Below are 47225 nucleotides of genomic sequence, written 5' to 3' on the forward strand. Positions count from 1 at the left end.
TCGCCATGCCCAAGCGCTACATGGTCGACTTGCACCATGTGGTGGCGCGAGACAAATACATTGCCAACACCCACGTCGCCACGGCCGGCGGTGCGGTGGCGTCCATCGTGCTGGCGATTCTGGTGCATGGTTTCGGCCTGCATAACCGTTTCCTCGGCTATGCGCTGCTGCTGATGACAGCGGTGATGTTCGTCGGCGCGATCTTTGTTTACCTGCGTCGGCGCAACCCTCCGTCGCGCTTGTCGAAAGGCCCGTGGATGCGCCTGCCGAAAAGCTTGCTGGCGTTCTCGGTCTCGTTCTTCCTGTTGACCCTGCCGGTGGCCGGGATCCTCCCGGAAAACTTCGGTGGCTGGCTGGTGGCGGCGGTTCTCGGGGTAGGCGTGTTGTGGGGCGTGTCGGAACTGTTCTTCGGCATGACCTGGGGCGGGCCGATGAAGCACGCCTTCGCCGGTGCGCTGCACCTGGCCTGGCACCGTCGCGCCGAACGCTTCGGTGGCGGTCGTTCCACGGGCCTCAAGCCTCTGGACTTGAACGACCCGACCGCGCCACTGGGCGTGGAAAAACCCAAGGATTTTACCTGGAACCAATTGCTCGGCTTCGACGCCTGCGTGCAGTGCGGTAAATGCGAAGCAGCGTGCCCGGCCTTCGCCGCCGGTCAGCCGCTGAACCCGAAAAAACTGATTCAGGACATGGTCGTCGGCCTGGCCGGTGGCACCGATGCAAAATTCGCCGGCAGCCCGTATCCGGGCAAGCCGATAGGCGAACACGGGGGCAATCCGCATCAACCGATCGTCAACGGTCTGGTGGACGCCGAAACCCTGTGGTCGTGCACCACCTGCCGTGCCTGCGTCGAGGAATGCCCGATGATGATCGAGCACGTCGATGCCATCGTCGATATGCGCCGCCATCTAACCCTGGAAAAAGGCGCGACTCCGAACAAGGGTGCCGAAGTCCTGGAAAACCTGATCGCCACCGACAACCCGGGCGGTTTCGCGCCGGGCGGGCGGATGAACTGGGCAGCAGACTTGAACCTCAATCTGCTGAGCGAAAAAAAATCCACCGACGTGCTGTTCTGGGTTGGCGATGGCGCCTTCGACATGCGCAACCAGCGCACCCTGCGCGCCTTCGTCAAAGTGCTCAAAGCGGCGAAAATCGACTTCGCCGTGCTCGGCCTCGAAGAGCGCGATAGCGGGGATGTGGCCCGACGTCTGGGCGACGAAGCGACCTTCCAGCTGTTGGCCAAACGCAACATCCAGACCCTGGCCAAGTACAGCTTCAACCGCATCGTCACCTGCGATCCGCACAGCTTCCACGTGCTGAAAAACGAGTACGGCGCCTTCGATGGCAACTACCTGGTGCAGCACCACAGCACCTACATGGCGGAAATCATTGATGCTGGCGCGCTGAACCTCGGTCAGCACAAAGGCGACAGCGTGACCTACCACGACCCGTGCTACCTCGGCCGCTACAACGGCGAATACGAGGCGCCGCGTCAGGTCCTGCGCGCCCTCGGGATCGAAGTGAAAGAGATGCAACGTTCCGGTTTCCGCTCCCGCTGCTGCGGCGGTGGTGGCGGCGCGCCGATCACCGACATTCCGGGCAAGCAGCGCATTCCCGACATGCGCATGGAAGACATCCGCGAAACCGGCGCCGAACTGGTGGCCGTGGGTTGTCCACAATGCACCGCGATGCTTGAAGGCGTGGTCGAACCCCGGCCGATGATCAAGGACATCGCCGAACTGGTGGCTGATGCGCTGCTCGAAGACGCCGCGCCGGGAAAGCCTTCGGCACCGGCCAAACGTGAACCTGCGGAGGTGCACTGATGAGCGACATTATCCGCCGCGACCCTCGGGCCGAATGGATTGCCCGCAACCGTCTGCACCCGCTGCACGCAGCCATGCAGCCGGCGCAACACAGCTGGATGGGGCCTAACGGCGTCATCCGCAAAAATCCCCATGGCATCGGTTTCATTGGTCCCAATGGCATCAAGCGTATCGACCGTAGCGGCGCTCAGCAGGGTGGAGCGACAAAACGTTCAGCCGCTGTTGAAGTGCAATTGCCGCTACATCAGGTGACCGCGCCGGCGTTTTACATCAGCGTGGTGCCGGACATGGTCGGTGGCCGCTTGAGCAGCCACGACCGTGACCTGCTGGGCCTGGCCCATCAACTGGCCGGCAAGGACGGCGCAGTGCTGGCCGTGGTGTTCGGCGAACACAAGGAAAACGCCTTCGCCACGGCAGGCGTCGACCGCCTGTTGGTGCTGGAAGGCGAAGAATTCAGCGGTTATGCACCGGAACAACGGGTCCAGGGGCTGCGGGCTGTGGATAACCAGTTCAGTCCGCGTCACTGGTTGCTGCCGGACAGCCGCAGCGGTGGTGGCGAACTCGGTCGACGTTTTGCCGCGGCACTGGGCGAGCGCCCGGCCACGCGGGTCTGGCAGGTCAAGGATCAGGAGTGCATCGGCCGCGCCGGCGCGGGTCTGCAAGATCTTGCCCGTCCGCTGGCGCGATTGATTCTGGCGGCTGTCGAGTGCGCCGAACCGGTCAGTGAAACCCGTCACGAAGCCTTGCCCGTGGAGTTATCCACAACCGTGGCGCGCAGCCTGTCGCGGATCGAAGATCTGGGCGCGGTGGCCGTCGATCCGGCGGCAATTCCCATGGCCGAAGCCGAGTTCATCTTCTCCGGCGGCAACGGGGTCAAGGACTGGGGCCTTTTCCACAGGACCGCCGAAGCCCTCGGCGCGACCGAAGGCGCATCGCGGGTGGCGGTGGACGACGGCTTCATGGCCCGCGACCGCCAGGTCGGCGCATCCGGTACCTGGGTCACCGCACGGGTCTATGTGGCGGTGGGGATTTCCGGGGCGATCCAGCACCTGCAAGGCATTGGTGCCTGCGACAAGGTGGTGGCGATCAACCTCGACCCCGGCTGCGACATGATCAAGCGCGCGGACCTCTCGGTGATCGGCGAGAGCGCGGAAATTCTTCAAGCCTTGATCGAGGCGGTAGAGGCTTACCGCAACGACGCCAAGCGCGATGCGGCTTAAGGGAAGGAAAGGGTTATGAGCACGAAAATCATCAGCCTGGTGTCCATCGGCGCCCACCCGACATCCGGTCGGCCGCGTCGCGCGGAGCAGGATGCGCGGGCGGTTGAACTGGGCCTGCAATTGGCTGGGGATAACTTGCAGGTGCTGCATGCCGGTGACATCGCCGAGCCAGCCTTGCGCGCTTACCTGGGCATGGGGCTTGAGCAACTGCATGTGCTGGAGCAACCCCAAGGCGCCGACGCGCTACCGGCGCTGACCGACTATTTGCGTGATGCCGGGGCGCAGGTGGTGTTGACCGGCAGCCAGGCGGAAACCGGTGAAGGCTCGGGCATGTTGCCCTTCCTGCTGGCCGAAAGTCTGGGCTGGCCGCTGGTGGTGGGGCTGGCGCAGGTCGAGTCCATCGATGGCGGTTCGGCGCTGGTGCTGCAAGCCTTGCCCCGTGGTCAACGCCGTCGCCTGAAGGTACGCCTGCCGTTTCTGGCGACGGTGGATAACGCCGCCCCCAAGCCTCGGCAAAGCGCTTACGGCCCGGCTCGACGCGGTGTGCTGCAAGCGCAGGACGTCGAGGTCATCGACGATGAACTGCTCGCGGTCGCCACTCTGCAACCGGCCAAGCCACGGCCCAAGCGCCTGAAGGTGATCAAGGCCAAGAGCGGCGCCGACCGCATGAAAGCCGCGACGGCCAAGGCCAGTGGTGGAGGCGGGCAGGTGCTTAAAGGCGTAACGGCCCAGGCCGGTGCCGAGGCCATCCTCAAATTGCTGATTGAAGAAGGTGTGGTCCGCTAACGCTTTCCTTCATGTGGACTGGATAAATCTGGCAGAGAAAAAATAATGGCAGTTGAATTTCGTTCGGCAGTGCGTGCGGACGCGCGCGCGATTGCGCGTCTGTTCCAGATTTCCTCAGAGGGCGCTTCGGATTACATCTGGAGCCAGTTGGCCGAGCCCGGTCAGGATTTGCTGGATGTAGGTGCCATTCGATACGCCCGGGACGACGTGGATTTCTCCTACCAGAACTGCCTGATTGCCGAGGCCGATGGTCAGGTCATTGGCATGATGCACAGCTACGCGATGCGCCACGATCCACTGGCTGTGCCGACGACCGACCCGGTACTGGCGCCTTACGCCGACATGGAGGTACCCGATACCCTGTACATCTCCAGCCTGGCCCTGCATGAAGGCTGGCGCAACCGGGGGCTGGGCGTGCAGTTTCTCGCCCATGCTCAAGAACGCGCCGACCAACTGGGGCTCAATGGCCTGAGCCTGATCGACTACGCCGCCAACGCTGGCGCCCGGCGTTTTTACGAGCGGCACGGTTTCGGGATCATCAAGACCTGCCAGATCACCCCTCATCCCATGATCCGCGTCAGCGGTGACGCCTATCTTATGCACAGGCCTTGAGCTTACTCGAGTGGGCGACCGGCGGCGGTTATCCACAACGCCACGAACCCTTGCTCTCGCCTCACGCCGACGAGGGCAGTGAGCTACAGTTTTCAATGCGCTGATCAGGGGTGCGGTACGCTTTCGGGAGCTTTCAGACATTCAGCGCTGACTCATAAAAACCGGTTTTTATGACTGGCCTGAATATGAAGACTTTCGCTCTTCTGGCGCTCTGTGCATCGGCCATGTGGTTATCCACAGGTGTGATCTCTGCCGCCCAGACAAATGCGCCTGTGGCTGACCAGGATTTTTACCGCTGGATAGACTCCGAACAGGGGCGCAGCGCGTCCCTGGCGCAACTGCGGCAACAGTGCGACAAGGTGCTGGATGCCGATAGACACCTCAGTTGCTCGGTAACTGTCTTCGCCAGATTGCTCGAAGCCAAGGCCGCCAACCAACTCCCTGAATACTACCTCGCGATCAAGGCCAGGCATGCCCGGGCGATTGCCGCCAGCGCCGATCTGAAGCCTCTGTTCTCCACGTTTGGCAGCAAATCACTGGCTATGCTGGCGGCGACTGGCGATTTCACGGTCAAGGGTTCGATGCGGCATGAGGTGCTGCCGCTCTATCCGTATGCCGGCGACTTTTACATCGCTGAACAAGTGCTGCCATTTATCGAGGTCGGCGCGGCCAATGGTGCCTCGGCGCGTTTTGTACTGGACACGGGGGCACCGCAAACCCGGGTCAACATCGACACCGCGAAACAGATGGGCATCAGGTTGTTGCCCGATGCTTTTTATCGCTACAGCACGTTTTATGGCGAAAAAGGCCTGGCTGCGAGGCTGGGCATTCTCCGGTCGCTGAAAGTCGGCACCCGTGAATTCAGGAACGTCCTGGTCTTTGTCAGCGACCGCGATAATCTGTTGGGGCTGGATCTGATCAGCAAGCTGGGGCGCTTGAAGATCACCAGCAGAACACTGGAGCTGGATCCACCGCCGGCCACAGGCTGTGATGCGTCGGTTGTCGTTAGCCGCCTGGATCTCAATCAACGGTTGGTGGTGGCCGCACAGCTGGATCGCCGGGCAACGCAGGCCATCATCGATACGGGAAATGTCGACTACCTGACGGCCTCGTCACCTGGCAGGCAACTCAGCGATGCGCAGGCGCTGACACCGGGAAGCTCGAGCGTTTCCACCAACGACAACAAGCGTTTCCAACGCTTCGACGGCGTATTGGCCCTGCAGGGCAACACCATGGCGGTTACCTACAAATACTACCCGGGCTTTACCATCCCGCCGGCGCTGATAGCAGGGCAATACGTCCCGTCGATATTGCTCGGATGGCGCGCGTTCAAAGACTTTGAATTGAACCTGGACCTGGATTCAGGTCATTCATGCCTCAATAAAGTCTGAACAACTCGGTGTTTACCCACAATCCCTGTTGGTGGTTCTGTGGATAACATGTTCGCCCCTCGCTACACCCCATATAGATCAAGCCCTGCAAGCCTTCGGTTAAAAAACAACCAGCCCTGTTCGTGGTTTTCCCAAGCTTTTTCAAGGGGATAAGTGCTGCTGGGGATGCAGACTTGCCCCCAATCTCTGTTGGCGCTTCTGTGGATAAGATGTTTGCTATCGGCTGTAGGCCTTACAAATAGCGGCTTTCATGGTTGTGATCAAAAAATGATCAATTGACGGTTGTGAGCCGTGGAATTGCACCTGAACGCCGGTTTATTGCGGGTTATGGCAGTTTTCCACAGCGTCTTCGAAGTTAACCCCAAAGTCTGTTGGCGCTTCTGTGGATAAGGTGTTTGCCATCCTCTGAAGGCCTTGTAATACGTGGCTTTCAGGTTATCGATCAAAAAATGATCAGTCCATCCGTGGAAGCATGCTTCTGGATAAGTCACGATTTTTCTTTGGGTTTTGTGAAGAAAATTTGCGGCCTTTCCACAGTTGTCCCCAATAGCTGTGGGTGGAGATGTGGATAACTTGTTTGCGGAAGGCTGGGAGGTGCGGCGGGCATAGGCCTGAACGAGATAGATCATATTTCGTACAGTTCTAAATGATCGGGGAAAGTGAGGCCGCTTTCGCGAGCAAGCCCGCTCCCACAATGACCGAGGCGTTCACAGGGTTTGTGTGCGCCACCGATCCACTGTGGGAGCGGGCTTGCTCGCTAAGCTTTTTGCTTTTGATGTTTAGCCGCTAACCGGAACCCCTTTCAGATACGGCGCAGGCTCGGCCCCCAGGTTGCTCAGCAGACGCTCGCTGTACCAGTCCACGAAGTTCACCACGCCAAACTCATAGGTCTTGGAGTATGGCCCAGGCTGGTACGCGGTGGAGTTGATGCCGCGCTGGTTCTCTTCGGCCAGGCGGCGGTCCTGGTCGTTGGTGGCGTCCCAGACCTGGCGCATGCGCTCCACGTCGTAGTCCACGCCTTCGACCGCGTCCTTGTGCACGATCCACTTGGTGGTGACCATGGTTTCCTGGGCGCTGATCGGCCACACGGTGAACACGATGATGTGGTCGCCCATGCAGTGGTTCCAGGAGTGGGGCAGGTGCAGGATGCGCATCGAGCCCAGGTCCGGGTTCTTGATGCGGCCCATCAGCTTGGCGCAGCCCTGTTTGCCGTCCATGGTCATCGACACGGTGCCCTTGAGCAGCGGCATGCGCACAATGCGGTTGCGCAGGCCGAAGCTGGCGTGGGCGTAAGGGATCTTCTCGGCTTCCCAGGCTGCGGCGGAGGCGGCGACGTGGTCCTTGAACGCCTGGTCGGCGCGCGGGTCGGTGACGTCGTCCCATTCCAGCAGGGTTTTGAGCAGTTCCGGGTGCGACGCGTTGCAGTGGTAGCACTCGCGGTTGTTTTCCAGCACCAGTTTCCAGTTGGCCTTTTCCATCAAGGTGGTTTGCACCGCCACCTTGGTGTTCTCCATGTCGTACGGTTCCATGTAGTGGTTGAGCGTCGACAGGAAGTCATCGATGGCCGGCGGGTTCTCCGCCAGGCTGATGAAGATGTAGCCGCCAGCGGTCTTCACGTTCACTGGCTTGAGGCCGTACTGGTTCATGTCGAAGTCGGCGCCCATTTCGGTGCCGGCGAACAGCAGGCGGCCGTCCAGTTCGTAGGTCCACTGGTGGTAGTGGCAGACCAGCTTGGCGACCTTGCCCTTGTCGCTGGTGCACAGACGCGAGCCACGGTGGCGGCAGACGTTGTGGAACGCATGCACCACGCCTTCGGCGCCACGGATCACGATGATCGGGTTCTTGCCGATCTGCAGGGTCAGGTAGTTGCCCTTGGCGGGGATCTCGCAGGTCATGCCGGCGATCAACCACTCTTTCTGAAAGATTTCCTGCATGTCGATATCAAACAGGCGCTCGTCGGAGTAAAACGGCTGCGGCAGCGAGAACGTGCGCTCGCGCTCTTGCAGCATCTGTGCAGTGGCCTTGCGTGCGGGTTCCAGCGGATCGCCCAGGCTGATTTTTGCGGTGACGTCCATCGATTTGATCCTCAAGGCCATTCTGTGTGGCCGGCGAAAGTGACTTGGCTACGGTTTGCTACGCAAGGTGTAAAAGGTTGTGTCTTGGTATGGGGCGAGTGTGGGGCCGGCGCTGGGCAGAACCTTATCCATGGGCGACATGGTGCAATCTGTTCCCGACGCGCAAGCCCCGGTAGCCGGGGGCTGGTCGCGATAAGCATGTCAATGTCGCAGATAGGTAAATGGATGGTTCGCGCTATACGCAGAATCGCCAACATGAAGGCCGGCAGTCGGCCGTGGAGATCAGCATGTCCAATAGTTTCCTGAATCCGGTAACCACCCAGACCTGGGCCAATGGTCGACACATCGTCCGTTGCGTCAAAGTCATCCAGGAAACCTGGGATGTGCGCACCTTTTGCTTCATGGCCGACCAACCGATCATGTTCTTCTTCAAGCCGGGGCAGTTCGTCACCCTTGAGCTGGAGATCGAAGGGCAGCCGATCATGCGCTCGTACACCATTTCCAGCTCGCCGTCGGTGCCGTACAGCTTTTCGGTAACCATCAAGCGCGTGCCGGGTGGCAAGGTGTCCAACTGGTTGCACGACACCCTGCACGAAGGCCAGGAGCTGGCGGTGCACGGGCCGGTCGGGCTGTTCAATGCCATGGACTTCCCGAGCCCGAAAGTCCTGTACCTGAGCGGCGGCGTGGGGATCACCCCGTGCATGTCCATGGCGCGCTGGTTCTATGACACCAACGCTAACGTCGACATGACGTTTATCCACAGCGCCCGCTCGCCCAAAGACATCATCTATCACCGCGAGCTGGAACACATGGCGTCGCGGATCGATAACTTCAGCCTGCACCTGATCTGCGAGAAGCACGGACTGGGCGAGCCATGGGCCGGTTATCGCGGTTACCTCAATCACAAGATGCTGGAGCTGATGGTTCCTGACTTCCTCGAGCGCGAAGTGTTCTGCTGCGGCCCGACGCCATACATGAACGCGGTCAAACGCTTGCTCGAAGCCGCTGGCTTCGACATGTCTCGTTACCACGAAGAGTCCTTCGGAGCGACCCCGCCAGAGGCGCGCGCCGACGCCGTGGAGCACGCCGAGCAAGCGGCCGACGCACCGGAGCTCGACGCGGCAGACCTGCATCAAGTGGAATTCACCGCCTCCGGCAAGAGCATCCGCGTGGCCCCGGGCGAGACCGTGCATGCGGCAGCGGCCAAGGTCGGCCTGCTGATTCCGAAAGCGTGCGGCATGGGGATTTGCGGGACGTGCAAGGTGTTGAAGCTGGGCGGCGAAGTGGAGATGGAGCACAACGGCGGGATCACCGAGGAAGACGAAGCCGAAGGGTTCATCCTGTCGTGCTGCAGCGTGCCGAAGGGGGATGTGCGGATCGAGTTCTAAACAGCGCCGATCTTCGCCCTGTAGGAGCAGCCGAAGGCTGCGATCTTTTGACTTTTTTACAATCAAGATCAAAAGATCGCAGCCTTCGGCAGCTCCTACGGGGCATGTGTAGAAAATCAGTCGACAAACAGATCCGTCATCAGCTTGTCGCTGCTGTCGGGCGCGAACCGATAGTGTTCGAACTCCGTCACACCGTTCTCCCGCAGTATCTCCTCATCAATCAGCAAGCGCCCGGTGATGCTGCGCCCGCTGCTGCCCAGAATCACATGCGCCGCATCCGCCATGATCGCTGGCAGGCGCGCATGCTTGAACGATTCCCTCGACCCCAGCTGAAACTCGATGGCGGCGGTGGCAATCATCGTCTGTGGCCACAGCGAGTTGACGCTGATCCCGTAGTTCTTGAATTCCTCACTCATGCCAAGCGTCAGCATGCTCATGCCGTACTTGGTGACGGTATAGGGGCTGTATTGGGCGAACCACTTGGTGGCCAGGTTCAGCGGAGGGGACAGGTTGAGGATGTGGCCACCGGACTTCTTCAGGTACGGCAACGCAGCCTGGCTGCACAGCAAGACGGCGCGGGTGTTGATCTGGTGCATCAGGTCGAAGCGCTTGAGTTCGAGGTGCTGGACCCCGGTGAGCTTGATCGCCCCGGCGTTGTTGATCAGTGCATCGATACCACCGAAATGTTCGTTGGCCTGGGCCAGGGCCTCACGTACGGCATCCTCCTCCCGCACATCCACTTGCAAGGCCAGCGCCTTGCCGCCAGCGGCTTCCACTTCCTTGGCCACACTGAAAATCGTGCCCGGCAGCTTGGCGTGGGGTTCGGCGCTTTTGGCGGCTATGACGATGTTGGCCCCGTCGCGTGCGGCCCGCAGCGCGATCTCGCGGCCAATGCCGCGGCTGGCGCCGGTGATGAACAGGGTTTTGCCTTGCAATGACATGCTGACGCTCCTGATTGTTGTTATGTGAGCGGTTCGGCTCGACAAACAATGTAGACGAAGTCTTCAGGTGCGAAAGTTTCCTGTAGGAGCTGCCGAAGGCTGCGATCTTTTGATCCTGAGCATCAAAAGATCGCAGCCTCGTTTCACTCGACAGCTCCTACAGGGGCGGGTGTCAGGCGGACATCACTTCGCGGATGTCCTTCGCCAGTTCCCGCACCCGCTCTTCCTCGGTGTCCCACGAGCACATGAAGCGTGCGCCGCCGTTGCCGATGAAGGTGTAGAAGCGCCAGCCCTTGGCGGTCAATGCGGCGATGGCCGGTTCCGACAGTTGCAGGAACACGCCGTTGGCCTGTACCGGGAACATCAGTTCAACGCCGGGAATGTCGCTGACCAGTTCGGCGAGCAATTGTGCGCAGTGGTTGGCGTGGTTGGCGTATTTGAGCCAGGCGTCGTTTTCCAGGATCCCGACCCACGGTGCCGACAGGAAGCGCATTTTCGAGGCCAGTTGCCCGGCCTGCTTGCAGCGGTAATCGAAGTCTTCGGCCAGTTTGTGGTTGAAGAACAGTATTGCCTCGCCCACCGCCATGCCGTTTTTCGTGCCGCCAAAGCACAGCACGTCGACACCGGCCTTCCAGGTCAGGTCAGCCGGGGTGCAGCCGAGGAATGCGCAGGCGTTGGAGAAGCGCGCGCCGTCCATGTGCAGGTTCAAGCCAAGCTCTTTGCAGGTGGCGCTGATGGCGCGGATTTCGTCCGGCGTGTAGACGCTGCCGACTTCGGTGGCTTGGGTCAGGGTCACGACGCGGGGTTTCGGGTAATGGATGTCCTGGCGCTTGAGCGCGACCTCGCGGATCGATTCCGGGGTCAGCTTGCCGTTTTCAGTGCGGGCGATCAGCAGTTTGGAGCCGTTGGAGAAGAATTCCGGGGCGCCGCATTCGTCAGTTTCGACGTGGGCGGTTTCCGAGCAGATCACGCTGTGGTAACTCTGGCACAACGACGACAACGCCAGCGAGTTGGCGGCGGTGCCATTGAAGGCGAAAAACACTTCGCAGTCGGTTTCGAACAGCTTGCGGAATCCGTCAGAGGCGCGGGCGGTCCACTCGTCGTCGCCGTATGCGCGTTGGTGGCCGTGGTTGGCCTGTTCCATGGCCGCCCAGGCTTCAGGGCAGATGCCGGAATAGTTGTCGCTGGCGAATTGTTGGCTCTTGTCGGTCATGGCCTGCTTCCGTGGTCGAGATGCCTATGGTGAAGCGTCCCGTGGTCAATGAGGGTGCGCACCGTACCCAAGATCGTCAGGTGGAGCACACTGGATGTCGCTGTCGGGAACATACACAGTCGAAGGGCAATTATGCACGTGACTATGTACAAGAGCATGTACAAGAGCATGTACAAGAGCATGCACGAGGCCATGCACCTAAAGCCGCGCGATGGGGCACTGGATCTGCTCAAGTGGCTGGCGCTTTTGAGCATGGTGCTCGATCACCTGCGATATGTCGGTTATTCCGCCGATTTGTTGTATGTGCCGGGGCGCCTGGCGTTTCCGTGGTTCTGCCTGGCGATGGCGGTCAATCTGGCGCGAAAGCCTGTTGTGGTAAACGCCGGGCATTGGCGCTATCTGGGCTGGTTGTTGCTGTTTAGTGCGGTGAGTGAAATTCCTTACCGGATGTACATTCCTAATCCCGACACCTTGAACGTACTGCCCACCCTTGCCTTGGGCTTGCTGGTGGTTCGTGGCTGGCAGCAGCCGGTACTTGCGTCGCGCCTGCTGGCGGTGGGCGCGTTGCTGTTGGCAGGGTTTTTCTCCCAGCGATTGATGTTCGGGTTCTTTGGCGTGCTGTTGCCACTGGCGATGTTGCTGGTACTGCAACGGCCCTGGTATTTCGCGCTGTTGGCGGGGTTGGTATGCCTGGCGGCCAATCAGTGGCAGGTGCTGTATTACGCCGCTCGTCTGGGCAATTTCACGGCGATTCCGGCCATCGTCGCGTGTCTGATTGCGCCATGGCTCGGGCTGTTCTTGTTGCGACATGCAATGGACGTAAAACCACCACCGATGCGGCGCTGGGCGTATGCGCTCTATCCATTGCATTTCCTGGTGTTGCTTGCAGTGCGTCAGGTTATCGCCTGACCCTGCGGCAGCTCCTACAGAGGCATGCGTAACACCGTATGGCAGTCCATGTCGTAAACGCACCTTTGCGTGGCGCCCGTAGGCATTTGACCCTTTGAAGCCAGTCATACCATCGCTACCAAAGGGCACTGCCGAAATGCCAGTGCCTTACCGAGACGAATGGCGCAAAGATGCCGCTGGGAGAGACGCGATGTTCAGCAAGCAAGACCAGATCCAGGGTTACGACGATGCACTGCTGGCGGCGATGAATGCCGAGGAGCAACGCCAGGAAGATCACATCGAGCTGATCGCGTCGGAGAACTACACCAGCAAGCGCGTGATGGAAGCGCAAGGCAGCGGTCTGACCAACAAATATGCCGAAGGCTACCCGGGCAAGCGCTACTACGGTGGCTGCGAGCACGTCGACAAGGTTGAGGCGCTGGCCATCGAGCGCGCCAAGCAACTGTTCGGCGCCGATTACGCCAACGTGCAGCCGCACTCCGGTTCCTCGGCCAACAGCGCCGTGTACCTGGCCCTGCTGCAAGCCGGCGACACCATCCTCGGCATGAGCCTGGCCCACGGCGGTCACCTGACCCACGGCGCCAAAGTGTCGTCCTCGGGCAAGCTGTACAACGCCGTGCAGTACGGCATCGACACCAAGACCGGTCTGATCGATTACGACGAAGTCGAGCGTCTGGCCGTCGAGTGCAAGCCGAAGATGATCGTTGCCGGCTTCTCGGCCTACTCCAAGACCCTCGACTTCCCACGCTTCCGCCAGATTGCCGACAAGGTTGGTGCACTGCTGTTCGTCGACATGGCCCACGTGGCCGGTCTGGTCGCTGCCGGCCTGTACCCGAATCCGCTGCCGTACGCCGATGTGGTCACCACCACTACCCACAAGACCCTGCGCGGTCCACGTGGCGGCCTGATCCTGGCCAAGTCCAACGAAGAAATCGAGAAGAAGCTCAACGCGGCAGTTTTCCCTGGTGCCCAGGGCGGCCCGCTGATGCACGTGATCGCCGGTAAGGCGGTGTGCTTCAAGGAAGCGCTGGAGCCTGGCTTCAAGGTTTACCAGCAGCAAGTGATCGACAACGCCCAGGCCATGGCCGGCGTGTTTATCAAACGCGGCTACGATGTAGTGTCCGGCGGTACCGACAACCATCTGTTCCTGGTCAGCCTGATCCGTCAGGGCCTCACCGGTAAAGAGGCAGATGCCGCTCTCGGTCGCGCCCACATCACTGTGAACAAGAACGCTGTCCCGAACGATCCACAGTCGCCGTTCGTGACCTCGGGCCTGCGCATCGGTACCCCGGCGGTCACCACTCGCGGCTTCAAGGTGACCCAGTGCGTCACGCTGGCCGGCTGGATCTGCGACATCCTCGACAACCTCGGCGACGCCGATGTCGAGGCCAATGTCGCCGAGCAAGTGGCAGCCCTGTGCGCGGACTTCCCGGTTTATCGCTGAGTGCGGTTTTGGAGTAAATGACTATGCAACGCTACTCGGGCTTCGGCCTCTTCAAACACTCTCTCAGCCATCATGAAAACTGGCAGAAAATGTGGCGCACGCCGACCCCTAAAAAGGTCTACGACGTGGTCATCGTCGGCGGTGGCGGGCATGGTCTCGCCACGGCCTACTACCTGGCCAAGGAGCACGGCATCACCAACGTGGCCGTGGTCGAGAAAGGCTGGCTGGGCGGTGGTAACACTGCGCGCAACACCACCATCGTTCGCTCCAACTACCTGTGGGACGAGTCGGCGCACCTGTACGAACACGCGATGAAACTGTGGGAAGGCCTGTCCCAGGACCTGAACTACAACGTGATGTTCTCCCAGCGTGGCGTCTACAACCTGTGCCACACCCTGCAGGACATCCGTGATTCCGAGCGTCGGGTCAGCGCCAACCGCCTCAACGGCGTGGACGGTGAACTGCTCGATGCCAAACAGGTGGCCGACGAGATTCCGTACCTCGACTGCTCCAAGAACACCCGCTACCCGGTGATGGGCGCTACCGTCCAGCGTCGCGGCGGCGTGGCCCGGCACGATGCCGTGGCCTGGGGCTTTGCCCGTGCCGCTGATGCCTTGGGCGTGGACCTGATTCAACAAACCGAAGTGATCGGGTTCCGCAAGGAAAACGGCGTGTGCATCGGCGTTGAAACCAACAAAGGCTTTATCGGCGCCAAGCGCGTCGGCGTAGTGACCGCCGGTAACTCCGGGCACATGGCCAAGCTCGCCGGTTTCCGCCTGCCGATCGAATCGCACCCGCTGCAGGCGCTGGTGTCCGAGCCGATCAAGCCGATTATCGACAGCGTGATCATGTCCAACGCCGTACACGGCTACATCAGCCAGTCCGACAAGGGCGACCTGGTGATCGGCGCCGGTATCGACGGCTACAACGGCTACGGCCAGCGTGGTTCGTACCCGGTGATCGAGCACACCGTCCAGGCCATCGTCGAGATGTTCCCGGTGCTGTCGCGGGTACGCATGAACCGTCAGTGGGGCGGCATCGTCGACACCACGCCGGACGCATGCCCGATCATCTCGAAAACCCCGGTACCGAACATGTTCTTCAACTGCGGTTGGGGCACCGGCGGCTTCAAGGCCACACCTGGTTCGGGCAACGTGTTTGCCGCGAGCCTGGCCAAGGGTGAAATGCACCCACTGGCCGCACCTTTCTCCATCGACCGTTTCCACAACGGTGCGTTGATCGATGAACACGGCGCTGCTGCGGTTGCCCACTAACAGGAGAAATCCCCATGTTGCATATCTTCTGTCCTCACTGCGGCGAGTTGCGCTCCGAAGAGGAATTCCACGCATCCGGCCAGGCGCACATCCCGCGTCCACTGGATCCGAACACCTGCACCGACGAGGAGTGGGGCGACTACATGTTCTTCCGCGATAACCCGCGCGGTCTGCACCACGAGCTGTGGGATCACGTCGCCGGTTGCCGTCAGTACTTCAACGTCACCCGTGACACCGTGACCTACGAGATTCTCGAAACCTACAAGATCGGCGCCAAGCCACAATTCACCGACAAGACCGATAGCCCGAAAGCGGCCAGCACGGCTCTGGGAGAGAAGGTATGAGCCAGATCAATCGCCTGTCCAATGGCGGACGGATCGACCGCAACAAAGTCTTGACCTTCACCTTCAACGGCCAGAACTACAAAGGCTTCGAAGGCGATTCCCTGGCCGCTGCTCTGCTGGCCAACGGCGTCGACATCATCGGTCGCAGCTTCAAGTATTCCCGTCCGCGCGGCATCTTCGCCGCCGGCGCCGAAGAGCCGAACGCGGTACTGCAGATCGGCGCCACCGAAGCCACGCAGATCCCGAACGTGCGCGCCACGCAACAGGCGCTGTACCAAGGCCTGGTCGCCACCAGCACCAACGGCTGGCCGAGCGTCAACAACGACATGATGGGGATTCTCGGCAAGGTCGGCGGCAAGCTGATGCCACCGGGTTTCTACTACAAAACCTTCATGTACCCGCAATCGTTCTGGATGACTTACGAGAAGTACATTCGTAAGGCTGCCGGTCTTGGCCGCTCGCCGACCGAGAACGATCCGGACACCTACGACTACATGAACCAGCACTGCGACGTGCTGATCGTCGGCGCCGGCCCTGCCGGCCTGGCCGCTGCACTGGCCGCTGCGCGCAGCGGTGCCCGTGTGATCCTGGCTGACGAACAGGAAGAGTTCGGCGGCAGCTTGCTCGACTCCCGCGAAAGCCTCGACGGCAAACCGGCGATGGAGTGGGTGGCCAGCGTTATCGACGAACTGAAGAACACCCCGGACGTGCTGCTCTTGCCGCGCGCCACCGTAAACGGCTATCACGATCACAACTTCCTGACCATTCACGAGCGTTTGACCGATCACCTCGGCGACCGCGCACCGATTGGCCAGGTGCGTCAGCGCATCCACCGGGTCCGCGCCAATCGCGTGGTACTGGCGACCGGCGCTCACGAGCGTCCATTGGTCTACGGTAACAACGACGTGCCGGGCAACATGCTCGCCGGCGCCATCTCGACTTACGTGCGTCGTTACGGCGTGGCACCGGGCAAGAAGCTGGTGCTGTCGACCAACAACGACCACGCCTACCGCGTTGCCCTGGATTGGCTCGATGCCAGCCTGCAAGTGGTGGCTATCGCCGATGCCCGCAGCAATCCGCGTGGTGCGCTGGTGGAAGAAGCCCGCGCCAAAGGCATCCGCATCCTCACCGGCAGCGCCGTGATCGAGGCCCGTGGCAGCAAGCGCGTGACCGCTGCCCGTGTGGCCGCCATCGACGTCAAAGCCCACACCGTGACCAGCCCGGGCGAATGGCTCGACTGCGATGTGGTCGCCAGCTCCGGTGGCTACAGCCCGGTGGTTCACCTGGCTTCGCACCTGGGCGGCAAGCCGACCTGGCGCGAAGACATCCTCGGTTTCGTACCGGGCGAAGCACCGCAGAAGCGCGTGTGTGTCGGTGGCATCAACGGCGTCTACGGCCTTGGCGATTCCCTGGCCGATGGTTTTGAAGGAGGCGCTCGCGCCGCCGCTGAAGCCGGATTCCAGACTGTCGAAAGCGTACTGCCGAAAGCCCTGAGCCGTCTCGAAGAGCCGACCGTGGCGCTGTTCCAGGTGCCCCATGAAAAGAACACCGCCCGGGCGCCGAAGCAATTCGTCGACCTGCAAAACGACGTCACCGCCGCCGCCATCGAACTGGCGACCCGCGAGGGCTTCGAGTCGGTCGAGCACGTCAAGCGCTACACCGCGCTGGGCTTCGGTACCGATCAGGGCAAGCTTGGCAACGTCAACGGCCTCGCCATCGCTGCCCGCTCGCTGAACGTGACCATCCCGCAGATGGGCACCACCATGTTCCGCCCGAACTACACGCCGGTGACTTTCGGCGCCGTGGCCGGTCGTCACTGTGGGCACATCTTCGAGCCGGTGCGTTACACCGCACTGCATCAATGGCACCTGAAAAACGGCGCCGAGTTCGAAGACGTCGGCCAGTGGAAACGTCCTTGGTACTTCCCGAAATCCGGTGAAGACCTGCATGCCGCCGTGAAGCGCGAATGCAAAGCCGTGCGCGACAGCGTCGGCCTGCTGGATGCTTCGACCCTCGGCAAGATCGACATCCAGGGCCCGGATGCGCGTGAGTTCCTCAACCGCGTCTACACCAACGCCTGGACCAAGCTCGATGTGGGCAAGGCGCGTTACGGCCTGATGTGCAAAGAAGACGGCATGGTCTTCGACGACGGCGTGACGGCTTGCCTGGCCGACAACCACTTCGTCATGACCACCACCACCGGCGGCGCGGCTCGTGTTCTGCAGTGGCTGGAGCTGTACCACCAGACCGAATGGCCGGACATGAAGGTGTACTTCACCTCCGTCACCGACCACTGGGCGACCATGACCCTGTCCGGGCCGAACAGCCGCAAGCTGCTCGCTGAAGTCACCGACATCGACCTGAGCAGCGAAGCCTTCCCGTTCATGACCTGGAAAGAAGGCCTGGTGGGTGGTGTGCCGGCGCGGGTATTCCGGATTTCGTTTACCGGTGAGCTGTCGTACGAAGTCAACGTGCAAGCCGACTACGCCATGGGCGTGCTGGAAAAAATCGTCGACGCTGGCAAGAAGTACAACCTGACCCCGTACGGCACTGAAACCATGCACGTGCTGCGGGCGGAGAAGGGCTTCATCATCGTCGGCCAGGACACTGACAGCTCGATGACCCCGGACGACCTGAACATGGGCTGGTGTGTCGGTCGCACCAAACCGTTCTCGTGGATCGGCTGGCGTGGCATGAACCGTGAAGACTGCGTGCGTGATCAGCGCAAGCAACTGGTTGGGCTGAAGCCGATCGATCCGAACAAATGGCTGCCAGAAGGCGCGCAACTGGTGTTCAACACCAAGCAAGCCATCCCGATGACCATGGTGGGTCACGTGACTTCCAGTTACCTGCACAACTCCCTGGGCTATTCGTTCGCCATGGGCGTGGTCAAGGGCGGGTTGCAGCGGATGGGCGAACGAGTGTTCGCACCGCTGGCCGACGGCAGCGTGATCGAGGCGGAAATCGTTTCTTCGGTGTTCTTCGATCCGAAGGGCGAACGCCAGAACGTTTGATGGCTTCAAGGCTTGTGAGTGGGCATTGACACCGAGTCGGCCCATTCGCGAGCAAGCCCGCTCCCACAGGGGAATGCGGTCAAATGTGGGAGCGGCGGTGCGACGATTCGCCTTGCTCGCGAAGGCGGTAGTGCAGCCACCACAAGGCCGGAACCAACAGAATTCAGGAAAGGTGCTTTATGACCGCAGCCAATGTTTACCAACAACGCCCAACCTCCGGGGCCAAGGCCGAGTCGTCGTTGCATCACGCCGACCTCGCCAGCCTGGTGGGCAAGGGTCGCAAGAACGCCGGCGTGATCGTGCGTGAAAAGAAACTCCTCGGCCACCTGACCATCCGTGGCGATGGCCACGATGCAGCATTCGCCGCAGGCGTGCACAAGGCCCTGGGCATTGAGTTGCCCGGCGCACTGAGCGTCATTGTCAAAGGCGAAACCAGTCTGCAATGGATGGGGCCGGATGAGTGGCTGCTGATCGTGCCGACCGGTGAAGAACTGGTCGCCGAGCAAAAACTGCGCAAAGCGCTGGGCGATTTGCACATTGCGATCGTCAACGTCAGCGGCGGCCAACAACTCCTCGAACTGAGCGGCCCGAACGTGCGCCAGGTGCTGATGAAGTCCACCAGCTACGACGTGCACCCGAACAACTTCCCGGTGGGCAAGGCCGTCGGCACGGTGTTCGCCAAATCGCAACTGATGATCCGTCACACCGCCGAAGACACCTGGGAACTGCTGATTCGTCGCAGCTTCTCGGATTACTGGTGGTTGTGGTTGCAGGACGCTTCTGCCGAGTATGGCCTGAGCGTGCAGGCCTGATCACCACCTCTACCGATTTCTCAGGAGTCACCGCATTATGAGCCGCGCCCCAGACACATGGATTCTGACCGCCGACTGCCCCAGCGTACTCGGCACCGTGGACGCGGTGACCCGCTTTCTGTTCGAGCAGGGCTGCTACGTTACCGAGCACCATTCCTTCGATGACCGGCTCTCGGGCCGTTTTTTCATTCGTGTGGAATTCCGCCAGCCTGACGGTTTCGACGAGCAGTCCTTTCGCGCGGGCCTGGCCGAGCGCGGTGAAGCCTTCGGCATGATCTTCGAACTGACCGCGCCGAACTACCGGCCGAAAGTGGTGATCATGGTTTCCAAGGCCGATCACTGCCTCAACGACTTGCTCTATCGCCAGCGCATCGGCCAGTTGTCGATGGACGTGGCCGCCGTGGTCTCCAACCACCCGGACCTCAAGCCACTGGCCGACTGGCACCAGATTCCGTACTACCACTTCCCGCTGGATCCGAACGACAAGCCGTCGCAAGAGCGTCAGGTGTGGCAGGTGATCGAAGAATCCGGTGCGGAACTGGTGATCCTTGCGCGCTACATGCAAGTGCTGTCGCCGGAGCTGTGCCGCAAGCTCGATGGCAAGGCGATCAACATTCACCACTCCCTGCTGCCCGGGTTCAAGGGCGCCAAGCCCTACCACCAGGCCTACAACAAGGGCGTGAAACTGGTGGGCGCCACCGCGCATTACATCAACAACGACCTGGATGAAGGCCCGATCATTGCCCAGGGTGTCGAGGCAGTGGACCACAGCCATTACCCGGAAGACCTGATCGCCAAAGGGCGGGATATCGAGGGGCTGACGCTGGCGCGGGCGGTTGGGTATCACATTGAAAGACGCGTGTTCCTTAACGCGAACAGAACAGTCGTTCTTTAAATCGCCATCGCGAGCAAGCTCGCTCCCACAGGGTTTTGTGTCGTTCATAAACCTTTTGTCCACCCTGGTCCATTGTGGGAGCGAGCTTGCTCGCGATGAGGCCCTTACAAGCAACACAAGACACACAGGCAATAACCCAAGCACTTAACGCGCTGCCTGCCTGGGCAACGCGGTTCCATAAAAACAACAGCGAGGTGAAAGCATGTCTGGCAATCGTGGTGTGGTGTATCTCGGCAATGGCAAAGTCGAAATACAGAAAATCGACTATCCAAAAATGCAGGACCCGCGCGGCAGGAAGATTAACCACGCTGTCATCCTGCGTGTGGTTTCCACCAACATCTGTGGTTCCGACCAGCACATGGTGCGTGGCCGTACTACCGCTCAAACCGGCCTGGTACTGGGCCACGAGATCACCGGTGAAGTGATCGAGAAGGGCAGCGACGTCGAGAACCTGCAAATCGGCGACCTGGTGTCCGTACCGTTCAACGTGGCTTGCGGGCGCTGCCGTTCCTGCAAGGAAATGCATACCGGCGTGTGCCTGAGCGTCAACCCGGCGCGTCCGGGCGGTGCTTATGGTTACGTCGACATGGGCGACTGGACCGGTGGCCAGGCCGAATACGCCATGGTGCCGTACGCCGACTTCAACCTGCTGAAACTGCCGGATCGCGACCGTGCGATGGAAAAAATCCGCGACCTGACCTGCCTCTCCGACATCCTGCCGACCGGCTATCACGGTGCCGTGACCGCTGGCGTCGGCCCGGGCAGTACCGTATACATCGCCGGTGCCGGTCCGGTCGGCCTGGCGGCGGCCGCTTCCGCTCGCCTGTTGGGTGCGGCGGTGGTGATCGTCGGTGACGTCAACACCGTGCGCCTGGCCCACGCCAAGGCCCAGGGCTTCGAGATCGCCGACCTGTCCCTGGACACGCCGCTGCACGAACAAATCGCCGCACTGCTGGGCGAACCGGAAGTGGATTGCGCTATCGACGCCGTCGGCTTCGAAGCCCGTGGCCACGGCCATGACGGCGTGAAGCACGAAGCGCCGGCCACCGTGCTCAACTCGCTGATGGGCGTGGTGCGTGTGGCAGGCAAGATCGGCATCCCTGGCCTCTACGTGACCGAAGATCCGGGTGCTGTCGACGCTGCCGCGAAAATGGGCAGCCTGAGCATCCGCTTCGGCCTGGGTTGGGCCAAATCCCACAGCTTCCACACCGGCCAGACCCCGGTGATGAAGTACAACCGCGCGCTCATGCAAGCGATCATGTGGGACCGCATCAACATTGCTGAAGTGGTGGGGGTGCAGGTGATCAGCCTGGATCAGGCGCCGCAGGGGTATGGCGAGTTTGATGCGGGTGTGCCGAAGAAGTTTGTGATTGATCCGCATAAGATGTTTAGTGCGGCGTAGTTTTATTTGAGGCATAAGAAGGGCGACTTGATGTCGCCCTTCTTATGCCAGATAGTGCCAAATCATAGGGTCGGGCCTTTCGCCGTTGATCGAATCTCCTGGTTGAGAGTTTGACGGTAAGCGCTTGGATTATCACGTCTAAACGAGCCATGGCGTTTGAATGACATGTCATTGTACGCAGAGGAGAAGAAGGTGATTTCTCCTTCGTGTGCGCCAGTGCCAGCGATGTAATCTTTACCTGCTTTTTTCTGTTGAATGTCTTTTACGTAGACTTTCAATACGACTGCACGTTGATTTTTTATTAGATGATCACGTGCATAGCTCTGGGCGTCTTCTAATTTCGTTGCTACATAGAAACCCGCTGAAATGCTGCCAGTGTTGTCTCCAATAAAGTCTTCGTTAACTCCATTGTTTAAAATGCTTTTCGCACCAGTTTCCGACGTTCCGTGGTATCCGACGAGAGAATCCGTGCCGGGAGGTAAGGGGGGCTTTTTAAGAGATGACGGTGTCCTGAGTCCCAGTATGTTTTTAAGACCCTTTATTGGGTTGTATCCTCGAGGAAAGATGGAGAAGTGTCCCGTGGAGTCACTCCGGTTACGCGGATCCCCCGAGCAATACGCATACGCATTCACCCTACCTACCCCAAACGGACTCCAACTGTCCGGGCTGTTAAACCGCATCAGCACCGGGTTAAACGCCCGATAACCATTCCCCAACAAATAACACCCTGTCACCGGATCCGGCCGTTCTCCGTTGAAGCCGAGCAGACTGAGTAAGCCGCTTTCCGCAGGGCGATGACCATAGGGTGAGTAGGCGAGGGGATGCGGCCGAGCTACATCAAGTACATTCAAAACCGAACGCTGTTGATCAGTGGCAAGCAAGCACGTTTCCCTGGCCCCACTCTGACGCTGCTGCTGAGCCAGCAATTGATCGTCGTGCTGCATGATCGAACGCTGCATCGCGTCTTGAATCTCGGTAGCCAGACGATCTTTCAGGTAAAAGCGCCGGGTGGGGGCTTGCGCAGAGGGAGTGCAATCAACCAGACGATCCAGCGGGTCGTAGTGGTAGCGGCAGAGCAACGTTTCGCGATGGGTGAGCATGGCCGGGGTTCCTGAATGAGTTTGTCGATTCAGGGTTTTACTGTGGCGCATTCGAACAGAGCCGCCTACTAGCAGAACTGATAGTGCTGCAGGCTTCAGGGCTGCTTTGTGACGAGCGGATGGGAAATGGGTGGAAGCCTGAGGAACATGCCGGCGTTTGCCCGGTCAAATCGGCAGCTTTGCGCCCGTAAGCCGGGCGTTTTTCATGAAACAAGAGGATGTCTGAATGAAGATTTCACGCGGTTTTGCATTGGCATCACTCCTGACCCTGTCCGCCAGCCCGGCCTTTGCACAGTTCAGCCTGGGCGATGCGGCCAATGCCATTGCCGGCATGAAGGGCGGTGACGCAGCTGCGACCGCCGCACCGACGCCGCAGACAGCCGATCTGTTGAGCACTCTCAGTGAACTGGACATCACCCCAGAGCAAGCCATTGGCGGTGCCGGGGCGATGCTGGGGCTGGCGAAGAACCAGTTGAGTTCGACCGACTACTCGCAACTGGCCAAAAGCGTGCCGGGCATCGACATGCTCTCGGGCGGCGGTGAGTTGGGCGCACTGGCCGGTCTGCTTGGCTCCAGCGGCAAAGCGGCAGGGCTGGATAACGCCCTGGGCAACGTCAAGGACACCAACGACCTGAACAATGCCTTCAGCGCCTTGGGCATGGACAGCGGCATGATTGGCCAGTTTGCCCCGGTGCTCCTGCAATACTTCGGTCAGCAGGGCGTCGGCGGTACGCTGCTGAGCAGTCTGGGCAGCATCTGGGGCGCTGGCGCCGGTAGCTGATTCAGCGGCATCCGGCGCGCAAGGCGTCGATGCGTCGGTCCTTCTCGATCCAGAGCTGGTTGACCCAGTTCTGGACCTTCTCGCGAAATACAGGATCGTTTTCGTAATCGCCCTGCCACAGCGCCGGGTCGAGTTCGCGGGTCTGGATATCGATGATGACCCTCGGCACATTGCCGCTGATCAAGTCCCAGAACCCCGGAATCTTCTGCTGCGGGTAAACCACCGTCACATCGAGAATCGCGTCCAGCTGTTCACCCATCGCCGCCAGCACAAAGGCCACCCCGCCAGCCTTGGGCTTGAGCAGGTGATTGAACGGTGACTGCTGCTGGGCACTTTTGGCCGCCGTGAAGCGGGTGCCTTCCAGATAGTTGACCACTGTTACCGGTTGGCGCATGAACAGTTCGCAAGCCTGTCTGGTGATTTCCAGATCCTTGCCGGCCAGTTCCGGGTGCTTGGCCAGGAACGCCTTGCTGTAGCGCTTCATGAACGGGTAATCCAGCGCCCACCACGCCAGGCCCAGGAAGGGTACCCAGATCAGTTCTTTCTTGAGGAAGAATTTGAAGAACGGCGTGCGCCGGTTCAGCGTCTGGATCAGCGCCGGGATGTCGACCCAGGATTGATGGTTGCTGATCACCAGATATGAAGTGTCGCGACGCAGATCGTCACCGCCGCGGATGTCCCATTGGGTGGGGATACACAGGCGGAAGATCAGCTTGTCGATCTCCGACCAGGTCTCGGCGATCCACATCACCGACCAGGAGGCGTAATCGCGAAAACGGCCGGGCAGGACCAGCTTGAGCAGGGCAAACACCATCAACGGCCCGATCAGGACCAAGGTGTTGAGCACAAGCAGCAGGGTCACGAAACAGCCGGTGAGCAGGCGGCGCATAAGTCACTCGTGGAAGCGGTTGGGCGCGCCATGATAAGCAGCTTCGGGCGACAGGCCAAATCGGTGCTGACGAATGTTTCACTTTTGGGTCGGTAGGCTTGTGGGAACGTTCAAGCGCACGACGGTCTAAAATCCGACTGTTCACTCTCATGGAAACCCATTACGTGAAATCCCTCCTTGCAGTGCTCTCCCTCATCGCCCTGCCGGTCATGGCCGCCGAGCCGACCCTCTATGGTCGTTACGAATACATCGCGCTGCCGGAAATCGGCGGAAAGGTCCTCAAGGCGAAAATGGACACCGGCGCCCTGACCGCGTCGCTGTCGGCCAAGGACATCGAAACCTTCAAGCGTGACGGCGAAGACTGGGTGCGTTTCCGCCTAGCCACCAAGGAGGCGGGCAATCAGGTCTATGAACACAAGGTCGCACGGGTAAGCAAGATCAAGACCCGTTCCGAAGAGGACGAGGATGACAGCGAAGTGATCGCACCCACCAAGCGTCCGGTGGTCGATCTGGAACTGTGCCTGGGTAACGTCAAGCGCACGGTCGAGGTCAATTTGACGGATCGCAGCAGCTTTAACTATCCACTACTGATTGGTGCCAAGGCGCTGCGTGAATTTGGGGCTGCGGTGAATCCGGCGCGGCGTTTTACCGCGGACAAGCCCGATTGCTGATTGACGGGGTGTGAGGCTTGGGGCACCGTTCGCCCACAACACTGCCGGGCTCGGACGCCATGCCTCATATCCTGATTGTCGAAGACGAAGCGGCCATTGCCGACACCCTGGTTTTCGCCCTGCAAGGCGAGGGCTTCACCACTACATGGCTTAGCCTCGGCGCGGCGGCGCTGGAGCACCAGCGCCAGACTCCGGCGGATCTGATCATTCTCGATATCGGCCTGCCGGACATCAGCGGCTTCGAAACCTGCAAGCAACTGCGGCGTTTCAGCGAAGTGCCAGTGATGTTTCTCAGTGCCCGGGATGGCGAGATCGATCGCGTCGTGGGCCTGGAAATCGGCGCCGACGATTACGTGGTCAAACCGTTCAGCCCTCGGGAAGTAGCGGCGCGGGTCCGGGCGATTCTCAAGCGCATGGCGCCCCGCATAGTGAGCGAACCGTCGACGCCGCTGTTTCGTATCGATAGCGAACGTGTGCAAATCAGTTATCGCGGTCAATTGCTGACCCTGACTCGCCATGAATTCCGTTTGTTGCAATGCCTGCTGGAGCAGCCCGGGCGCGTCTTCAGTCGCGAACAGTTGCTCGATGCCCTGGGCGTGGCCGCCGACGCCGGTTACGAGCGCAGCATCGACAGCCACATCAAGAGCGTGCGCGCCAAGTTGCGACTGGTGAAGGCTGACGCCGAGCCGATCCAGACCCACCGCGGCCTCGGCTATAGCTACAACCCGGGACAAAGCTGATGCCGTTGGGAATCCGGATTTTCCTGGTCTATGCACTGTTCATCGGCTTGACTGGCTACTTTGTGCTCAACACGGTCATGCAAGAGATCCGCCCCGGCGTTCGCCAGTCCACCGAAGAAACCCTGGTCGATACCGCCAACCTGATGGCCGAGATCCTGCGCGACGATTTCAAGGCCGGCAGCCTCAACCAGAACCGCTGGCCGGAACTGCTCAAGGCCTATGGTGAGCGACAGCCCGGAGCGAAAATCTGGGGTTTGCCAAAGAATCAGGTCAATCACCGCATCTACGTCACAGATGCCAAAGGTATCGTCGTGCTGGACTCCAGCGGGGTGGCGGTGGGGCAGGATTACTCGCGCTGGAATGACGTCTACCTGACCCTGCGCGGCGAATACGGCGCTCGCTCCACGCGCAATGACCCGAACGATCCGGGGTCTTCGGTGATGCACGTCGGCGCGCCGATTCGCGACAACGGCCAGATCATCGGCGTGGTCACCGTGGCCAAGCCCAACAGCTCGTTGCAGCCTTATGTGGATCGCACCGAACGCCGGTTGCTGGCGTATGGAGCCGGGCTGATCGGCCTCGGTCTGCTGTTCGGCGCATTGTTGTCCTGGTGGCTGAGCCGTGCCCTGCGAAGATTGACGGCCTACGCCCAAGGCGTCAGTAAAGGCCGGCGGGTTGAAGTGCCGCATTATCGCGGCGGTGAACTCGAGCAGTTGGCCACGGCGGTGGAGCAGATGCGCACGCAGCTTGAAGGCAAGGCCTACGTTGAGCGTTACGTGCACACATTGACCCATGAGCTGAAGAGTCCGCTGGCGGCGATTCGTGGTGCGGCGGAGCTGTTGCAGGGCGAGATGCCTCCGGGACAGCGGCAACGGTTCGTCGGCAACATCGACAGCGAAAGTGCGCGCATGCAGCAGTTGATCGAGCGGCTTTTGAACCTGGCACAGGTTGAGCAGCGCCAAGGGTTGGAGGAGCGGGTGGCGGTGCCATTGGCGGCATTGGTGGATGGCCTGCTGAACGCGCAATCTGCGCAGATCGAAGGTAAACAGTTGCGCGTAGAGCAAACGATTCCATCGGACCTGGTGCTAATCGGCGAGCCATTTCTGCTGCGTCAGGCGTTGGGCAATCTGCTGGACAACGCGCTGGATTTCACCCCTGTTGAAGGCGTGCTGCGATTTACCGCCGAACGGGCAGGCGAGCAGGTCGAGTTCAAGCTTTTCAATCAGGCAGAGCCTATTCCCGACTACGCGCTGCCGCGTTTGAGCGAGCGTTTCTACTCGTTGCCGCGTCCCGACAGTGGGCGCAAAAGTACCGGGCTCGGGCTCAATTTTGTCGAGGAGGTGGTCAAGCTGCATGGCGGCACCCTGAGCATCGGCAATGTCGATGGCGGTGTGCAAGTGACAGTGCACCTGCCATAGGGCCGGGTCCAGTCTCCACAAAGTCTCCACACTCCCTCCATTCATTCCTCACACAGCCAACCCAGACTTTCCCCATCCAAAACAGGGAGAGTCCCATGAACCGTAGCCTGACCCTAAAACTCGGGGCAATTGCCCTGCTGATTCTGTTGTTGCTGGTTCCACTGCTGATGATCAACGGCGTGATTCAGGACCGCCAGCAACTGCGTGACGGTGTGCTCGAAGACATTGCCCGCAGTTCCAGTTACAGCCAGCAATTGAGCGGGCCGCTGATGGTGGTGCCGTATCGCAAGGTGGTGCGTACCTGGAAGACCCGTGAAAAAACCAACGAGCGTTATCAGGAGATCGGCGAAGAGCGCGGTCGACTGTATTTCCTGCCGGAACGCTTCGAGCTCGACGGCCAGGTGCAGACTGAGTTGCGCTCCCGGGGGATTTACCAGGCGCGGCTGTTTCATGCCGACAATCGCATCAGTGGGCATTTTTCGCTGCCGGCGCAGCTCGGTATCAAGGAAGACTTTGCCGATTACCGGTTCGACCAGCCGTTTCTCGCCGTTGGCATCAGCGACATCCGTGGTATCGAAAATGCCTTGAAACTCGAACTCGACGGCCAGAGTCTGGACTTCATTCCCGGAAGTCAGGTCGGATGGCTGGGGGAGGGCGTGCATGTGGCGCTACCGACGCTCAACACAGAGAAGGCCACGGAGCTGGATTTCGGTTTTGACCTGCGCCTGCAAGGCACGGGTGTGTTACAGGTTTTACCGGTGGGTAAAACCAGCACAGTCTCGCTGAGCGCCGACTGGCCTCACCCAAGCTTCATCGGTAACTATCTGCCAGCCCAGCGTAAAGTCACCGATCAGGGATTCTCCGCCAACTGGCAGGCGTCATTCTTCTCTACCAATTTGCAGGAGGCCTTGAACAGTTGCGTCACCGGCGGTGACTGCACAGCCTTTAGCGGCCGCAGCTTCGGCGTGAGCTTCATCGACCCGGTGGACCAGTACCTGAAAAGCGATCGGGCGATCAAATATGCGTTGTTGTTCATCGTCCTGACTTTCGCCGGGTTCTTCCTGTTCGAAGTGCTGAAAAGCCTTGCGGTACACCCGGTGCAATATGCACTGGTAGGTGTGGCGCTGGCATTCTTCTACCTGTTGTTGCTGTCGTTGTCCGAGCACATCGGCTTTGCCCTGGCGTACCTGTTGTCAGCCAGCGGTTGTGTGTTGTTGATCGGGTTCTACGTTTGCCACGTGTTGCGCAGCGTGCGACACGGGCTGAGCTTTTCCGCGGGATTGGCGGCGTTGTATGGACTGCTCTACGGGTTATTGAGTGCAGAGGACTACGCGCTATTGATGGGCTCGTTGCTGCTGTTTGGTTTGTTGGGTGTGTTCATGGTGCTGACCCGCAAGCTGGACTGGTATGGGGTTGGGCAAAAAACGCCAAAACCATTGGACTTCGATATTGGAGCGGTGCAATGAGCCGGTCGGTGGGGCTGCGCGAGGACCAGCGCTGGAGCGAGGAGCTGGCGACGCGGATTTTGCAGTGGTTGCCGGATGAACCGCGTTGGTATTTTCGCGAGCAGGCTCGCTCCCACATGGGACCGCAGTCAAAGGTGGGAGCGAGCCTGCTCGCGAAGGGGGCGACGCAGTCAGCGAAGATCTAAACCTTCGGTATCGTCGCAATCATCGAAGGCCGCTGGCTCACCTCGAAATACCACGCTGCAAGTTGAGGATTCACTGTGCGCCAGTCCAGATCCGGATGGCGCAGGTCCAGGTAACCCAGTGCACAGGCCACGCTGATCGCGGCCACGTCGAAGTGGCAGGTCAGCTCGGCAATCGCGTCCTTTTCCAGCAATGCCAGGGCGCGACGGATTTTGTCGCGCTGGCCGTCGAGCCATTCGTCCCAGTGTTTTTCCGGGGCGCGCAGGGCGGTTTCGTAGCGCACCAGCACGGCCGCGTCCATGACCCCGTCGGCCAGTGAGGCGAGGGTAAGACGACGCCAACGGGCTGAACCTTCACGGGGGATCAGCGGGTTGCCGACGTGCTGGTGGTCGAGGTAGTCGAGGATGACCCGGCTGTCGTGGATGATGTTGCCGTCGGCCAGGCGCAGGGCCGGGATTTTGCTCAGGGGGTTGTCTTCGATCAGGGTCAGGTCCGGGTTGACCGGTGTGAGTACGCTGGATTGCAACGCCACGCGGTTCTGCTGGCCGGTTTCGTGGAGCAGCACCATGACTTTGCGAACGAAGGGAGAGAGCGGGTTGTGGTACAGGGTCATGCTCGGGGCGGACATGGCTGTGTCTCGATCGGTGGCAGTGTCGGGCAGCATAGCGTGTTGGGGGGATAGCTCAAGATGGCAAACACCTTTGTAGGAGCGAGCAGGCTCGCTCCTACAGGTTTTGTGTTTTAGCTCGCGGGTTGCAGCGTTTGATCAGCGGCAGGCCCCGAAACTATCTTCGGCTTGATCTCACGGGCAACGGTCCAGACGATGAACGCGGCAACGATGTCGAAAATCGCCAGTACCACGAACAGCGGGCTGTAGCCGATCCTGGTCACCATCACGCCAAACACCAGGGTGAACGCAGCTGCGCCCAGGTAGCCAAACATGCCGCCCATGCCGGTGGCGGTGGCCACTTCGTTTTTGCCGAAGGAGTCGGAGGTGATCGCATACAGCGCACCGGACAGGGTCTGGTGCGCGAAGCCGCCGATGCACAACAACGCGATGGCTGTGTACGGGCTGGCCACCAGGCCAATGCACGCAGGGCCGATCATGCACGAGGCGCCGAACAGCAGGACCATTTTGCGCGAGGTGAACAACGACACGTTGCAGTACTTGTGGAAGAACGGGCTCAGGTAACCGCCGAGCACGCAGCCGAGGTCGGCGGCGAGGAACGGCAGCCAGGCGAACATTGCGATCTCTTTGATGTTCATGTGCCGCTCGGTCATCAGGTACAGCGGAATCCATGCGTTGAAGGTCTGCCAGGCTGGCTCGGAGAGCATGCGCGCGCTGGCGATGGCGTAGAAGTTGCGGTTGCCGATGATCTTTTTCCAGCTGCCTTTTTTCGTCGCCGGGTCTTTGAAGTGTGCTTCCTGACCGCTGAGGATGTAGTCGCGCTCTTCGTCGCTCAGGCGCTTCTGGTCCCGTGGGTGCTTGTAGAGAACCATCCACAGGAAGGTCCAGGCCACGCCCAGGCCGCCCACGATCAGGAACGCCAGTTCCCAGCCGCTGTGCAGGATCGCCCAGACCACCAGCGGCGGCGCCAGCACGGCACCAATCGACGAGCCAATGTTGAACCAGCCAATGGCCACCGAGCGTTCTTTGGCCGGGAACCATTCAGTGGAAGTCTTGACCGCCGCCGGCAACCCCGCCGCTTCGGTCAGGCCAAGCAGGCCGCGGACAAAGGCCAGGCCCTGCCAGCCGGTCGCCAGGGCCGCCAGGGCGCAGGCAATCGACCAGGCGAAGGCGAAAATCGCGAAGCCCATTTTGGTGCCGATGGCATCGATGATGTAGCCCGCCACCGGTTGCATCAGCGCATAGCACACCTGCCATGCGACGACGATGTGCGAGTACTGCTCGGTGGAGATGTTCATTTCGCTCATCAGGGTCGGAGCGGCCACTGATAGGGTATTGCGAGCCAGGTAGTTGACCATCAGGCCGGCCGTCACCAGACCGACCATCCACCAGCGGATGCCTTTGACTTTCATCACTTCACCATCATTTTTTTGGATTTATTTTTGGTGCTGCATCTGTTGTAGGTTGTCGTACAACATGCGTCTTTATAGGAGTGCAAGGGTAAAACTGTCAACAGATATGTCAGAGGATTTGCAGGGGGAGGCGACGGATGGACGAGGGGTGTCGTCGTATGACTGGGCAGGATTTCCCCTGTGGGAGCGGGCTTGCTCGCGAAAGCGGTGGGTCAGCAATATAGAGGCTGGCTGACACTCCGCCTTCGCGAGCAAGCCCGCTCCCACAAAAGGGGATCAGCGGCGTTGCAGGAGGCCGCGCAGGGCAAGAGCGGCGGGGACACCTAGCCCCACCCAACTCAACGAATCCCAAACACCATCCCCGAGCAACGCGGCAAACAACCCCGCCGCGCTGAGCACCGCGATGACGGTCGGAATGGCAAACACTTTCCAGAAGTTCGACTGCCGGGGTTTCATGCCACGCTCTCCGCTTTTTCCAGCACCGGCCTGGCGACCTTGCGCCGAACCACCCACAGGTAGACCCCGCTGCCGAGCACGATGATGGTCAGCACATCGAGGGTCGCCCAGAGTATCTGCATCGGCATGCCGCCGTAGTCACCGAAGTGCAGCGGTTGTGACATGCCCATGACGTCCATGTACCACGGGCGTTCGACCACCGCGGTGACTTGCAGGGTGCTGGCATCGATCAGTACCGGCGTCAGCAGGTGCGAGGTCAGGTGCGTGCTGCCCTTCATGAACACTGCGTAATGATGCTCACTGGAAAAGCGCGTGCCGGGGAAGGCGATGAAGTCCGGTTGCATGCCCGGTGCGGCTTCCCTGGCGATATCGAGCAATCGGTTGGCGGGCGCCAGTTGTGTCAGCGGTGGTGCATCCCGATAGGGCGCGATCATCGCGGTCAGCGTGTCGTTGCGCCATGCGGCAATCAGCAGGTCCGCGCAGGCACTGACGACGCCCGTCACGCCGACCACCAGCGCCCAGGTCAGGGTCACGACGCCGATCAGGTTATGCAGGTCAAGCCAGCGCAGGCGGGTGGATTTGTCCTGGCGCACGGTGGCGAATTTCAAGCGGCGCATGAACGGCAGGTACAGCACCGTACCGGAGACAATCGCTATCACGAACAGAATCCCCATGAACGCCAGCAACAGCTTGCCAGGCAGCCCGGCGAACATGTCCACGTGCAGGCGCAGCATGACCATCATGAAACCGCCGTTGGCCGATGGCGTCTCCAGCGCTTCGCCGGTACGGGCGTCGAGCATGAAGGTGTGGGACGAATTCGGCTCGGTGCCCGCCGTCGCGGCCATGATGGTCAGCACCGCGTTGGGCTCATCGTCCTCGAAGCCGAAATACTGCATGACTTCACCGGGGCGATGCTTCTCGGCGGTCTCCACCAGCTGCTGCAAATTCAGGTGCGGGGTGTCCGCCGGCATTTCCTTCACTTCAGGCGCATCGCCCAGCAAGTGGTCGATCTCGTGGTGAAAGATCAACGGCAGGCCGGTCAGTGCCAGCAGTAACAGGAACACCGTACAAATCAGGCTGGTCCAGGTATGAACAGCGGACCAGCGGCGAATCGTTTTACTTTTCATTTCAAAGCCTTCAGAAAAACCAAAGCCGCCCACGAAGGACGGCCTGGTCATTGGGCGTGTCAGCTCAAAGCGTTACCACTTGTAGGTTGCACTTGCGACGACACTGCGCTGGTCGCCGTAGTAGCAGTAGTAGCTGTCGCAAGTCGAGATGTAGTCCTTGTCGAACAGGTTGGTCGCGTTAACGGCCAGCGAAGCGCCTTTGAGGCTGTTGTCCAGGCGACCGAGGTCGTAGTGAACCACTGCGTCGAACACCGTGTAGGCGTCGGCCTTGCCCAGCCAGGTGTTGGCCTGGTCTCCATAGGTATTGCCGGTATAGCGCGCACCGGCACCGATGCCGAAGCCGTCCAGCACGCCGTTGTGCCAGGTGTAGTCGCCCCACACCGACGCTTGCTGGTTAGGCATCAGTTGCAGGCGATTGCCCTTGTAGATGCCCTCTTGCACTTCGGATTTGGCCAGGGTGTAGGCAGCGGTGACCTTGAGGTTTTCGGTCACGTCGGAAACGGCTTCCAGCTCCAGGCCTTTGACTTTCACTTCGCCGGTCTGGCTGGTGACTGTCACGTTGCCCACGTTGTTGGTGACGGAAACGTTTTTCTGGGTCAGGTCATACACAGCCGCCGTCAGCAGGGTGTTGCTGCCCGGTGGCTGGTACTTGATCCCCAGTTCCCATTGCTTGCCCTCGGTCGGCTTGAACGACTCGGTCGGCGAGGCGACGGCATTGCTGGTCGGCTGGAACGATTCGGCGTAGGACAGGTAGGGTACGAAGCCCGAGTCGAACACGTAGCTGATCGCCGCGTTGCCGCTGAAGTTCTTGTCGCGCTCGGTGTTGGTGGCATCGCCCTTGTTGAAGAACGTGGTTCCGGTGTGGACCCAGTCTTCACGACCGCCGAGGGTCAGGCGCCATTGGCCGAGGGCCATCTGGTCCTGGATGTACAGGCCGGTCTGCTGGGTCTTTTGTTCGTAGTCGTAGAACGCCGTGGAGCGTGGCGGACGGGTTATCGGCAAACCATAGATCGGGTCGTTGACGTTGATGCCCGGCGCGGTGCCGAAGATCGAGAGGTAGTTGGTGGTGTTGCGCTGGTGATCCAGGCCGATCAGCAAGGTGTGACTGACGTCGCCGGTGACGAAGTCGCCCTGGAGGTTGTTGTCCACGGCGAACTGTGCGATGTCTTCGTCGACATTAGTGGTGCCGCGGCCGGTGTTGCCTTGATCGTCAACGAAAAACCCGAGATCGGCAAAGTCGGGGTTGTAGCTATTGACGGTCACGGCCTGGAACGACAGCTCCGACTTGGTGTAGCGCAGGTTCTGCCGGAACTGCCAGACATCGTTCAGGCGGTGTTCGAAGGCATAACCCAGCGCGTAGTAGGTGCGGTCGTAGTAGTCGTAGTCCGGGTCACCCAGGTTCTTGTGGTGGGAGATATCGCCGAACGGCATGTCGATCTTGGTGCCCTGGATCGGATAGAACTGACTGGTGATACCGGTATCGTCACGGGTGAACTGCGTGAGCAGGGTGAACCTGGTGTCTTCGTCGATGTTCCAGGTCAGGCTGGGCGCGATGTTGTAGCGCTTGTCATCGATGTGGTCGATGGGCGTGCCGCCGTCGCGCAGCACGCCGCTGAGGCTGTACAGGAACTGGCCTTCTTCATCGATTTTGCCAGTGCTGGCGAAGTTGATCTGGCGATGATTGTCGCTGCCGTATTGCAGCTGGATCTCGCTGCTGGCTTCAGCGCTTGGGCGACGGCTGACCATGTCCAGCAGGCCGCCCGGCGGGGTCTGTCCGTACACCGAGGAAGCCGGACCGCGCAGCAGCGCCAGTCGGTCGAGGTTCCAGGTTTCCTGTTTCGGGTTGGAGTACACACCTTTTGGCAGTGGCAGGCCGTCGAGGAATTGAGTCGGCTCGAACCCCCGCACGCGCAACCAGTCGGCGCGGGTGTCGCTGCCGAAGCTGCTGGAGGTGATGCCCGGCAAGTAGCGCACGGCATCGTCGAGGGTGTGCGCGTTGCGGTCGTCCATCTGCTCTCGAGTGACGACCGAAATCGAACGCGGCGCCTCGACCAGCGCGGTGTCGGTCTTGGTGCCGGCGGCGGTGCGCTTGGCCAGGTAGCCCTGTACCGGGCCCCAGGCGCTTTCAGTGTCTTGCACGCCGATCACGCTGGTGGCCGGCAGGTCCATCACCCCTTCTGGCACGGCCACCAGGGTATAGGTGCCCGCACTGCTCTGCTCCAGTTGCAGGCCGGTGCCACGCAGGGCTTCGCGCAGGGCGTCGGGGGCGTCGAACTGGCCTTTGACCGGCGCCGAGGTCTTGCCCGCCGCCAGGGATGGATTCAATGACAGGGCCAGACCGGCCTGGCTGGCAATCTGGTTCAGGGTGTTGACCAGTGGCGCGGCCGGCAGGTTGTAGGCGCGGACGCTGGACGTCTGTTCAGCGGCGACCAGTTGGCTGCTGGCCAACGGGGTACAAAGGGCAATGGCGACCGCCAGCAAACTGCGGCGCAACAGGGAGTCTAGCGAACGAGGCATACAGCGGCTCCTGAATGGAAACATTTCTCAATTGCCTGTGTGCCGAACGAAAATAAAAAAGTGATAGGGCTGGATGAAAATAATTTCGATTCAGCTATCCAGTTGCGGCCAAAGTACTTTCGGGATGCGCTTCTGTGGCGAGGGAGCTTGCTCCTGTTCGGCTGCGAAGCAGTCGTAAAGTCAGCAAGTGCGTTTTAACTGGAAAGTACAGGGGGCCGCTTCGCGACCCAGCGGGAGCAAGCTCCCTCGCCACAGGGGGCTGTGTGGCGGTTCAGGGCTTGGTATCAGCCTTGGCCACGACCTTCACCCACCATTGCGTGTGCTGTTCGATCTGCACCGGCAGGGTCGGCAACAGGGCGTTGAGTGCCAGGTCGGTGTCGCGTAGCGGGAAGCTGCCGGTGATGCGCAGGTCGGCCACTTCAGGGGCGACCCCGACGTAACCGTTTCGATAGCGGCCGATTTCATGCACCAAATCTTCCAGCCGCGTGTTGTCCACCACCAGCATGCCGCGGGCCCAGGCATCCGCGCCGAGGTTGACGGCCAGAATCGGGCCCAGGCCGTTGTTGCGGATCAGCACCTGCTGGCCTTCGTGCAGAATCTGTTCGTCCGGGGTGGATTCAGGGTGAACCGCCACCGCCGACTGCAATACGCTCAGGCGCGTTCCGTCCTCCTCACGCTTGACCAGAAACCGCGTTCCCAGCGCACGCATGCTGCCTTCACGGGTTTCGACGATGAACGGCCGGGGATCGCCATGGCCGGTTTCGACCAGGATTTCGCCTTCCTGAAGCACAACGCGCCGCTGTTTTTCATCGAAACGCACATCCAGTGCGCTGTGGGTGTTGAGATTGATCAGCGTGCCGTCAGCCAGACGCAGGGTGCGCTGCTCGCCAACGGCGGTGCGCTGGTCGGCCAGCCAATAGTCGATCGGCAGGTAACGATCCCCGGCGAACAGGGCCAGGCCGATCATGGCAACGATACTGGCGAAACCGTTGCCAAGCTTGCGCACTCGCCGGCGGATGCCTTCGCGCGATTGCAGCAAGGCCGTGCGGGCCGGGCCGCTGGCCACGCTGAAACGCTGGTCGAGCATACCCAACTGGCGCCAGGCGCGGGCGTGCTCTTCGTGGGCCGCGTGCCACTTGGCGAACTCTTCACGTTCTATCGGGTTGGCGCAGTCCATGGACAACTGCCAGGCAATCGCCGCGTCCAGCACGTTGGCCGATACCGGTTTGGAACCGAGCGGATTCATGTCGGCTCACCATACAGCGCGATGTAGCACTGGCGAATGCCTTGAGCCAGGTACTGGCGCACCCGCGGCACCGATACACCGAGGCGCTCGGCGATTTCTGCATGGCCGAGGCCGTCGAGACGGTTGTAGAGGAACGCCGCCCGGGCCTTGCTGGAAAGCTTGCCGAGCAGGCGGTCGATGTTTTTCAGGTCTTCGAGGATCATTTGCTGTTCTTCCACCGACGGTTGTTCGGCTTCGGGAATCAGCATCAGCTCGGTGAGGTAGGCCTGTTCCAGCGCGGCACGGCGGAAATAATCGAACAGCAGGCCCTTGGCGATCGCCACCAGGAACGCCCGGGGCTCGCGCGGTACCTTCAGCTCTTCACGGCCCAGCAAACGCACGAAAGTGTCCTGGCTCAGGTCTTCGGCCCGCTGCGGGCAGGCGACGTTGCGTCGAAGCCAGGCCAATAGCCAACCGCGATGGTCGCGATATAACGCACCGACGAGCTCACTTTGGGGGCTTGGGACTGACGACACGCCGCATCACCGATTGGGAAGTATTAACTAACGAGAACTGTTCGCGATTGTGGCAGAGGCGAGGGAGGTAAGCAATTGGCGTTGGTCGGGCGGTTAGTGCTGGCGCAAAACCCCGTAGGAGCTGCCGAAGGCTGCGATCTTTTGATCTTGAAGAATCAAAATCAAAAGATCGCAGCCTTCGGCAGCTCCTACAGTGACAAATTGCTATTAGAAGGACGGCGCCTGCTGCCGGCGTTTCCACTGATTCAAGCGCTGTTGCAGGTTCAACGGGCTGTGAATCTGCTGCTGTCGCGCACGGCTGAACAGGATCATCATCAGTTCGGCGGTGGCCAGGGCGTCGGCGCTGGCGTGGTGGCGCTCGAAGACTTCGAGCTTGAACCAGTCGATCCAGTCGTCCAGCCCGGCCTCGCGAATGTGCGCCTGGGGACATAGCAGCGGCGCAATATCCGCCACATCCAGAAACGGATGCTGCAATTTGAAACCCAGGTGATCTTTCAATGCACGGCCGAGCATGTGCTGGTCAAACGGCGCGTGGAAGGCCAGTACCGGACTGTCCCCGATGTACTCCATCAGGTCGAGCAGTGCTTCTGCCGGTTCGCTGCCCGCCGCAATGGCGCTGGGGCCAATGCCATGTATCAGCACGCTGGGGCCGAGTTTCACTTGCGGATATTGCAGGGTGCGTTCGAACATTTGGCGAAAGTCGATGGCCCCGTCCTCGATCACCACCGCGCCGATGGACACCACGTGGTCCTTGTTCAGGTTCAAGCCGGTGGTTTCCAGATCGAGCACCACCCAGCGCTGTTCGCGCAGGCTGGACTCAGTCAGGTCGGCCGCCGTAGGTAATTGCTCCAGCCGATGTTGCAGGTCGGCGGGCAGGGTGAGGCTCGGCGGGCGCAGCCACGAAAACAGGCTCATAACTGATACCGCAAGGCCAGGCTGCTTTGCAGGCGTTGTGCCTGGCGCAGGGACTCACGCAGGATGCGTCGGTCCAGATGATTGAGGCTGTCGGGATCGACCCGATTCGAGTAAGGAAAATTCTCCCGGGTCTGTAGTTGGTGTTGCTGCATGCGGGTTTGCTGGATGAAGTGATAGGCCTCTTCGTACGCGGCGCCGTCCAGGGGATCGATGATCTCCTTGTCGACCAACTGGCGAAAGCGCTCCAGCGTGTTGTTCGCTTCGATACCGTGGACCAGGGCCAGCAACCGGGCGCCGTCGACAAAGGGTGCCAGGCCCTGGGTCTTCAGGTCCAGGGTGGCCTTCTCGCCATTTTTGCGCGCCAGCACGAAGTCGCGGAAACGTCCTACGGGCGGTCGATTGCGCAGCGCATTCTCGGCCATCATGCGCTGGAACAAACGGTTGTCGCCGACCTGTTCGAGAATGCCCCGACGCAACTGCTCACAGCCTTGCTCGCTGCCCCAGACCACGCGCAAATCGAAATAAATGCTCGAACCCAGCAGGTTTTCCGGGGTTGCCTCGCGGATAAACGCCGCAAAGCGCCGTGCCCATTCGGCGCGGGACAGGCACAGTTCGGGGTTACTGGCCATGATATTGCCCTTGCACAAGGTGAAGCCGCACAGCGCCAGGCTCTGGTTGATCTGCTGGGCAATGGGCAACAGCTTGCCGCGAATCTCGGCGGCTTGTGCCGCGTCGCTGGCTTCGAACAGAATGCCGTTGTCCTGATCGGTGTGCAGGGTCTGCTCGCGACGGCCTTCGCTGCCGAAACACAGCCAGCTGAACGGCACACCGGGGTCGCCTTTTTCGGCGAGGGTCAGTTCGATCACCCGGCACACGGTGTGGTCGTTGAGCAAGGTGATGATGTGGGTGATCTGCGTCGAAGACGCGCCGTGGGCCAGCATGCGCTCGACCAGTTGACCGATTTCGCCCCGCAGCGCCACCAGGTTTTCCACTTTCTGGGCATTGCGGATAGTGCGCGCCAGGTGCACCAGGTCGACCCGTTGCAGGGAAAACAGGTCGCGCTCGGAAACCACGCCGCACAAGCGCTGGTCCTTGACCAGGCAGACATGGGCGATGTGACGCTCGGTCATGGCAATCGCCGCGTCGAATGCACTGTGATCCGGCGACAGGAAGAACGGCGCCCGGGTCATGTGCCCTTCGATGGCTTCGTTGAAATCACTGCTGCCGTTGGCTACGGTCTGACGCAGGTCGCGCAGGGTGAAAATCCCCAGTGGCGCCTTGTGTTCGTCGACCACCACGATGCTGCCGACCTGTTGTTCGTGCATCAACGTCACGGCTTCGCGCAATGGTGTCTGCGGGGTGCATGTCACCGGGTGGCGCATAGCCAACTCGCCCAGACGGGTATTGAGCGAATACTGGGTGCCGAGGGTTTCCACGGCTTTTTGCTGCACTTGTTGGTTGACCTGATCCAGCAGACTGCTGACGCAGCGCAGGGCGAAGTTGCGGAAAGTGTCCGATAGCGAAAACAGGCGGATGAACGCCGGCTTGTTCAGTTGCAGGCAGAAGGTGTCTTCGCCAGCCAGGTGCTCGGTGCGGGTCGCCCGTTCACCCAGCAACGCCGCGAGGGGGAAACACTCGCCGGTGGTGATCTCGAAGACCGTTTCGGTGCCACCTTTTGCCGTATGCGGACGCTCGCCCACGACCCGGCCTTGCTTGACGATATAGAAGTGCTCGACCGGCCCGTCGGCGGGTTTGATGATGCTCTCGCCCGGGGCATAAAAACGCAGTTGACATTGCTCGACCAGATACGCCAGGTGAGCGTGTTCCATCTGGTTGAAGGGCGGGAAGCGCTGAAGGAATTGCAACGTGCCCTGGATGTTCTGCAACACCGCGGTTTTCCCTGCCTGTGTGAAGGCGTCCGCTTTACTCATAACCATTACCGCAGTCTTTTTTGAATTGTTGTGGTCGGGTGACATGGACATGGTCGACCCCTACGGTCGGGGTGCCCATTGGACGTAAGTCTAGGTAGGCGGTTAGCGCCCTGAAATGTCGGAAGAAGCCTACGCAAGTGTGCGAAAAACCTCTCTGCTCCCCTATTGGAAAATTATCTGCCGGAGTGCACATTGGTGGTCAGCTTAGCGATGTCTCTTAACTGTGCTAGGGAATTGAATTGAACATGTAGAGAACGCCATGTCCGACCACGATATTTTGAGCGACGCCGAGCGCGAAGCGCTAAGTGCCGTCATGCTGGAGCCTGACCTGCCGCTGCAACGAGTGCTGATCGTCGACGACGATAAAGACGCCCGGGAACTGCTGTCAGAGATCCTCGCGTTGGAGGGCATCAACTGCATAACGGCGGCCAGCGGAGAAGCGGCACTCAAGATGCTGGTGACCGAGGCTGAGATCAAAAAAACCTCGATCGGTTTAATGATCACCGACTTGCGAATGGGCCACATTGACGGTCTGGAACTGATTCGTCAGGTACGCGAATCGGTAAGGGCGGCATTGCCGATCATCATTGTCTCGGGTGACGCCGACGTGAAGGATGCGATCGCCGCGATGCATATGAGCGTGGTGGATTTTTTGCTCAAGCCGATTGATGCCAGCCATCTGGTGACACTGGTAAAACGCGAGCTGGGCATTAAGTAACTCAAGCCTGTAATTATTAATTATAGGCTTGAGTTGTTTTGTTGGTTTTTACTTGTAATTGAATTTATCTAACTTGCCCGCGAAAAAGCTACTCACAAATAGCTTGTTTTTTCTTCCTGTGTTTCAGTTATCGTTCAGTTCTTGAGGGCTAATGCAGGCATTTATTTGATGTCGCGCTTGGTTCAATAAAATCTGTCGTAGCACTATCCAGGTTGCCAGTTTGACTCTTAAATGTTAGCGGCTTGAGTATGCCGATGGCAGTCGTGTATTCAGGCTTCGGCTAATTCCTGTGGATAAAACTCCGGTAAAGGTCAGGTCATTACTCTTCCTGGATTGTGTGGCTGTGTATCACAATGAGGACGATATGATAAAGAAAATGGAGTTTCGCGATCTTGTACTTGTTATCGGTGTTACAGTGATGTGGGGTAGCAATTTTACGGTAATTGGTATCAGTCTTGACGGTATCGATCCCTTCATATTGACAGCATTGCGTTTTGCTTTCTGTGCATTACCGTTGGTGTTTTTCCTCCCCAAACCCAAGGGTATCAGCACATTTGTAACTATCGTCTACGGTTTGTTGTTTGGTATCGGAATGTGCTGGCTGATGAACTATGGCATGTTTCTTGGCGTCAGTGCCGGCGTGACATCTTTGCTCTTGCAATTCAGTGCTTTTTTCACAGTCATCTGGGGAGTACTTCTGTTTGGCGAGAAAATGACGGTAATACAGGTGGCTGGCATTCTCATGGCGTTGGTTGGACTGATGTTTATTATTCATGTAACGGACGACGATGCCGAAAGCTTTGGACTTTTTCTGGTATTGCTCGGCGCATTATTCTGGAGTCTTTGCAATGTGTTGGTCAAGAGAAGCAAAGTTGTTGATATATTTTCCTTTGTCGTTTGGTCGAGTCTGTATGCAACACCTCCTCTATATCTGATGACTTACTGGGTCAAAGGCGCAGCCCCTTTCCAGTCGTTGCTAACGGACATGACCGCTCCGGTGTTGGCATCTGTCCTGTTTCAGGCCTATGTGGCGACGGTATTCGGGTATTGGGTGTGGAACCGAATGATTGAGAAGTATCCGGCGAGCCAGGTTGCACCATTGTCAGTGATTGTTCCGATATCGGGCATCTTGACCTCGTGGCATGTACTCGACGAACCCATTGGTGGCGAAAAGCTGTTTGCTCTCGTAATCACGGTCCTCGGAATTGCCTTGTTCATGAATGCGTCGAGAATAGGCCATTGCATCGCTGCAAACGCGTTGCGTTACAGGAGGTAGCCCTGCATTTGCTGGAAGTTGAAACAAAAATCCCCCGGTTTTTCAACCGGGGGATTGCTGTGAAGACAGCTGGTTACAACCCGTTCTTCGCCTTGAACTCGCGACGACGACGGTGCAGGACCGGCTCGGTGTAGCCGTTCGGCTGCTTCGTGCCTTCGACCACCAGTTCAACCGCCGCCTGAAAGGCAATGTTGCTGTCGAAGTTCGGGGCCAGCGGGCGGTACAGCGCGTCGCCGGCGTTCTGACGGTCAACCACCGGCGCCATGCGCTTGAGGCTTTCCATGACCTGGTCTTCGGTGACGATGCCATGGCGCAGCCAGTTGGCGATGTGCTGGCTGGAAATACGCAGCGTGGCACGGTCTTCCATCAGGCCGACGTCGTTGATGTCCGGCACTTTCGAACAGCCGACGCCCTGGTCGATCCAGCGCACTACGTAACCGAGAATGCCCTGGGAGTTGTTGTCCAGTTCGTTCTTGATCTGTTCGGCGGTCCACTGCGGGTTCACCGCCAGCGGGATGGTCAGGATGTCGTCCACCGAAGCGTGGGCACGCTTGGCCAGTTCGGCCTGACGGGCGAACACGTCAACTTTGTGGTAGTGCAGCGCGTGCAGCGCAGCAGCGGTCGGCGATGGTACCCAGGCGGTGTTGGCACCGGCCATCGGGTGAGCGATTTTCTGTTCGAGCATCGCCGCCATCAGGTCAGGCATGGCCCACATGCCTTTACCGATCTGTGCGCGACCTTGCAGGCCGGTGCTCAGACCGATATCGACGTTGGAGTTCTCGTAGGCACCGATCCATTTTTCCGCCTTCATGTCCGCCTTGCGCACCATCGGGCCGGCTTCCATGGAGGTGTGGATTTCGTCGCCGGTGCGGTCGAGGAAACCGGTGTTGATGAACACCACACGCTCGCTCGCCGCCTTGATGCAGGCCTTGAGGTTGATCGTGGTACGACGCTCCTCGTCCATGATCCCGACTTTGAGGGTGTTGCGCGGCAGGCCCAGCACGTCTTCGATGCGACCGAACAGCTCGTTGGTGAACGCCGCTTCTTCCGGGCCGTGCATCTTCGGCTTGACGATGTAGATCGAGCCGGTGCGGGTGTTTTTGCGCGAAGTGTTGCCGTTCAGGTTGTGCATCGATGCCAGGCAAGTCACCAAGCCATCGAGAATGCCTTCCGGCACTTCGTTACCGTCTTTGTCCAGGATCGCATCGATGGTCATCAGGTGACCGACGTTGCGCACGAACAGCAACGAACGACCGTGCAGGCTCAGTTCACTGCCATCGACAGCGGTGTAGGTGCGGTCGGCGTTCATGGTACGGGTAAAGGTCTGACCGCCCTTGGCGACGTTTTCCGACAGATCGCCCTTCATCAGGCCGAGCCAGTTGCGGTAGATCACCACTTTGTCATCGGCGTCGACGGCGGCAACCGAGTCTTCGCAGTCCATGATGGTGGTCAGCGCGGCTTCCATCAGGATGTCTTTGACGCCGGCCGCGTCGGTCTGGCCGACCGGGGTGCTGGCGTCGACCTGGATTTCGAAATGCAGGCCGTTGTTTTTCAGCAGGATCGCGGTCGGTGCAGAGGCATTGCCCTGGAAACCGATCAGTTGTGCGTCGTTGCGCAGGCCGGTGTTGCTGCCGCCTTTAAGGGCGACCACCAGTTTGCCGTCAACGATCTTGTAGCCGGTGGAATCGACGTGGGAGCCGGCCGCCAATGGCGCCGCTTCGTCGAGGAAGGCACGGGCGAAGGCGATGACCTTGTCGCCGCGAACTTTGTTGTAGCCTTTGCCTTTTTCCGCGCCGTCAGCTTCGCTGATGGCGTCGGTGCCGTAGAGCGCGTCATACAGCGAACCCCAACGGGCGTTCGAGGCATTGAGGGCGAAACGGGCATTCATCACCGGCACCACGAGTTGCGGGCCGGCCATGCGGGCGATTTCTTCGTCGACGTTTTGCGTCGTTGCCTGGAAATCGGCCGCTTCTGGCAGCAGATAACCGATCTCTTGCAGGAAGGCTTTATAGGCCACGGCGTCATGCGCTTGACCGGCACGGGATTGGTGCCAGCCATCGATGCGAGCCTGGAAATCATCGCGTTTGGCGAGTAGGGCTTTGTTCTTCGGCGCCAGGTCATGAATGACCTTGTCGGCACCGGCCCAGAACTGATCGGCGGTGAGGCCGGTTCCGGGAATGGCTTCGTTGTTCACGAAGTCGAACAGGACTTTGGCGACCTGCAGGCCACCGACTTGAACGTGTTCAGTCATTGCTTGCCTCACTCTGCTCAGCTATTTCGCTTTTCAGCTCTTCAATTTAACAATGAAGCCTTTGGCCATTTAAACCACAAACCCCTCTACCAGTACATGCCCATGACAGGCGGCTGGGTTGGGACCAATCAACGGCTTGGGGCCTTGCTGACAGGGCTTTCAGGGTTGCGAACGTGCCTGCGGCAGACATCGATCCAACGTTATGTAGTGCTCGCTGCGGCATACTACATGATGAATTGCGGTTGTGAAAATTAGACTAATTACGTCGTTCTGCGACCCCATGACGCATTGCGGTCACGTCGGGGAGCGTGATGTTCTCAAAAAACCATTGGATTGTTCCAGCTAAATATCAAAAGTTGTACACGATTTGTTGGGTCGGTCAGATCGTCGGTGCCTTCATTCGCGAGCAAGCCCGCTCCCACAAGGACAGCGCATGACCCTGTGGGAGCGGGCTTGCCCGTGAAGAGGCCAGTCGATACACCTTTGATTTCGGATCTGCCCAGGCACCATCCAACCCTTGCCTATACTTGGTTCTCTATAACAAAAGTCATGACAAGAGGGCTGTGCCATGGACCACCTCGTACTCACTGTTTTTGCTCCGGACAAACCCGGGCAAGTCGAGCGCATTGCCCAATGCATTGCCGAGCACGGCGGCAACTGGCTGGAAAGCCGCATGTCGCGTATGGCGGGACAATTCGCCGGGATTCTTCGGGTGGGGGTGCCGGCCGAGGCCTACGACGAACTGGTCGATGCCTTGCAGAGCTTGTCCGCTCATGGCATTCGCGTATTGATCGCAGAAAGCGGTATCGAACAATCCTGCACCTGGAAACCGATTGCCATGGAACTGGTGGGCAATGATCGCCCGGGGATCGTGCGTGACATCACGCGCTTGCTGAGCGAGCAGGGGGTGAATCTGGAACGGCTGGTCACCGAAGTGCGTCCGGCACCAATGAGCAGCGAGCCGCTGTTCCATGCCGAAGCGATTCTCGCGGTCCCGCTGACGCTGTCGCTGGACGTACTGCAATCGCGCCTGGAAACCCTGGCTGACGACCTGATGGTCGAGTTGGTGCTGCGCAGTGAACCCTGATCAGGTTATCCAAGTTAAACGTGCACCGGCCTGTGGATAACCTGTAGAGACACCTCGCCAGGCCACGCCGACCGGGGGTTTTCAGGTTCTGATCAAAAAACCAGCAGTTTCAGATACTTGCGCACAAACGGCGGGGATCACGCTGTGGATAACCTTGGGAAGGAATGATGCAGGCCACGGAAGACGTGGCCTGCAGGCTTTTGTGCGTTTTTTGATCAGCTGCGGCGGCGCAAACTTATCCACGCATCGATGCTGTAAACCGCCAGGCCGGCCCAGATAAACATGAACGCTACCAAGGTGCTGGACGACAGGTGTTCGCCAAACAGCAGGACTGCTTGCAGCAGCACCAGTGTCGGGGCCAGATACTGGAGAAAGCCCAGTGTCGTGTAGGGCAAATGCCTTGCAGCAGCGTTGAAACAGACCAGCGGCACCAGCGTGATCGGGCCGGCGGCGACCAGCCACCAAGCCTGGGACGTGGTCCAGAATTCGGCCTGGGCGCTGCTGGCCGTCGGATTGAGCAGCAACCAGCCAAGTGCAATCGGCACTAGCATCCAGGTTTCCACCACCAGCCCCGGCAGCGCCTTGACGGGCGCCTGCTTGCGAATCAGGCCATAGAAACCGAAGGTCAGTGCCAGCACCAGCGACACCCATGGCAGGCTGCCGACTTGCCAGACCTGTTGCGCCACACCGACAGCCGCCAGACCGACGGCAATCCATTGCATGCGCCGCAGCCGTTCGCCAAGAATCAGCATGCCCAGCAACACGTTCACCAAGGGGTTGATGTAGTAACCGAGGCTGGCCTCCAGCATGCGTCCGTTGTTCACCGACCAGACGTAGGTCAGCCAGTTGGCTGCGATCAGCGCACCGCTCAGGGCCAGGATCGCCAGCCGCTGCGGGTTTTCTCGCAGTTCGCGCCACCAGCCGGGATGCTTCCAGACCATCAGCAACAAGGCGCCGAACAGCGCCGACCACAGTACCCGGTGAATGATGATTTCCACGGCGGGCACACTGGCGATGGCTTTGAAGTAGAGGGGGAAAAGTCCCCAGATGATGTAGGCACTCAGGCCTAGAATGTACCCGCGACGCGGGTTGGCGGCTTGCATGCAGAATCCTTGCTTAGGCAGCTAACAAAGAAGGGATTGTAAGGTGGTTGTATAGATGTGTCGTGTCAGAAAAAAGATCGCAGCCTTCGGCAGCTCCTACAGAGAAAACATATTCGCCCTGTAGGAGCTGCCGAAGGCTCGGGCCGCGTTCGGACGATCTTTTGATTTTCGATTAAAACAGCTTCAACGGCTCTTCGTTGAGCGCCGCCAATTGCTCGCGCAACGCCAACACCTGATCCCCCCAATACCGTTCGGTACCGAACCAAGGGAAACTGCGGGGGAAGGCCGGGTCTTCCCAGCGGCGGGCGAGCCAGGCGCTGTAGTGCATCAGGCGCAAGGCGCGCAGCGGTTCGATCAAGGCCAGTTCACGGGGGTTGAAGTCGTGGAACTCGTTGTAGCCGTCCATCAGTTCCGACAACTGGCTCAGGCAATCCTGACGGTCGCCGGCGAGCATCATCCAGATGTCCTGCACCGCCGGGCCCATGCGGCAGTCGTCGAGGTCGACGATATGGAACATCTCGTCACGGCACATCATGTTGCCGGGGTGGCAGTCACCGTGCATGCGGATGTTCTGGTGCGACGTGTTGCTGTAGGCATCTTCCACACGCTTGAGCAGATCGCGGGCCACCGATTCGTAGGCCGGTAGCAGGCTGCGGGGGATGAAGTTGCCATCGAGCAACGTGGCCAGCGAGTCATGGCCGAAGTTCTTTACCGCCAGCGCTTCACGGTGCTCGAACGGCCGAGTCGAGCCGACCGCATGCAGGCGTCCGAGCAACTGGCCCAGGCGATACAACTGGTCGAGGTTGCCCGGTTCCGGTGCGCGGCCGCCACGACGGGGGAACAGGGTGAAGCGGAATCCTTTGTGTTCGTGCAGGGTTTCACCGTTGTGGATCAACGGCGCCACGACCGGCACCTCGCAGTCGGCGAGTTCGGCGGTGAACTGGTGCTCTTCCAGAATCGCTTCGTTGCTCCAGCGTTGCGGCCGGTAGAACTTGGCGATCAGCGGCTCGGCGTCTTCGATACCGACCTGATAGACGCGGTTCTCGTAGCTGTTGAGGGCCAGGATGCGCGCGTCGCTGAGAAAGCCGATGCTTTCAACGGCATCGAGCACGAGGTCTGGGGTGAGGGTTTCAAACGGGTGGGCCATGCTGACTCCTGCGCGCAGCAGGCTGCTGCGTCCGGCCAGGCATGGTAGCGCAGACGGCGCGGTTTTAGTGGTTGGACTGAGATGTGTGGTGTCTGGGCTGACGCC

General features: G+C 60.1%; 40 protein-coding genes (1 of these 40 cut by a window edge). 23 read left to right on the top strand and 17 right to left on the bottom strand.

Annotation, left to right across the window (positions count from 1 at the left end; all coding sequences use genetic code 11):
* From dgcB to ACM6IT_RS09150, 5 genes are all read left to right on the top strand, one after another.
* Positions 1–1823, top strand: partial view of a dimethylglycine demethylation protein DgcB gene (gene dgcB / locus ACM6IT_RS09130; RefSeq protein ID WP_223541344.1) — the 3' portion only. The gene continues 127 nt to the left of window position 1, outside the view; only the last 1823 of its 1950 coding nucleotides appear in the window; the start codon falls outside the window, past its left edge; its stop codon occupies positions 1821–1823.
* Positions 1823–3043 carry an electron transfer flavoprotein subunit alpha/FixB family protein gene (locus ACM6IT_RS09135; protein ID WP_056726572.1) on the top strand — a complete coding sequence of 407 codons (1221 nt, stop codon included), beginning with the start codon at positions 1823–1825 and terminating at the stop codon, positions 3041–3043. Before dgcB ends, ACM6IT_RS09135 begins: the two co-directional genes overlap by 1 nt.
* Positions 3044–3058: 15 nt before the next feature.
* Positions 3059–3829: an electron transfer flavoprotein subunit beta gene (locus ACM6IT_RS09140; protein WP_056726573.1), complete on the top strand. Its 771-nt coding sequence runs from the start codon at positions 3059–3061 to the stop codon at positions 3827–3829.
* Between the two features lie 45 nt (positions 3830–3874).
* Positions 3875–4441 (top strand): GNAT family N-acetyltransferase, encoded by a 567-nt coding sequence (locus ACM6IT_RS09145; protein WP_414913431.1) that lies wholly within the window; start codon positions 3875–3877, stop codon positions 4439–4441.
* A gap of 224 nt (positions 4442–4665) precedes the next feature.
* Positions 4666–5832, top strand: coding sequence for a retropepsin-like aspartic protease (locus tag ACM6IT_RS09150; RefSeq protein WP_414917850.1), 1167 nt, complete (start codon positions 4666–4668; stop codon positions 5830–5832).
* Positions 5833–6611: 779 nt separating this feature from the next.
* On the opposite strand, the gene gbcA is transcribed toward ACM6IT_RS09150, so the two are convergent.
* Positions 6612–7907 (bottom strand): glycine-betaine demethylase subunit GbcA, encoded by a 1296-nt coding sequence (gene gbcA / locus ACM6IT_RS09155; protein WP_056726576.1) that lies wholly within the window; start codon positions 7905–7907, stop codon positions 6612–6614.
* 287 nt (positions 7908–8194) lie between these two features.
* Between gbcA and gbcB the strand changes: the two genes are divergently transcribed.
* Complete coding sequence (gene gbcB, locus ACM6IT_RS09160) at positions 8195–9295, top strand: glycine-betaine demethylase subunit GbcB (RefSeq protein ID WP_056726680.1); 1101 nt, start codon at positions 8195–8197, stop codon at positions 9293–9295.
* Positions 9296–9411: 116 nt separating this feature from the next.
* Here gbcB and ACM6IT_RS09165 read toward each other — a convergent pair whose 3' ends face one another.
* On the bottom strand, positions 9412–10236 hold the full coding sequence (locus tag ACM6IT_RS09165; RefSeq protein ID WP_056726577.1) for an SDR family oxidoreductase: 825 nt from the start codon (positions 10234–10236) through the stop codon (positions 9412–9414).
* Between the two features lie 172 nt (positions 10237–10408).
* The gene (locus ACM6IT_RS09170; protein ID WP_414913427.1) at positions 10409–11449 is read right to left on the bottom strand and encodes a low specificity L-threonine aldolase; all 1041 of its coding nucleotides are present in this window, start codon (positions 11447–11449) and stop codon (positions 10409–10411) included.
* Between the two features lie 132 nt (positions 11450–11581).
* On the opposite strand from ACM6IT_RS09170, the gene ACM6IT_RS09175 reads away from it, so the two are divergent.
* The 8 genes from ACM6IT_RS09175 (at position 11582) to fdhA (ending at position 21543) form a co-directional block, all read left to right on the top strand.
* Positions 11582–12358 (top strand): TraX family protein, encoded by a 777-nt coding sequence (locus tag ACM6IT_RS09175; RefSeq protein ID WP_414917838.1) that lies wholly within the window; start codon positions 11582–11584, stop codon positions 12356–12358.
* 190 nt (positions 12359–12548) lie between these two features.
* Positions 12549–13802 carry a serine hydroxymethyltransferase gene (glyA, locus tag ACM6IT_RS09180; protein ID WP_046039380.1) on the top strand — a complete coding sequence of 418 codons (1254 nt, stop codon included), beginning with the start codon at positions 12549–12551 and terminating at the stop codon, positions 13800–13802.
* A 23-nt stretch (positions 13803–13825) separates the two neighbouring features.
* On the top strand, positions 13826–15076 hold the full coding sequence (locus ACM6IT_RS09185; RefSeq protein WP_038981138.1) for a sarcosine oxidase subunit beta: 1251 nt from the start codon (positions 13826–13828) through the stop codon (positions 15074–15076).
* A gap of 14 nt (positions 15077–15090) precedes the next feature.
* Positions 15091–15420 (top strand): sarcosine oxidase subunit delta, encoded by a 330-nt coding sequence (locus ACM6IT_RS09190; RefSeq protein ID WP_056726580.1) that lies wholly within the window; start codon positions 15091–15093, stop codon positions 15418–15420.
* Positions 15417–18434: a sarcosine oxidase subunit alpha gene (locus ACM6IT_RS09195; RefSeq protein WP_414913424.1), complete on the top strand. Its 3018-nt coding sequence runs from the start codon at positions 15417–15419 to the stop codon at positions 18432–18434. The genes ACM6IT_RS09190 and ACM6IT_RS09195 overlap by 4 nt, the downstream gene beginning before the upstream one ends.
* 179 nt (positions 18435–18613) lie before the next feature.
* Positions 18614–19246, top strand: a complete 633-nt coding sequence (locus ACM6IT_RS09200; protein WP_056726582.1) for a sarcosine oxidase subunit gamma — start codon at positions 18614–18616, stop codon at positions 19244–19246.
* 37 nt (positions 19247–19283) lie between these two features.
* The gene (purU, locus tag ACM6IT_RS09205) at positions 19284–20141 is read left to right on the top strand and encodes a formyltetrahydrofolate deformylase (protein ID WP_007981374.1); all 858 of its coding nucleotides are present in this window, start codon (positions 19284–19286) and stop codon (positions 20139–20141) included.
* Between the two features lie 202 nt (positions 20142–20343).
* Positions 20344–21543, top strand: a complete 1200-nt coding sequence (gene fdhA / locus ACM6IT_RS09210; protein WP_414913423.1) for a formaldehyde dehydrogenase, glutathione-independent — start codon at positions 20344–20346, stop codon at positions 21541–21543.
* Positions 21544–21605: 62 nt separating this feature from the next.
* On the opposite strand, the gene ACM6IT_RS09215 is transcribed toward fdhA, so the two are convergent.
* Positions 21606–22643: an RHS repeat-associated core domain-containing protein gene (locus ACM6IT_RS09215; protein WP_414917839.1), complete on the bottom strand. Its 1038-nt coding sequence runs from the start codon at positions 22641–22643 to the stop codon at positions 21606–21608.
* Positions 22644–22869: 226 nt separating this feature from the next.
* Here ACM6IT_RS09215 and ACM6IT_RS09220 point away from each other — a divergent pair, with 226 nt between their 5' ends.
* Positions 22870–23424, top strand: coding sequence for a DUF2780 domain-containing protein (locus ACM6IT_RS09220; RefSeq protein ID WP_056726585.1), 555 nt, complete (start codon positions 22870–22872; stop codon positions 23422–23424).
* Between the two features lies 1 nt (position 23425).
* Here the strand turns inward: ACM6IT_RS09220 and ACM6IT_RS09225 are convergent, their stop codons facing one another.
* Positions 23426–24313: an acyltransferase gene (locus tag ACM6IT_RS09225; RefSeq protein ID WP_414917840.1), complete on the bottom strand. Its 888-nt coding sequence runs from the start codon at positions 24311–24313 to the stop codon at positions 23426–23428.
* 164 nt (positions 24314–24477) lie between these two features.
* Here ACM6IT_RS09225 and ACM6IT_RS09230 point away from each other — a divergent pair, with 164 nt between their 5' ends.
* The 5 genes from ACM6IT_RS09230 (at position 24478) to ACM6IT_RS09250 (ending at position 28793) form a co-directional block, all read left to right on the top strand.
* Positions 24478–24984, top strand: a complete 507-nt coding sequence (locus ACM6IT_RS09230; RefSeq protein ID WP_414917841.1) for an ATP-dependent zinc protease — start codon at positions 24478–24480, stop codon at positions 24982–24984.
* A 59-nt stretch (positions 24985–25043) separates the two neighbouring features.
* Positions 25044–25724 (top strand): two-component system response regulator CreB, encoded by a 681-nt coding sequence (gene creB, locus ACM6IT_RS09235; protein ID WP_414913419.1) that lies wholly within the window; start codon positions 25044–25046, stop codon positions 25722–25724.
* Entirely contained in the window at positions 25724–27142 is a 1419-nt protein-coding gene (creC, locus tag ACM6IT_RS09240) for a two-component system sensor histidine kinase CreC (RefSeq protein ID WP_409078134.1), read from the top strand. The genes creB and creC overlap by 1 nt, the downstream gene beginning before the upstream one ends.
* Before the next feature lie 95 nt (positions 27143–27237).
* Complete coding sequence (gene creD, locus ACM6IT_RS09245; protein WP_414913418.1) at positions 27238–28608, top strand: cell envelope integrity protein CreD; 1371 nt, start codon at positions 27238–27240, stop codon at positions 28606–28608.
* Complete coding sequence (locus tag ACM6IT_RS09250; RefSeq protein WP_414917842.1) at positions 28605–28793, top strand: hypothetical protein; 189 nt, start codon at positions 28605–28607, stop codon at positions 28791–28793. The genes creD and ACM6IT_RS09250 overlap by 4 nt, the downstream gene beginning before the upstream one ends.
* On the opposite strand, the gene ACM6IT_RS09255 is transcribed toward ACM6IT_RS09250, so the two are convergent.
* The 9 genes from ACM6IT_RS09255 to ACM6IT_RS09295 form a co-directional block, all read right to left on the bottom strand.
* Positions 28790–29419, bottom strand: coding sequence for a glutathione S-transferase family protein (locus ACM6IT_RS09255; RefSeq protein WP_056726591.1), 630 nt, complete (start codon positions 29417–29419; stop codon positions 28790–28792). The two genes, ACM6IT_RS09250 and ACM6IT_RS09255, sit on opposite strands and share 4 nt — an antisense overlap.
* A gap of 113 nt (positions 29420–29532) precedes the next feature.
* Positions 29533–30831 carry an MFS transporter gene (locus tag ACM6IT_RS09260; RefSeq protein WP_223541354.1) on the bottom strand — a complete coding sequence of 433 codons (1299 nt, stop codon included), beginning with the start codon at positions 30829–30831 and terminating at the stop codon, positions 29533–29535.
* A gap of 276 nt (positions 30832–31107) precedes the next feature.
* Positions 31108–31287, bottom strand: coding sequence for a hypothetical protein (locus tag ACM6IT_RS09265; RefSeq protein WP_414913415.1), 180 nt, complete (start codon positions 31285–31287; stop codon positions 31108–31110).
* Positions 31284–32414 carry a PepSY-associated TM helix domain-containing protein gene (locus tag ACM6IT_RS09270; RefSeq protein ID WP_056726682.1) on the bottom strand — a complete coding sequence of 377 codons (1131 nt, stop codon included), beginning with the start codon at positions 32412–32414 and terminating at the stop codon, positions 31284–31286. The genes ACM6IT_RS09265 and ACM6IT_RS09270 overlap by 4 nt, the downstream gene beginning before the upstream one ends.
* 72 nt (positions 32415–32486) lie before the next feature.
* A complete protein-coding gene (locus tag ACM6IT_RS09275) occupies positions 32487–34931 on the bottom strand; it encodes a TonB-dependent siderophore receptor (RefSeq protein WP_414917843.1) in 2445 nt (814 codons plus the stop codon).
* A gap of 271 nt (positions 34932–35202) precedes the next feature.
* Entirely contained in the window at positions 35203–36177 is a 975-nt protein-coding gene (locus tag ACM6IT_RS09280; protein WP_414917844.1) for a FecR family protein, read from the bottom strand.
* Positions 36174–36692 (bottom strand): RNA polymerase sigma factor, encoded by a 519-nt coding sequence (locus ACM6IT_RS09285; RefSeq protein ID WP_008048225.1) that lies wholly within the window; start codon positions 36690–36692, stop codon positions 36174–36176. Before ACM6IT_RS09285 ends, ACM6IT_RS09280 begins: the two co-directional genes overlap by 4 nt.
* Positions 36693–36899: 207 nt before the next feature.
* Positions 36900–37607 (bottom strand): PolC-type DNA polymerase III, encoded by a 708-nt coding sequence (locus tag ACM6IT_RS09290; protein ID WP_414913412.1) that lies wholly within the window; start codon positions 37605–37607, stop codon positions 36900–36902.
* Positions 37604–39544 (bottom strand): putative nucleotidyltransferase substrate binding domain-containing protein, encoded by a 1941-nt coding sequence (locus ACM6IT_RS09295; protein WP_414917845.1) that lies wholly within the window; start codon positions 39542–39544, stop codon positions 37604–37606. The genes ACM6IT_RS09290 and ACM6IT_RS09295 overlap by 4 nt, the downstream gene beginning before the upstream one ends.
* Positions 39545–39797: 253 nt before the next feature.
* On the opposite strand from ACM6IT_RS09295, the gene ACM6IT_RS09300 reads away from it, so the two are divergent.
* Both ACM6IT_RS09300 and ACM6IT_RS09305 read left to right on the top strand, forming a co-directional pair.
* On the top strand, positions 39798–40256 hold the full coding sequence (locus tag ACM6IT_RS09300) for a response regulator (RefSeq protein WP_056726599.1): 459 nt from the start codon (positions 39798–39800) through the stop codon (positions 40254–40256).
* Positions 40257–40620: 364 nt separating this feature from the next.
* The gene (locus ACM6IT_RS09305; RefSeq protein ID WP_414917846.1) at positions 40621–41532 is read left to right on the top strand and encodes an EamA family transporter; all 912 of its coding nucleotides are present in this window, start codon (positions 40621–40623) and stop codon (positions 41530–41532) included.
* Positions 41533–41605: 73 nt separating this feature from the next.
* Here ACM6IT_RS09305 and ACM6IT_RS09310 read toward each other — a convergent pair whose 3' ends face one another.
* A complete protein-coding gene (locus tag ACM6IT_RS09310) occupies positions 41606–43783 on the bottom strand; it encodes a malate synthase G (RefSeq protein ID WP_414913409.1) in 2178 nt (725 codons plus the stop codon).
* 568 nt (positions 43784–44351) lie between these two features.
* On the opposite strand from ACM6IT_RS09310, the gene ACM6IT_RS09315 reads away from it, so the two are divergent.
* Complete coding sequence (locus tag ACM6IT_RS09315) at positions 44352–44870, top strand: glycine cleavage system protein R (RefSeq protein ID WP_056726602.1); 519 nt, start codon at positions 44352–44354, stop codon at positions 44868–44870.
* A gap of 215 nt (positions 44871–45085) precedes the next feature.
* Here the strand turns inward: ACM6IT_RS09315 and rarD are convergent, their stop codons facing one another.
* Together rarD and ACM6IT_RS09325 are read right to left on the bottom strand one after the other, a co-directional pair.
* On the bottom strand, positions 45086–45973 hold the full coding sequence (gene rarD, locus ACM6IT_RS09320) for an EamA family transporter RarD (protein ID WP_056726603.1): 888 nt from the start codon (positions 45971–45973) through the stop codon (positions 45086–45088).
* A gap of 172 nt (positions 45974–46145) precedes the next feature.
* The gene (locus ACM6IT_RS09325) at positions 46146–47120 is read right to left on the bottom strand and encodes a serine/threonine protein kinase (RefSeq protein ID WP_414913408.1); all 975 of its coding nucleotides are present in this window, start codon (positions 47118–47120) and stop codon (positions 46146–46148) included.
* Positions 47121–47225 lie beyond the last annotated feature (105 nt).

The organism is Pseudomonas sp. IT-P4, from assembly GCF_949767755.1.
In the GTDB taxonomy this organism is placed as follows: domain Bacteria; phylum Pseudomonadota; class Gammaproteobacteria; order Pseudomonadales; family Pseudomonadaceae; genus Aquipseudomonas; species Aquipseudomonas monachiensis.

Coding starts and splice junctions, on each gene's coding strand:
- ACM6IT_RS09135 (WP_056726572.1), top strand. CDS start 1,823: ATGAGCGACATTATCCGCCGCGACCCTCGGGCCGAATGGATTGCCCGC.
- ACM6IT_RS09220 (WP_056726585.1), top strand. CDS start 22,870: ATGAAGATTTCACGCGGTTTTGCATTGGCATCACTCCTGACCCTGTCC.
- ACM6IT_RS09225 (WP_414917840.1), bottom strand. CDS start 24,313: ATGCGCCGCCTGCTCACCGGCTGTTTCGTGACCCTGCTGCTTGTGCTC.
- ACM6IT_RS09140 (WP_056726573.1), top strand. CDS start 3,059: ATGAGCACGAAAATCATCAGCCTGGTGTCCATCGGCGCCCACCCGACA.
- ACM6IT_RS09165 (WP_056726577.1), bottom strand. CDS start 10,236: ATGTCATTGCAAGGCAAAACCCTGTTCATCACCGGCGCCAGCCGCGGC.
- ACM6IT_RS09265 (WP_414913415.1), bottom strand. CDS start 31,287: ATGAAACCCCGGCAGTCGAACTTCTGGAAAGTGTTTGCCATTCCGACC.
- ACM6IT_RS09190 (WP_056726580.1), top strand. CDS start 15,091: ATGTTGCATATCTTCTGTCCTCACTGCGGCGAGTTGCGCTCCGAAGAG.
- ACM6IT_RS09315 (WP_056726602.1), top strand. CDS start 44,352: ATGGACCACCTCGTACTCACTGTTTTTGCTCCGGACAAACCCGGGCAA.
- gbcA (WP_056726576.1), bottom strand. CDS start 7,907: ATGGACGTCACCGCAAAAATCAGCCTGGGCGATCCGCTGGAACCCGCA.
- ACM6IT_RS09170 (WP_414913427.1), bottom strand. CDS start 11,449: ATGACCGACAAGAGCCAACAATTCGCCAGCGACAACTATTCCGGCATC.
- ACM6IT_RS09325 (WP_414913408.1), bottom strand. CDS start 47,120: ATGGCCCACCCGTTTGAAACCCTCACCCCAGACCTCGTGCTCGATGCC.
- ACM6IT_RS09260 (WP_223541354.1), bottom strand. CDS start 30,831: ATGAAAGTCAAAGGCATCCGCTGGTGGATGGTCGGTCTGGTGACGGCC.
- purU (WP_007981374.1), top strand. CDS start 19,284: ATGAGCCGCGCCCCAGACACATGGATTCTGACCGCCGACTGCCCCAGC.
- creB (WP_414913419.1), top strand. CDS start 25,044: ATGCCTCATATCCTGATTGTCGAAGACGAAGCGGCCATTGCCGACACC.
- ACM6IT_RS09200 (WP_056726582.1), top strand. CDS start 18,614: ATGACCGCAGCCAATGTTTACCAACAACGCCCAACCTCCGGGGCCAAG.
- creD (WP_414913418.1), top strand. CDS start 27,238: ATGAACCGTAGCCTGACCCTAAAACTCGGGGCAATTGCCCTGCTGATT.
- ACM6IT_RS09270 (WP_056726682.1), bottom strand. CDS start 32,414: ATGAAAAGTAAAACGATTCGCCGCTGGTCCGCTGTTCATACCTGGACC.
- creC (WP_409078134.1), top strand. CDS start 25,724: ATGCCGTTGGGAATCCGGATTTTCCTGGTCTATGCACTGTTCATCGGC.
- ACM6IT_RS09255 (WP_056726591.1), bottom strand. CDS start 29,419: ATGTCCGCCCCGAGCATGACCCTGTACCACAACCCGCTCTCTCCCTTC.
- ACM6IT_RS09295 (WP_414917845.1), bottom strand. CDS start 39,544: ATGGTTATGAGTAAAGCGGACGCCTTCACACAGGCAGGGAAAACCGCG.
- ACM6IT_RS09305 (WP_414917846.1), top strand. CDS start 40,621: ATGATAAAGAAAATGGAGTTTCGCGATCTTGTACTTGTTATCGGTGTT.
- gbcB (WP_056726680.1), top strand. CDS start 8,195: ATGTCCAATAGTTTCCTGAATCCGGTAACCACCCAGACCTGGGCCAAT.
- glyA (WP_046039380.1), top strand. CDS start 12,549: ATGTTCAGCAAGCAAGACCAGATCCAGGGTTACGACGATGCACTGCTG.
- ACM6IT_RS09150 (WP_414917850.1), top strand. CDS start 4,666: ATGTGGTTATCCACAGGTGTGATCTCTGCCGCCCAGACAAATGCGCCT.
- fdhA (WP_414913423.1), top strand. CDS start 20,344: ATGTCTGGCAATCGTGGTGTGGTGTATCTCGGCAATGGCAAAGTCGAA.
- ACM6IT_RS09300 (WP_056726599.1), top strand. CDS start 39,798: ATGTCCGACCACGATATTTTGAGCGACGCCGAGCGCGAAGCGCTAAGT.
- ACM6IT_RS09280 (WP_414917844.1), bottom strand. CDS start 36,177: ATGAATCCGCTCGGTTCCAAACCGGTATCGGCCAACGTGCTGGACGCG.
- ACM6IT_RS09250 (WP_414917842.1), top strand. CDS start 28,605: ATGAGCCGGTCGGTGGGGCTGCGCGAGGACCAGCGCTGGAGCGAGGAG.
- ACM6IT_RS09185 (WP_038981138.1), top strand. CDS start 13,826: ATGCAACGCTACTCGGGCTTCGGCCTCTTCAAACACTCTCTCAGCCAT.
- ACM6IT_RS09175 (WP_414917838.1), top strand. CDS start 11,582: ATGCACGTGACTATGTACAAGAGCATGTACAAGAGCATGTACAAGAGC.
- ACM6IT_RS09215 (WP_414917839.1), bottom strand. CDS start 22,643: ATGCTCACCCATCGCGAAACGTTGCTCTGCCGCTACCACTACGACCCG.
- ACM6IT_RS09195 (WP_414913424.1), top strand. CDS start 15,417: ATGAGCCAGATCAATCGCCTGTCCAATGGCGGACGGATCGACCGCAAC.
- ACM6IT_RS09290 (WP_414913412.1), bottom strand. CDS start 37,607: ATGAGCCTGTTTTCGTGGCTGCGCCCGCCGAGCCTCACCCTGCCCGCC.
- ACM6IT_RS09275 (WP_414917843.1), bottom strand. CDS start 34,931: ATGCCTCGTTCGCTAGACTCCCTGTTGCGCCGCAGTTTGCTGGCGGTC.
- rarD (WP_056726603.1), bottom strand. CDS start 45,973: ATGCAAGCCGCCAACCCGCGTCGCGGGTACATTCTAGGCCTGAGTGCC.
- ACM6IT_RS09145 (WP_414913431.1), top strand. CDS start 3,875: ATGGCAGTTGAATTTCGTTCGGCAGTGCGTGCGGACGCGCGCGCGATT.
- ACM6IT_RS09310 (WP_414913409.1), bottom strand. CDS start 43,783: ATGACTGAACACGTTCAAGTCGGTGGCCTGCAGGTCGCCAAAGTCCTG.